This window comes from Microcoleus sp. T2B6 (assembly GCF_036700475.1).
Lineage (GTDB): Bacteria > Cyanobacteriota > Cyanobacteriia > Cyanobacteriales > Microcoleaceae > Microcoleus.
Genome location: NZ_JAUBOZ010000031.1, coordinates 1 through 57671, shown reverse-complemented (window position 1 = coordinate 57671; position 57671 = coordinate 1). Strand labels below are relative to the sequence as shown.

52 protein-coding genes and 4 pseudogenes (1 of these 56 running past the window's edge) are annotated in these 57671 nt (G+C 45.2%); 27 read left to right on the top strand and 29 right to left on the bottom strand.

Annotated elements, in window-relative coordinates:
- On the bottom strand, positions 1–27 hold the start of the coding sequence (locus QUA00_RS15835) for a glycoside hydrolase family protein (protein WP_333410188.1). It extends 876 nt beyond the left edge of the window; only the first 27 of its 903 coding nucleotides appear in the window; the start codon lies at positions 25–27; its stop codon lies beyond the left edge, outside the window.
- A gap of 1664 nt (positions 28–1691) precedes the next feature.
- Here QUA00_RS15835 and sds point away from each other — a divergent pair.
- On the top strand, positions 1692–2663 hold the full coding sequence (gene sds / locus QUA00_RS15830) for a solanesyl diphosphate synthase (RefSeq protein WP_333104787.1): 972 nt from the start codon (positions 1692–1694) through the stop codon (positions 2661–2663).
- 99 nt (positions 2664–2762) lie between these two features.
- On the opposite strand, the gene QUA00_RS15825 is transcribed toward sds, so the two are convergent.
- Positions 2763–3227: a hypothetical protein gene (locus QUA00_RS15825; RefSeq protein WP_333410187.1), complete on the bottom strand. Its 465-nt coding sequence runs from the start codon at positions 3225–3227 to the stop codon at positions 2763–2765.
- 567 nt (positions 3228–3794) lie between these two features.
- Here QUA00_RS15825 and QUA00_RS15820 point away from each other — a divergent pair.
- The 3 genes from QUA00_RS15820 (at position 3795) to QUA00_RS15810 (ending at position 6257) form a co-directional block, all read left to right on the top strand.
- Complete coding sequence (locus QUA00_RS15820) at positions 3795–4145, top strand: hypothetical protein (RefSeq protein ID WP_006635783.1); 351 nt, start codon at positions 3795–3797, stop codon at positions 4143–4145.
- Between the two features lie 107 nt (positions 4146–4252).
- Positions 4253–5773 (top strand): stress-responsive protein Ycf46, encoded by a 1521-nt coding sequence (gene ycf46, locus QUA00_RS15815; protein ID WP_333227465.1) that lies wholly within the window; start codon positions 4253–4255, stop codon positions 5771–5773.
- A gap of 130 nt (positions 5774–5903) precedes the next feature.
- Positions 5904–6257 carry a DUF1257 domain-containing protein gene (locus QUA00_RS15810; protein ID WP_006635781.1) on the top strand — a complete coding sequence of 118 codons (354 nt, stop codon included), beginning with the start codon at positions 5904–5906 and terminating at the stop codon, positions 6255–6257.
- Between the two features lie 170 nt (positions 6258–6427).
- Here QUA00_RS15810 and QUA00_RS15805 read toward each other — a convergent pair whose 3' ends face one another.
- Positions 6428–6694, bottom strand: coding sequence for a glycosyltransferase family protein (locus tag QUA00_RS15805; protein ID WP_333142094.1), 267 nt, complete (start codon positions 6692–6694; stop codon positions 6428–6430).
- Positions 6695–6829: 135 nt separating this feature from the next.
- On the opposite strand from QUA00_RS15805, the pseudogene QUA00_RS15800 reads away from it, so the two are divergent.
- Positions 6830–7848: pseudogene (locus tag QUA00_RS15800) on the top strand (IS5 family transposase); the annotation flags it as partial.
- Positions 7849–7882: 34 nt separating this feature from the next.
- On the opposite strand, the gene QUA00_RS15795 reads toward QUA00_RS15800, so the two are convergent.
- The 9 genes and pseudogenes from QUA00_RS15795 to QUA00_RS15755 all read right to left on the bottom strand — a co-directional run bounded on the left by QUA00_RS15795 (position 7883) and on the right by QUA00_RS15755 (position 14134).
- On the bottom strand, positions 7883–8380 hold the full coding sequence (locus tag QUA00_RS15795) for an IS1 family transposase (RefSeq protein WP_445252026.1): 498 nt from the start codon (positions 8378–8380) through the stop codon (positions 7883–7885).
- Positions 8372–8762, bottom strand: a pseudogene (locus QUA00_RS15790) (IS1 family transposase); the annotation flags it as partial. The pseudogene QUA00_RS15790 and the gene QUA00_RS15795, both read right to left, overlap by 9 nt.
- 153 nt (positions 8763–8915) lie before the next feature.
- Complete coding sequence (locus QUA00_RS15785; RefSeq protein ID WP_333410186.1) at positions 8916–9191, bottom strand: hypothetical protein; 276 nt, start codon at positions 9189–9191, stop codon at positions 8916–8918.
- Positions 9192–9281: 90 nt separating this feature from the next.
- Positions 9282–9467, bottom strand: coding sequence for a hypothetical protein (locus tag QUA00_RS15780; RefSeq protein ID WP_333142092.1), 186 nt, complete (start codon positions 9465–9467; stop codon positions 9282–9284).
- 46 nt (positions 9468–9513) lie between these two features.
- Entirely contained in the window at positions 9514–10527 is a 1014-nt protein-coding gene (locus QUA00_RS15775) for a glycosyltransferase (protein ID WP_333142091.1), read from the bottom strand.
- 99 nt (positions 10528–10626) lie between these two features.
- Positions 10627–11142, bottom strand: coding sequence for a serine acetyltransferase (locus QUA00_RS15770; RefSeq protein ID WP_333142090.1), 516 nt, complete (start codon positions 11140–11142; stop codon positions 10627–10629).
- Positions 11143–11285: 143 nt separating this feature from the next.
- Entirely contained in the window at positions 11286–11867 is a 582-nt protein-coding gene (locus QUA00_RS15765; RefSeq protein ID WP_333410185.1) for a serine acetyltransferase, read from the bottom strand.
- Between the two features lie 196 nt (positions 11868–12063).
- On the bottom strand, positions 12064–13074 hold the full coding sequence (locus QUA00_RS15760) for a glycosyltransferase family 2 protein (protein ID WP_333142088.1): 1011 nt from the start codon (positions 13072–13074) through the stop codon (positions 12064–12066).
- Between the two features lie 142 nt (positions 13075–13216).
- Entirely contained in the window at positions 13217–14134 is a 918-nt protein-coding gene (locus QUA00_RS15755; RefSeq protein ID WP_333410184.1) for a histone deacetylase, read from the bottom strand.
- Between the two features lie 77 nt (positions 14135–14211).
- Here QUA00_RS15755 and QUA00_RS15750 point away from each other — a divergent pair, with 77 nt between their 5' ends.
- The 5 genes from QUA00_RS15750 (at position 14212) to nuoK (ending at position 23770) form a co-directional block, all read left to right on the top strand.
- On the top strand, positions 14212–14721 hold the full coding sequence (locus QUA00_RS15750) for a hypothetical protein (RefSeq protein WP_333106863.1): 510 nt from the start codon (positions 14212–14214) through the stop codon (positions 14719–14721).
- Positions 14722–15652: 931 nt separating this feature from the next.
- Entirely contained in the window at positions 15653–20353 is a 4701-nt protein-coding gene (locus QUA00_RS15745) for a PAS domain S-box protein (RefSeq protein ID WP_333410183.1), read from the top strand.
- Positions 20319–22346: an adenylate/guanylate cyclase domain-containing protein gene (locus QUA00_RS15740; RefSeq protein ID WP_333410182.1), complete on the top strand. Its 2028-nt coding sequence runs from the start codon at positions 20319–20321 to the stop codon at positions 22344–22346. Before QUA00_RS15745 ends, QUA00_RS15740 begins: the two co-directional genes overlap by 35 nt.
- Before the next feature lie 301 nt (positions 22347–22647).
- Complete coding sequence (locus QUA00_RS15735; RefSeq protein ID WP_333143679.1) at positions 22648–23271, top strand: NADH-quinone oxidoreductase subunit J; 624 nt, start codon at positions 22648–22650, stop codon at positions 23269–23271.
- A 193-nt stretch (positions 23272–23464) separates the two neighbouring features.
- Positions 23465–23770, top strand: coding sequence for an NADH-quinone oxidoreductase subunit NuoK (gene nuoK, locus QUA00_RS15730; protein WP_333107704.1), 306 nt, complete (start codon positions 23465–23467; stop codon positions 23768–23770).
- A 105-nt stretch (positions 23771–23875) separates the two neighbouring features.
- On the opposite strand, the gene folB is transcribed toward nuoK, so the two are convergent.
- From folB to QUA00_RS15715, 3 genes are all read right to left on the bottom strand, one after another.
- The gene (gene folB, locus QUA00_RS15725; protein WP_333107691.1) at positions 23876–24232 is read right to left on the bottom strand and encodes a dihydroneopterin aldolase; all 357 of its coding nucleotides are present in this window, start codon (positions 24230–24232) and stop codon (positions 23876–23878) included.
- 156 nt (positions 24233–24388) lie between these two features.
- A complete protein-coding gene (locus QUA00_RS15720; RefSeq protein ID WP_333143680.1) occupies positions 24389–25756 on the bottom strand; it encodes a serine/threonine-protein kinase in 1368 nt (455 codons plus the stop codon).
- 396 nt (positions 25757–26152) lie between these two features.
- Positions 26153–27436 (bottom strand): glutamate-5-semialdehyde dehydrogenase, encoded by a 1284-nt coding sequence (locus QUA00_RS15715; RefSeq protein WP_333410181.1) that lies wholly within the window; start codon positions 27434–27436, stop codon positions 26153–26155.
- A 313-nt stretch (positions 27437–27749) separates the two neighbouring features.
- Between QUA00_RS15715 and QUA00_RS15710 the strand changes: the two genes are divergently transcribed.
- Complete coding sequence (locus tag QUA00_RS15710; protein ID WP_333410180.1) at positions 27750–28241, top strand: hypothetical protein; 492 nt, start codon at positions 27750–27752, stop codon at positions 28239–28241.
- 164 nt (positions 28242–28405) lie between these two features.
- Here the strand turns inward: QUA00_RS15710 and QUA00_RS15705 are convergent, their stop codons facing one another.
- The 3 genes and pseudogenes from QUA00_RS15705 to QUA00_RS15695 all read right to left on the bottom strand — a co-directional run.
- Entirely contained in the window at positions 28406–28915 is a 510-nt protein-coding gene (locus QUA00_RS15705; RefSeq protein ID WP_333311114.1) for an acyltransferase, read from the bottom strand.
- Positions 28916–29088: 173 nt separating this feature from the next.
- Positions 29089–29271: pseudogene (locus tag QUA00_RS15700) on the bottom strand (succinate dehydrogenase/fumarate reductase iron-sulfur subunit); the annotation flags it as partial.
- An 8-nt stretch (positions 29272–29279) separates the two neighbouring features.
- Positions 29280–29531 (bottom strand): annotated as a pseudogene (locus QUA00_RS15695) (glutamate-5-semialdehyde dehydrogenase); the annotation flags it as partial.
- Positions 29532–29750: 219 nt separating this feature from the next.
- On the opposite strand from QUA00_RS15695, the gene QUA00_RS15690 reads away from it, so the two are divergent.
- The 9 genes from QUA00_RS15690 (at position 29751) to QUA00_RS15650 (ending at position 40171) form a co-directional block, all read left to right on the top strand.
- Positions 29751–31475 (top strand): zinc metalloprotease HtpX, encoded by a 1725-nt coding sequence (locus QUA00_RS15690; protein ID WP_333410179.1) that lies wholly within the window; start codon positions 29751–29753, stop codon positions 31473–31475.
- A 394-nt stretch (positions 31476–31869) separates the two neighbouring features.
- The gene (locus QUA00_RS15685) at positions 31870–32850 is read left to right on the top strand and encodes an SMP-30/gluconolactonase/LRE family protein (RefSeq protein WP_333410178.1); all 981 of its coding nucleotides are present in this window, start codon (positions 31870–31872) and stop codon (positions 32848–32850) included.
- Between the two features lie 159 nt (positions 32851–33009).
- Positions 33010–34749 carry a hypothetical protein gene (locus QUA00_RS15680; RefSeq protein ID WP_333410177.1) on the top strand — a complete coding sequence of 580 codons (1740 nt, stop codon included), beginning with the start codon at positions 33010–33012 and terminating at the stop codon, positions 34747–34749.
- Between the two features lie 14 nt (positions 34750–34763).
- The gene (locus QUA00_RS15675; protein ID WP_333410176.1) at positions 34764–34907 is read left to right on the top strand and encodes a hypothetical protein; all 144 of its coding nucleotides are present in this window, start codon (positions 34764–34766) and stop codon (positions 34905–34907) included.
- Positions 34904–35500: a Uma2 family endonuclease gene (locus tag QUA00_RS15670; RefSeq protein WP_333410175.1), complete on the top strand. Its 597-nt coding sequence runs from the start codon at positions 34904–34906 to the stop codon at positions 35498–35500. Before QUA00_RS15675 ends, QUA00_RS15670 begins: the two co-directional genes overlap by 4 nt.
- 452 nt (positions 35501–35952) lie before the next feature.
- The gene (locus QUA00_RS15665; RefSeq protein ID WP_333410174.1) at positions 35953–37413 is read left to right on the top strand and encodes a DUF1565 domain-containing protein; all 1461 of its coding nucleotides are present in this window, start codon (positions 35953–35955) and stop codon (positions 37411–37413) included.
- Between the two features lie 337 nt (positions 37414–37750).
- Positions 37751–38086 carry a photosystem II reaction center protein Psb28 gene (psb28, locus tag QUA00_RS15660; protein WP_333143690.1) on the top strand — a complete coding sequence of 112 codons (336 nt, stop codon included), beginning with the start codon at positions 37751–37753 and terminating at the stop codon, positions 38084–38086.
- A 297-nt stretch (positions 38087–38383) separates the two neighbouring features.
- Positions 38384–38890: a MogA/MoaB family molybdenum cofactor biosynthesis protein gene (locus QUA00_RS15655; RefSeq protein ID WP_333107700.1), complete on the top strand. Its 507-nt coding sequence runs from the start codon at positions 38384–38386 to the stop codon at positions 38888–38890.
- A gap of 348 nt (positions 38891–39238) precedes the next feature.
- Entirely contained in the window at positions 39239–40171 is a 933-nt protein-coding gene (locus QUA00_RS15650; RefSeq protein ID WP_333143691.1) for a methylated-DNA--[protein]-cysteine S-methyltransferase, read from the top strand.
- Positions 40172–40225: 54 nt separating this feature from the next.
- Here QUA00_RS15650 and QUA00_RS15645 read toward each other — a convergent pair whose 3' ends face one another.
- Both QUA00_RS15645 and QUA00_RS15640 read right to left on the bottom strand, forming a co-directional pair.
- On the bottom strand, positions 40226–40552 hold the full coding sequence (locus QUA00_RS15645; protein WP_333143692.1) for a hypothetical protein: 327 nt from the start codon (positions 40550–40552) through the stop codon (positions 40226–40228).
- A complete protein-coding gene (locus QUA00_RS15640) occupies positions 40536–40760 on the bottom strand; it encodes a DUF433 domain-containing protein (RefSeq protein ID WP_333041786.1) in 225 nt (74 codons plus the stop codon). The genes QUA00_RS15645 and QUA00_RS15640 overlap by 17 nt, the downstream gene beginning before the upstream one ends.
- A 600-nt stretch (positions 40761–41360) precedes the next feature.
- On the opposite strand from QUA00_RS15640, the gene QUA00_RS15635 reads away from it, so the two are divergent.
- A complete protein-coding gene (locus QUA00_RS15635; RefSeq protein WP_333410173.1) occupies positions 41361–42713 on the top strand; it encodes a cytochrome P450 in 1353 nt (450 codons plus the stop codon).
- A gap of 169 nt (positions 42714–42882) precedes the next feature.
- On the opposite strand, the gene QUA00_RS15630 is transcribed toward QUA00_RS15635, so the two are convergent.
- Entirely contained in the window at positions 42883–43206 is a 324-nt protein-coding gene (locus QUA00_RS15630) for a hypothetical protein (protein ID WP_333307179.1), read from the bottom strand.
- 303 nt (positions 43207–43509) lie between these two features.
- The gene (locus QUA00_RS15625) at positions 43510–44445 is read right to left on the bottom strand and encodes a class I SAM-dependent methyltransferase (protein WP_333307177.1); all 936 of its coding nucleotides are present in this window, start codon (positions 44443–44445) and stop codon (positions 43510–43512) included.
- A gap of 330 nt (positions 44446–44775) precedes the next feature.
- Between QUA00_RS15625 and QUA00_RS15620 the strand changes: the two genes are divergently transcribed.
- Both QUA00_RS15620 and QUA00_RS15615 read left to right on the top strand, forming a co-directional pair.
- The gene (locus QUA00_RS15620; RefSeq protein ID WP_333410172.1) at positions 44776–45678 is read left to right on the top strand and encodes a hypothetical protein; all 903 of its coding nucleotides are present in this window, start codon (positions 44776–44778) and stop codon (positions 45676–45678) included.
- A gap of 255 nt (positions 45679–45933) precedes the next feature.
- A complete protein-coding gene (locus QUA00_RS15615) occupies positions 45934–46875 on the top strand; it encodes a glutathione S-transferase family protein (RefSeq protein ID WP_333410196.1) in 942 nt (313 codons plus the stop codon).
- A 192-nt stretch (positions 46876–47067) separates the two neighbouring features.
- Here the strand turns inward: QUA00_RS15615 and QUA00_RS15610 are convergent, their stop codons facing one another.
- The 3 genes from QUA00_RS15610 to thyD form a co-directional block, all read right to left on the bottom strand.
- Entirely contained in the window at positions 47068–49371 is a 2304-nt protein-coding gene (locus tag QUA00_RS15610; protein WP_333410171.1) for a WD40 repeat domain-containing protein, read from the bottom strand.
- A 125-nt stretch (positions 49372–49496) separates the two neighbouring features.
- Positions 49497–50240, bottom strand: a complete 744-nt coding sequence (locus tag QUA00_RS15605) for a hypothetical protein (RefSeq protein ID WP_333410170.1) — start codon at positions 50238–50240, stop codon at positions 49497–49499.
- Positions 50241–50500: 260 nt separating this feature from the next.
- Entirely contained in the window at positions 50501–51427 is a 927-nt protein-coding gene (thyD, locus tag QUA00_RS15600; protein ID WP_333410169.1) for a thylakoid membrane protein ThyD, read from the bottom strand.
- Between the two features lie 148 nt (positions 51428–51575).
- On the opposite strand from thyD, the gene QUA00_RS15595 reads away from it, so the two are divergent.
- The gene (locus QUA00_RS15595; protein ID WP_333410168.1) at positions 51576–53210 is read left to right on the top strand and encodes a DUF3352 domain-containing protein; all 1635 of its coding nucleotides are present in this window, start codon (positions 51576–51578) and stop codon (positions 53208–53210) included.
- A 172-nt stretch (positions 53211–53382) separates the two neighbouring features.
- Here QUA00_RS15595 and QUA00_RS15590 read toward each other — a convergent pair whose 3' ends face one another.
- From QUA00_RS15590 to QUA00_RS15580, 3 genes are all read right to left on the bottom strand, one after another.
- Entirely contained in the window at positions 53383–53580 is a 198-nt protein-coding gene (locus QUA00_RS15590) for a hypothetical protein (protein WP_332984883.1), read from the bottom strand.
- 192 nt (positions 53581–53772) lie between these two features.
- A complete protein-coding gene (locus tag QUA00_RS15585; RefSeq protein WP_242716671.1) occupies positions 53773–54189 on the bottom strand; it encodes a tetratricopeptide repeat protein in 417 nt (138 codons plus the stop codon).
- A gap of 125 nt (positions 54190–54314) precedes the next feature.
- On the bottom strand, positions 54315–54668 hold the full coding sequence (locus QUA00_RS15580; protein ID WP_006632680.1) for a HesB/IscA family protein: 354 nt from the start codon (positions 54666–54668) through the stop codon (positions 54315–54317).
- Between the two features lie 590 nt (positions 54669–55258).
- On the opposite strand from QUA00_RS15580, the gene QUA00_RS15575 reads away from it, so the two are divergent.
- On the top strand, positions 55259–56911 hold the full coding sequence (locus QUA00_RS15575) for a DUF6930 domain-containing protein (protein WP_333410167.1): 1653 nt from the start codon (positions 55259–55261) through the stop codon (positions 56909–56911).
- A gap of 2 nt (positions 56912–56913) precedes the next feature.
- Here the strand turns inward: QUA00_RS15575 and QUA00_RS15570 are convergent, their stop codons facing one another.
- On the bottom strand, positions 56914–57075 hold the full coding sequence (locus QUA00_RS15570) for a hypothetical protein (RefSeq protein ID WP_333410166.1): 162 nt from the start codon (positions 57073–57075) through the stop codon (positions 56914–56916).
- A gap of 28 nt (positions 57076–57103) precedes the next feature.
- On the opposite strand from QUA00_RS15570, the gene QUA00_RS15565 reads away from it, so the two are divergent.
- Both QUA00_RS15565 and QUA00_RS15560 read left to right on the top strand, forming a co-directional pair.
- Entirely contained in the window at positions 57104–57358 is a 255-nt protein-coding gene (locus QUA00_RS15565; protein WP_333102672.1) for a hypothetical protein, read from the top strand.
- Complete coding sequence (locus QUA00_RS15560; protein WP_333410165.1) at positions 57348–57614, top strand: type II toxin-antitoxin system PemK/MazF family toxin; 267 nt, start codon at positions 57348–57350, stop codon at positions 57612–57614. Before QUA00_RS15565 ends, QUA00_RS15560 begins: the two co-directional genes overlap by 11 nt.
- Positions 57615–57671: the final 57 nt, after the last annotated feature.

The window sequence follows — 57671 nt, the reverse complement described above, 5'->3', positions numbered from 1 at the left end:
GAAGATTTCAAGTGATCTTCTTGGCATTTTAGTTTTTCCTTTGGAAAAGGTAGATGAACTGGAAGGACGCATCCTGAAGATCCCGATCGCCAAACTTTTGCCTGCCTCTGACAACGTGTGAAAAGAGTTTATCAATTCATACTTGTTATCCAAAGTCTTTGTTTGATCGGTGATTTCACTGGTTACGTCTGTCCCAAAGTAATTTCCGGGATTTTCTTGAACCTTTACAAAAGTTTATTTTTGCCGATCGAGAGCGGTGTGCTGCTTGTTCTATTTAACGATCGCGATCGCCCAATTCCACCACTATCAAATTACACTTAGGATCGTGGATTAAATAACTTCGTAGGTTGGGTTGAGGAACGAAACCCAACAATCAAGCGTGGCGTTGGGTTTCGTTCCTCAACCCAACCTACAAAAAATGCAAGTTATTTAATTCTCATTCCTAAGCACCCTTTGATGAAATATTTGATTGCAGTGCAAGTTTATGGATTCCTTCAGTTGCTCAAGCAGGTTGCTAGATTCAGAAATTTCGCGTTTTATTTCTGTAATTTCTTGACCTACCAAATAGGAATATTGAGATTTTTGGCACAATAACCGACACCTTCAAACTCAGCGTTTTTGAGAGTAATTTAATAGCTTTATCGGAACATTGGCAGGGTTTTCCTGACATGAAACTTGCTGTGAGCGATACAAGCTGCTACTAAATATAATATTCTGCCTCAGAGGCTGTTGGCATTGAACATCGATAACTGTAGCTACGTGTTGCAGTAACTAGCTGCCCAGAAAATCACGGTGCCCGCAATTGTAAATAAATAACCCTGCCTTTGCGCGCAAGCATTCAAGGCAGGGTTATTATTGAGGATTCCGAATTCTCAACGGTGAAGCGAGGGCGCTGCTGCCGACTTCGGCTGCCCAGCAGTGCACTACTCGCCTAATCGAGTTATTTTAGTGCTGCGTTCGGCCAACATCAGCACTACATAAATAGTCATTACATAGCCGGCGGCCAGAATGGGAATAATTAGAGGAATATCGCGATAAATCATAATTAGAACCAAAAGTCAAGGACGAGGAGGAGCAGGACAAGTTCAAGACCTACTACATTAAGTCAGCACGCAAGACCATGCCTTGGTTCTGAAGGCTGTTTTTCCATATCAAGCCTGCGGGAACATTTAGCCGTTCCCGGTCATCAATAATGATTTACTGCTTTACAGATGCTTAAACAGCCTAAAACCATCCACTTTAGCTGCTTTGAGCTACCGTGCACATAAGATGCGCTACTCTTAACTTCTGAAAACTTTTAGTCGCGAGGAACTAAAAATCTGTCCCAGAAATTTTGGCTGCGATCGACTAACAAGGCTGGCTCTACGAAACTTTTACAGGCACCTAAAAGCTACCTGCCAGTCTGGCTGTACTTAATGTATAGAATTGTTTAAATCCTTAATACCCATAATAACACAGGGTTTCTGGGATTTAGAGATTTTTTGGCAGTGTCCTTAACAATTCGATACAATAGGGGCAACCCCTCTGGCAGCCGGCTACTCGCCTCTGGCAGGCGGGTGACTCCCATCGGGTGGCAGATGACAAATAACTGCCGATCGCCTAGATTTTTCTTTTCTATTGCAGAGAATTACCTTAAAATAAAGATATGATTTGTAAAATTTTGTTACTTTACGGCTTGAGTCGGCGTATCCATGATCTCTAGCACTCTCCTATTTTCCTCGGTTGAAGAAGACCTGCGACTGTTGACAGAAAACTTAAAACAGTTAGTGGGTGCCCGTCATCCCATCTTGTACGCGGCTGCAGAATACTTATTCGGCACAAAGGGAAAACGAGTGAGACCCGCAATCGTTCTGTTGATGGCCAAGGCGACTATGCCCGATCGCGAAATCACGGAAAAACACCGCCGCCTAGCTGAAATCACGGAAATGATCCACACAGCTAGTCTCGTCCACGACGACGTGGTGGACGAGTCGGATCTGCGGCGGGGAGTGCCGACGGTTCACAGTCGGTTTAACAACCGAGTGGCAGTATTGGCGGGAGACTTTCTGTTTGCTCAATCCTCCTGGCATTTGGCAAATCTCGACAACCTGCCAGTAGTCAAACTGCTTTCAGAAGTGATTATGGATTTAGCTGAGGGGGAAATTCAACAGGGACTAAATGGATTTGACACCAGTTTATCGATCGAAGCGTACCTCGAAAAAAGTTATTACAAAACAGCGTCTTTAATTGCCAACAGTTCCAAAGCAGCGGGCTGTTTGAGCGAGGTTTCAGCGGAAATAGCAGACGATTTGTACAACTACGGTCGGCACATTGGTTTGGCATTCCAAATAGTAGATGATATATTAGATTTCACCGCTTCCACGGAAACTTTGGGGAAACCTGCAGGCTCGGATCTCAGAAGCGGTAATCTGACAGCACCCGCACTATTCGCCCTAGAAGAAAAACCTTACTTGGAAGTTCTCATAGAACGCGAATTTGCCCAAGAAGGAGATATAGAGCAGGCCCTGGCACTGGTAGAAGATTCTAGAGGCATAGAGCGATCGCGAGAACTAGCCACAAATCACGCACAGAAAGCCGTCGAATACTTAGCTGCGCTGCCCCATTCAGAGTCCCGTCAAGCTTTGATTGATTTGGCTGAATACGTTTTGAGTAGACTTTATTAGAGGTGAAAAAGTTACACTTTATTGGTAATGGGGAATTGGTAATGGGAAATTCCCAATGCCTAATGCCCTGTTACCAATTAATAATAGAAAATTGAGTTTTTAGGCAATATCCGACGGGGGAGCCGATCGATACTGTTGCAAGTAAACGTTAATTAAACTCTGTACTTGCTCGCGAGGGATTTCCGTCCCGACTTCCTGATTTCCGGGACTTTCAAAAAAAACAATGCTGTCAAGACCTTCAAGAGCTATCATCTGAAATAAAAGGTGAGTGACAGGCAAAACCACCGGTCTGAGGCGATCGCCCCCAGCAGCCGCAGCCTGCGACGCATCTTTAATACTTGTCCAAGCATAAATCACCCTCTTCTCCCGTCCCGGTTGCTTGAGATTGCTCAAAACCACGATCGCCCAACTTTGGTCTACCGCTTGCAGGATCGAGTATTCGAGGTGCTGTAGCTGTTGGGCAATTAACACCAGGGCCGGGGCGATCGCCTTTAAGATTTGTGGCGTCGAACCGTCGGGCGGAGCTTTTTCGATCAATGCTTGAATCTGTTGGTCTAAATCCATCAGTCAGTTCTTTGATATCTAAAATTAAAAATTTCAGGTTAGCAAGTCCGCCTCCAAGTATATATTACCGATCGCCCCCTATGACATTTCAAGCCTTTGGGGGTATTCTTCACCACTCATGACAGGGCTGGGTGCTGATGGCGCACCTTACCCCAGATGGCCACTCAAAGGATTTGTGGGCCCTACTCTTATATATCTATTGTTGATATTTATAGTTGGTCGATCGTCCTTGACCAGGAATTTCAAAGGTGGTACCCGCCACGTGATTTATCCGTGGAATCAATCCCAAATCTAAAATCAAAAATCCTCAAGCCCCCGCATTTATCCGTGGGGTCGCCTCTAAAATCTAAAATCTAAAATCTAAAATCGATTGACGCTACCCATACCTGCCGCTGCACCTCGGCCTCATCAGCTACACCCCTAACTTTTTCGTTGTTAACTGCCCCAGATTTACGTCAAATGTAACGAAATATTACAAGATGACGCTAAAGCAGCATAGAGGCTTGACAGCAAAGAATTAAGCGGCTAATCTGATATACATACCCGGGTAAGTCAATTCACTGTCATATGCAAGAAAAGCAAAAAGTTACATTGTATCTTCCACCAGAACTGCATCGCCAGCTCAAAATCCGAGCCGCAGTCGAAACTGAACCGATGTCATCAATTGCAGAAAGGGCAATTGTCTTCTACCTAGGAAATCCCGAACTGGTTGACGAAGTAGAAGCCTCCTACGGACAAACCCATCGGGTATACAACTGTCCAGAATGCACGGGTTCAGTAGTAATGCGAGATGGAGAACTGGCATCCGTAACAAGTCAGCCGAGCGTATTGGCTGAACAGGATCTTCCAGTAAAGCAGGTGTCGGGCGTCAGTGCCAGCACGGCCAAACCGGGAGAGGAAGAATTGGTTCCCTGCTAAGAATGCCTTGCTTCCCCAAAAAGCTAAAACTGAACATTTCAGTAAGAGGGCTAATGGCAGCATTGAGATTCAGCAAAGATAGCACCGTCTCTAGTGGGTCGAGGAATATGCAAGAAGAGATCAGTATTCTAATCCAAGCTCAATATCCTCTGATCTACCTCGTGACATCCGAGGAAGAGCGGTGTGAGCAAGCAATTTCGACAATAGCTCAAGCGAAACCACAGCGACGAGTATTTATCTGGACTGTAACTCACGGCATTGTGGAGTATGGTCAACCCCGCACCACCACCCAACACAACACCGTCTCGCCAGAGGCAGCAATTGAATGGGTGATCAGGCAGCGAGAACCCAACAGTAACGCTAGCATCTACATTTTCAAAGATTTGCATCCTTTTATAGATTCTCCTCCGGTAACGAGGTGGTTGCGCGATGCGATCGCCAACTTCAAAGGAACGCAAAAGACAATTATACTGATGTCTCCTTTGCAGCAAATTCCGATCGAGCTAGAAAAGGAAGTAGTGGTATTAGACTTCGCGTTGCCAGACATGAAGGAACTAAACCAAGTATTGTCTGGTCAGTTGGAGCAAACGAAATCGCGACGCATTACCACAGAAGGGCGAGAAAAACTTTTAAAAGCAGCCTTGGGATTGACCAAGGACGAAGCTGAAAAAGTTTATCGCAAAGCCCAAGTTTCGACTGGGCGCCTCACAGAAGAAGAAGTAGACATAGTTCTTTCGGAGAAAAAGCAATTAATTCGGCGCAACGGCATTCTAGAGTTCATTGAAGAAGACGAAACCCTGGATGCAGTCGGCGGTTTAGAAGAGCTGAAGCGGTGGCTGAGACAGCGTTCCAACGCCTTTACAGAAAGGGCGAGAGAATACGGCCTGCCCCAACCAAAAGGGATGTTAATTCTCGGCGTACCCGGATGCGGAAAATCGCTGATTGCTAAGACCACCTCCCGCCTCTGGGGACTGCCCCTGCTGAGGCTAGATATGGGTAGAGTCTACGACGGCTCGATGGTGGGTCGATCGGAAGCAAACCTCCGCAATGCCCTCAAAACCGCAGAATCGATCTCTCCAGCCCTCCTCTTCATCGACGAACTAGACAAAGCCTTTGCAGGAGGCACTGGTTCGGCCGACTCAGACGGAGGCACCTCCAGCCGGATTTTCGGTTCGTTCCTCACTTGGATGCAAGAAAAGACTTCCCCAGTCTTCGTAATGGCAACAGCCAACCGAATCGAGCGGTTGCCGGGAGAATTCTTGAGGAAAGGCCGATTCGACGAACTCTTCTTTGTTGATCTGCCTACCAAAGAAGAACGCCAAGATATATTTAAGATTCACCTGTCAAAGCGCCGTCGGGAAATTACTCGCTTCGATTTAGAGCAACTTTCCAATGTTTCCGAGGGCTTTTCAGGTGCAGAGATTGAGCAAGCGCTAGTAGCCGCAATGTACGAAGCCTTCGCTCAAGATCGAGAGTTTACGCAGCTAGACATCATCGCGGCCATTAAATCCACAATGCCACTGTCTAAAACAATGACCGAACAGGTCACCGCCCTGCGAGATTGGGCTAGACAGCGTGCACGGCCCGCTGCGTCTTCCGTCGCTGAATACCAGCGAATGGAATTCTAAAAGCTTTCTCCTGGTCCAAACAGGAGCAAAGGCTAGCAACAGCTAGCAGTTCGATTCAAGAGCCGCCCAGCGGCACCGTTAAATCCAGACCGTTGTTGTTTCTCTCTCAGTTGTATTAGGAGGAAATCCAATGTCTCACTTTAGCACACTGCGTACCAAAATCACCGATGCCGAAATCCTGAAAGCTTCCCTGCGCGACTTGGGCATTTCAGTCAAGTCAGAAGCTGATGTTCGTGGCTATAACGGTCAGCGCGTTCGCTCCGACATCGTGGCGATTCTGGAAGGCGAATATGACCTCGGTTGGTCTCGCAATAGCGATGGTTCCTTTGACCTGATTGCCGACCTCTGGGGTGTCGCCAAAAAGCACAATCAAACTGAGTTAATCAACTCCATCAACCAGAAGTACGCAGTTAACAAGACCTTGGCAGCAGTCAAGCAGCGCGGTTTGCAAAATGCCAACGTTAAGCTGGTAGTGCAAAACTAATTGATCTGCATGTTTCCAAGCTCGCGGGTTAACCAAACAAACGGGTTAACCCGTTTTTAGCTAGCTAGGATGTAGAGCGGGGTCTTTGGGTCGCCACATACATTTTTAGCACCCCCAAGCAGCAGCTTTCAACCTGAAAGCTGCTGCTTTATGCTTTAATGGTCGGCTACCTAATGCTTGGGGGAATCGTCGATCGTTTGTTGATAAATTTCAAGCATTCGATCGACTTTGTGTTCCCAATCAAAATGCTGCCGGACTCGTTCCCGTCCCGCACAACCCATACTCTGCCGCAATTCTGGTGACTGGGCGAGCTTGAGCATCGCATCTGTCAGTCCCTTGACAAAGCCTTCTCTGGAAGCGGGTTCTACTAAAATACCGCAAGTGGAATTCAGATAATCTGCAGGGCCGCCCCAGTTCGTTGCTAAGTAGTTAAGCAAAATTAATTACATAGGGCTTGCTGAATAAGCCTAAAACCCTTACCTGAAAAGACTTTGACTCGCGAGCGGCGCGGATAAAGTGTAAGACTATGAGCTAAAATTAGTCAAAAGCCATGCACAGTATCACTTTCGTTGATGTACCGAAAACTTGACCCAACCCCAAAAGCACCGTCCAACTTTGACCTTAACGGACAGGGACAATTATCAGAGAATAATCGTTGGGTAATCATGGCAAAAATAATTCCGTGGTCAGAATTTGAAGTAGAATATGCCAAAAATTTCACCTGTTCAACGGGAGCGCCCGCCAAATCGTTTCGTATGGCCTTGGGGGCATTAATAATCAAAGAAAGATTAGGAACTAGCGACGCCGAAACAGTAGAACAAATAAGAGAAAACCCATACCTACAATACTTCCTAGGTCTGAGTGGTTATAGTAATGAAGCACCATTTGACTCATCCATGTTCGTTTATTTTCGGCAAAGAATAGGTGTCAACCTCGTCAATAAAATCAATGAAAAAATGGTCAAAAACCAGACCCAAGTGCAAGGAGAGGAAGTAGAAAAAAGTCATCAGACCTAAGTGAGCCTAAGAATCAAGGAAAATTAATATTAGACGCAACCTGCGCGCCATCCGACATTAAATATCCGACGGATTTAGGACTATTAAATCAAGCAAGAGAACATACAGAAAAAATCATAGATGCTCTACACAATCAAATTCAGTCACCCGTAAAAAAAAAGCCGATCGCATATCGAAACCGAGCCAGGAAAGAATACCTAACTCTAGCAAAAAAACGCAAACCACAACGAAAAGAAAGAATAAAAGCCATTAAAAAACAACTGCAATACATCCAAAGAAATTTGACGAATATAGAGCGAATGGGTGAGCTACAGTTGCTGAGTAAATCTCATTATAAAATGCTGTTAGTAGTTGCAGAAGTCTACCGTCAACAGTTGTCAATGTATGAAAAGAAAGAACATAGTATTCCCGACAGTTGGATAAGTTTAAAGCAACCACATATCCGCCCCATTGTCAGAGGGAAAGCCGGGAAATCCGTTGAATTCGGGGCAAAACTGTCAGCCAGTTGTCGAAATGGGTACGTATTTTTAGACCGAATTAGTTGGGATAATTTCAACGAATCAGGAGACTTAAAAATACGGTAGTAATAAATATGTAGTGATTAGATATTTATTGGCTCAAAACATAGTTGTAATGATGGATAAAATACCCAATAGCACCAATATGGTTTTCTAACTTTTTAGAAAATGAAAGAGTCTTTCTTACGATCCGAGAAACACGTTGGCGCAAAGTATTATTAAATCTTTCAATGTGATTAGTTTTTCCACTATCTTTACCAACTGGCTGATGGCGTAGCGAAGGAAAAATACAAGCATATGCAGCCCAAAAATCTGTATAGCAAACAGCACATTGTCGATATACAGGAGGTAGAGAATTCCATAATTGTTTTGCTCCTTCTTCGCTACGAGCGCCAATATAAACACCAATAATTTCTCTGGTCTCTGGGAGCATCTCATATTTGTAAAAATACTTCTTCTGGCTCCTTCCTTCTTGTGGCTCCTTCCTTCTTCCTCTTTCCTTCTGCCTCCTGCCTCCTGCCTCCTGCCTCAAAACTCCAATTTCTAGCTTGGCCGCAAAGGTGAGATGCTCCCTGGTCTCTCTATCCATTGCTAACCACACCCATTGCTTATTTTTTTTGCAATCTACAAATGACCAAAGTTCATCACATTCAACATTCAATCTGACTTTTTTTTTAGGTTTAACCTTTACTGTTCGTTCGATTGAGGCATATTTATTATTTACGTAATCCTGTAACCATTTTTGAGAAACACCCGTGCTTCTAGCTATACCAGCCAACGAAATCTTATCCAAAAGAAGTCGATCGATTAAATATGATTGTTTGTGAGGTAATTACTTTGTTGGTCGGATTTTCGACAAATTGGCGACCGCAACTTTGACATTTGTATTTTGGTTTTTTATTATGAATTCTACCATTTTTAACTATGTGATTTGAACCACAATCAGGGCAATTTGGTCGTGAGGGTAGCATATTCTATGACTAAACTAATATTGGCAGATACCACGGATTCCAGTAATAGTTACTTATGATAGCCTAACTGTAACTCAATCTACATTCGAGCGCGTAAAGAAATATTAAAATCACAAAATTTGATTGTGTTATTTATAAAATAATCTTATGTATTCAATTACTGTAATTAAACTTCACTACATATTTATTACTACCAAATTGAGCAAATTCTTGTCTGGCCGTTTCTTGAAAGCCTGGTGGAAATGGAATGCCCCCATTCACAGGCACTAGAATAAAAGGAGTCTGCTGACACACACTGACTACCTTAAACGGATATCGGGGCATCATCGGGGTAATTGCATGAACTATGTCATAATCTCCGTTGAGAATTTTCCCTTTAAATTTTTGGTAGACTTGCTGATTAAACTCTGCATAAATTGGGTAGATCAAGGCATTATAAAGAGGCCAATTTACTCGCCCGTTAGCCGTAATCTTGGCTACTATTTTATAATACTGTTTGTTAAAATTTCCTTCTTCCAGCTAGAAAATATTTTCGTATTCCGGGTGTTTTTCGAGAGCGGGTTTATTTCTAATATGGGTAACGAGGGTTGCATCAACTAAGTTGTTAATTTTTTGAAAAAAATTGTAGCCCACCAAAGGTACAGATGCCCAGTCAGGATTGCACTGCTCTACAATTAGTAAAACTTTTAATTTTTTATTACTCATTTGTTTGCTACTCAGGGGTGGATTTTCTGGCACGTTACCTGTAATTCTAGCTGGCTGAATTAATAGAGTTGGTTGTTTTGTATTCGATTAGTTTGCTCTGCTGCCCCAACAATCGGCGCTGGTGAAACTGGATTTGACCTTGTAGCTGGGGAAATTTGGCTAATACGCATGACAAAGCGTAGATGGCTGCGTCTTTAGTTGTGAGATCCCGATGCTTTATATAATAGTTATAGGTGCGATAGGTTGCTAAGGGGTAGCCACTCAATAGTAACAAGCTCCAGCCTTTTGTCGGCCATGTCATTGCCAAGGCTAGGGCTGGTAAGACTAATCCCCACAGCCAGGTGCTTCGGGTTTCTTTGACCCAATGGCGCTCTGGTTCGCTGCCGTGCATCCAGGAACCCTCGGCATAGGCGTGACCCGCTCTTTGAGCCCGCTTCCACCACTGAGAGAAACTGCTCATTTGCGCGTCGTGCAGGGTCATTTCTACATCTAAGCGGAGGATTTTCCAACCTTTTTGGCGCAACCGCAAGCACAGTTCGGGTTCTTCGCCGGCTATTAGTGTGGGATTGAAACCTTCGACTTGCTCAAATGCTGCCGCGCGCATCATGGAATCGCCACCGCAGGCTTTGGTTTCGCCGATGGGGGTATCCCACTCGATGTCGCACAATTGGTTGTAGATGCTGGCTTCGGGGTATCGTTCGCGCCTGCGCCCGCATACTGCTGCTACCTCGGGTTTGGCTGTGAGTTCGCTGTAGGCCCGATCGATCCAGCCGTCAACGATTTCGCAGTCGCCGTCTACAAATTGGACAAATTCGATGTCTGGAACTAATTGCAGCAAGCGGGCAAAGCCTTCATTTCTGGCGCGTGCTGCGGTAAACGGTATAGATAAGTCTAGTTCTACTGTATCGGCTCCGATCGATCGGGCTAAATCTAGGCTACCGTCTGTTGAGCCGGAATCGACATAGACGACGCGGGCAACTTTGTCTGTGGCAGACACTAGGCATTGGCGGAGGCGCTGCCCTTCATTTCGTCCGATCGCCACTAATCCCACTTGTTTCAACTCTTACCTCTAAAATTCGACTACTGAGCAGTTCCTTTTATATTTTAATAAAAGTCGAGCTAATTTCCTAATTTTTCTGCGACTTATAGAAATTATTTTTCAGACTCCCTGGGTTTTTTTTTCGATTATTTTTGCCGGTATTCCCACAGCGGTTGCACCTGGTGGCACGTCACAAATCACCACAGCATTGGCACCAATCAAAGCATGATCGCCGATCGTTACGGAGCGAATAATTTTCGCTCCTGCACCGATATCGACGTGACCGCCGATTTTGACATCACCAACAATTGTCACCTGTTGAAGAATCAGACAGTTAGGGCCAATGGAAGCACTGGGATGAATGACAATGCCATTAGGATGAGGCAGCACCAGTCCTCCTTGTATTTGGCAGTTTAAAGGGATGTCTGTTGCAGTTACCACGCTCCAAAATCGATACTGAATAACGTTCCAACGGCATAAAATATATCCTGCAATTCCACCCTGCTTCTGCCACTTTTGATAGTTGCGGATAGATTTGAGCAGTTGGCGACTGGGTTCCCACCAGTTGCTGGGTTTTTCGCGGCTCCAGTCTGCTTCTGTAGCAGAAACGATTGGCTTAGTGATTGACTCAACCATTATTTGTGGAATATTTTGATGATGTTGACAATTGTGCCTATGTGTGGAGTTTGCCTTAACAGCCATCTTTAACTTGAGTAGGTAGATTGATGGAATCTCCGCAGAGTTATAGGAGAAGGAAAAGGCAGAAGGAAGACAATGATTTAAGTATTGTTTTCCGGAGGGCGGGATTTGATAATTTTGGCTGGGATACCAACGGCAGTTTGACCTGCGGGAACATCTGATAAAACTACAGCATTGGCACCGATATTTACGTCGTCTCCCAAGTTTACTTTTCCGAGGATTTTTGCGCCAGCGCCGACGTTAACCCGATCGCCCAATTGAGGAGATTCTAGCGGTTTGTCCAAATAGCGGTTTCCCAAAGTTACGCCTTGGCGGATAATGCAGTCGTCGCCGATCGTACAATATCCGTGAATAATAATAGCGTTTTGATGTTCAATCACCACGCGACGACCGAGCTTCACAGTGTAAGGCAAGTCTATCCCGTAACTATTGCGGACTTTTCGGTAGAGCGATCGATAAAGAATGCTCAAAGGAGCCCGCAGTAATTTCGGTTCTACCTGCATTCTCCAGACGCCAAAACGCTGCACTGCTACGGCGCGAAATCCCGGTTTTGTCCAATCTCGACCATGAGCAATCCAGTCTTCTTTAATTTGCTGCCACAATCCCAGCCGGGCTTCTTCTACTTGATTTTCACTCGTGATTAAGTTTTGCTCAATTACCATAAGCTCTAATTCACACTATTTCTTGTTTACTCTATTGCTAGATGCCGACGATATTAATTGGTTAATCAGGTTTTTGAGAAAAAAGCAACCCGGTTTTATCGCTCAAGAATACTAATTCCTGGTCTGCCTCTGCAAATATTTTGCTTTGCCTAGGTTAACCTGGTTTAGTTGGCTTTGACCGATTTACCAACTCCCTTTAAAAGTTTTTGGATTTTTCAATCTTACCCCCCTTAAAAAATACACTATTTAATACAAAATCCCTCAGCAATTGTGGTGGATCGCCATCTGGTTTGCCTTGAAGTACGCGACGCACCCTCCAGGCTGCAAAACCCGAAGCCCAAGATACATCAGTTAATGCTGTGTAAACCAAGCCGTAGTTTTTGATAAAGTACCTACGCCGGGAATCAAACCAATAAGTCGGCAGCCGCTTGGCGGGCTTTTTGGTGTCAGTGACGCCTGAGCTTTGGCCGACTAAGTGCACCACGCGACTTTCGGGTACGTACCAGCAACTCCAGCCAGCTTTGTTCGCTTGCAGACAAAAGTCCATTTCTTCGCAGTACATGAAATAAGCTTCATCCATCAAGCCAATCTTTTCAAATACTTCGCGACGGACGATCATGCTGGCTCCAGCTACCCAATCAGTTTGACAGGTTTCTTGGGAAATGGGAGGCGCTGCGGCCCAGTTGGCTAATAACTTGGATATAAAGCCTGTCCGCCAACCAAAATCGAGTTCGGTCAAGATGTTGTGAAACCGAAAAGCTGACTCCTGGGGCGTGCCGTCGGGGTCTTCCAACCGGCTGCCGGCGATGCCGGCTTCGGGATGAGTGTCCATGAAATCGACGAGGGCTTTGAGGGCACCGGGGCGAACTATGGTGTCTGGGTTGAGCAGCAGGAAGTAAGGGGGGGGATTGGTGGATTGGAGGGCGGGACGGATCAGGGCGTTGTTGCCGAAGGCAAATCCGCCGTTGCGGTCTAGGGGAACGAAGGATGCCCATTCATTCCAGCCTTCTGAGGCGATCGCACTACTAATTTCTTCGACGGAGCGATCGCCTGAAGCATTGTCGGCAACTACAACTCGCATACCGGGCAGCGATTGAACTTCGCTAACTAGAGAGCGCAAGCAGTCAATTGTCAAACTAGAGGTTCGGTAGTTAACAATGACAACCAGCAGTGGATAGGGGTGATTGGAGTCGCTGGCTTTCGACATAAGTACCGTTGTTTGTTTAACAACTTTTTAGCTCAAGTTGTACCGATCTGGCAAGCTGGAGCGATCGCTAATAGTATTTTTCTTTATTTCGGTGAGGGAGACTGTTTTTTCCGCCATATTTCCGAAGTATCGCCGCTGTGGATCACAGTCGATACTGCCTGTAGGCTTGACTGGCGGCTCGGTGCAGCAGCGAATGTCGGTAAACTAACCCCTTAGCGTCATCGGAATAGCCCCCGCCAATCACGCAGGCAACGGGATAGCCGCCAGCCAAACACGCCATCAAAACTTGCATTTCCCGGCGAAATAAGCCCGTATCAGTTAAAGCTAATTTTCCCAGTTTGTCACCGTGATGAGGGTCTACTCCAGCATCGTACAAAACTAAATCGGGCTTGACTTTTGAAAGCAAATCTGGTAAGAATTTATCCAAGGTTTGTAAATACTCGTCGTCCTCCATACCGACAGGCAAAGGTACATCTAAATCGCCCTTTTGTTTAGTGCCGGGAAAATTGACTTCGCAGTGCATGGAGAAAGTAAAAACGCTACTGTCATCTTGGAAAATTACGGCGGTTCCGTCTCCTTGGTGGACATCTAAATCGACAATTAAAACTTTGCGAACTAAACCATTTTTTTGCAAGACGCGAGAGGCGATCGCCAAATCATTAAAAATACAAAAACCCGACCCAAAAGCTGGGAAGGCGTGATGAGTTCCGCCCGCAGTATTGCAAGCCAAACCGTAGTCTAAAGCGAGCTTTGCAGTTAGTACAGTTCCTGCAACCGCAGTGCAAGTGCGATTAGCAAGGGCCCGACTCCAAGGCAGACCAATTCGCCGAGTCGCTTTGCTATCGAGCGTCCCGTTGCAGTAAGCTTGAACATAGGAGTGGTCGTGGACTAATTCAATCCATTCTTGAGGGGGAAGTTCGGGAGCGTGAAATTGCGATTTATCTGCTACCCCGTCCGCGAGCAGCATCTCGTAAAGCATCCGAAACTTTGCCATCGGGAAGCGGTGATCCGGTGGCAGAGGTGCAACGTAATCTTCGTGGTAAATAATTGGTAAGTCCATTAAAATTATTGTATAACGAATGAATCTCCAATTGAACGCCTGCAATCTCAAATTTAAATTCCCTGGAGAACTTGTATATGCAACAACTAAAAACAGTCTGGCAGTCCGGCAGCACCGACCCCGAAAATGCTGACAATCTCGATAATATTAGTCAGTGGTGGGGAAACCTCAACGGGAAAGAAATTAGCTGGGTAGAGCGACTGATTCCGCAAATCGGCGGTCTGAGCGAAATTCACTGGCACCCCCAGCGTTTTGATGAAACATTTGTGATAGTCAATCCCGAAATTCGGGAGGAAACTCTCTATTGGTACATACCCGATTCTCCTGTCCAACGTAACAACACTGTTGACAAATTAGAACTTGACAACTTGCAACAGCAATTGTACATCTATCCTCAGTTGGAATCGGAACTGGTAATTCGCGTAGGAATTCCCGAAGTTAAATATCAAACACTTGAATTAAACAATCCCGAAATCGCCTTGGGGGCAGATAATCTGCTGCTGCTGTGGGAATCTGAGCAAGAACTAGAAATTAAAATTTACTTGAGCAATGAAAATATTGCTAAACTTAAGGAATTGCTGGCATAGAAAAGACCGAGAAAATAGTTTATAGCCTTTATCAGTAACATGAGGTGCTCACGCGGGCATAGGGCATAGGGCGTAGGGCATAGGGCATAGGGCATAGGGCATAGGGCATAGGGCATAGGCATAGGACTGGCCCCCCTCACCACGCTTGAGAACCGCTATATATGGTAGGCTTTGGGTGCGGGGCGAGCGATCTATACTCTTAGTCACCTATAAATATCTTAAGACTGAGGGGCGGGTGCGTCGAAACCGAGGTTTTTCACAGCCATACTTTGTTGCAGCGAAAAGAGTAAAAAAAACAGTTTCTTCGCCTCGCGGTACGTCCAGGTGTGTATCTCGGCTAAAACCCTTTGAATGTGGCAGCAAAATGTCCAGAAACTTGCGTTATCCTCCTGGGACTTTTAATGCAAAAGTCAAGCAAAAAATAGTCCTGGACGCATCAACCGGGTTGTACAAAAATACTTGGTTACAGCCCTTGAACAAAGTTAAAAAACCCGGTTGCTTTGGTCGGGAGTGCGTAAGCGAAGATTGTTTTTCTGCCAACTTAATTGGGACATCAAATAAGGGGATTTGTTGGGGCACTAAAAAGTGGTTAAATACGGTTATTTGGGGTGGGCAACTTAAGACAAGTAACCAATAAGTTGAAAAAATAGAAGGTGCGTTAGTTGATGGGCTAATACCGCATATTTCATTTAGATGTAGTACGGAGAAACCGGGTTTGTTGGACAGAATCAGTAATGATGCGAGAACTGTAAAGAAACCCGGTTTCTGGGATGTACTTCATAAACCGGGAATACGCTGTATTTAAAATTAATCCTCTTTTTGCTGATTTTGAAAACATTTAATAAATAATTATGCTCGCCAGGAATCGCTAAATTTATTAAATGATCGATCTGCTGCTAGCACTAAAACATTCACAATGATCCGACAAAAAATGATAGTTGACAAAGAAAATATTCACATTTTAATTATTGACGATCAGCCCCAAAACCTGCGGTTTATATCCAACATATTGACGAAAGAAGGGTATAAAGTTCAGCGGGCGATTTCGGGAGAAATGGCGGTTAATGCTAATTTAACCGTTCTCCCTGACTTGATTTTGCTCGATATTGCCATGCCCAAAATGAACGGATATGAAGTCTGTGCTAGACTGAAATCCAACGAGAAAATGATGGAAATTCCGGTTATTTTCTTGAGCAGTTTTGATGAAACTTTTCATAAAGTCAAAGCTTTTGAAGTTGGGGGTGTTGACTACATTACTAAGCCTTTTCAATTGGAAGAAGTTTTAGTGCGGATCGAAAGTCAATTGACTATACAACAGCTATCAAAACAATTAAAACAGCAGAATGCCCAACTGCAACAAGAGGTAGAATTTCGCAAGCGAACAGAACAATCACTCCGGGAAAGCAAAGCGCGGTTGCAGAAATTGGCGGTCAATATACCGGGAGTTATTTATCAATTTATTAAGCAGCCTGATGGAAGTTTTAAATTTGAATATATAAGTTATGCTTGTCGGGAGATTTACGAATTAGAGAGTGAGGAAATATTAAAAAATTCTGACTTGTGCTTCGAGCAAAACCATCCAGATGACCACGAATATCTGGTAAAACAAATTGCTACTAGCGCCCAAAGTTTAGAACCTTTTGCCTGTGAATGGCGGATTGTTACACCGTCGGGTAAACTCAAATGGCTGCAATCTAATTCTCGGCCAGAAATGCGCGATAATGGCGATATTGTTTGGTATGGCGTACTTTTTGATATCACCGAGCGCAAGCAGGCAGAAATAGAAATGGCTGGAGCTAAAGCGGCTTTAGAACGGCAAGTTCAGCGAGAATTGCTGATTGCAAAAATAACTCAAGAAATTCGCTCCAGCTTGCAGCCCGAACAAATATTTGAAATAGCTGCAACTCAAATCGGTCTGGCATTCTGCGTCAATCGCTGTTTGATTCATACTTACGTTACTACTCCCCAAGTCGATATTCCTCTGGTGGCCGAGTATCTACAACCGGAGTGCGAATCTATTCGGAACGTACCTGTTCCAATTTGGGGCAATCCTCACGTCATACAAATGATGATACAAGATATGGCGATCGCCTCCAACAATGTTTATTCAGACCCTCTGTTGGAAGCTGTTCAACCGATTTGCCAGAAGGTTGGGTTAAAATCGATGCTGGCAATTCGCACTTCTTACCAAGGCAGGGCAAACGGTGCTATCTGTTTGCACCAGTGCGATCGTTACCGGGAATGGACTTCGGAGGAAATCGACTTATTAGAAGCTGTGGCGGCTCAAGTAGGGCTCGCTATCGCTCAAACTAAACTGATCGAACGAGAAAAAAACCGAATTCAGCAGCTCGATCGGCAAAATAAAGTGCTGCAAGCAGAAATTCGCACCCGCGTCCGCGCCGAGCAAGCTCTGCAAGAATCGGAAACAGAATTGCGGGCGATTTTTGCCGCCATGACTGACACAGTTTTAGTGAGAAATGCAGAAGGGCGCTGCATCAAAATCGCCCCGACAGCATCAACAAATTTGGTGAAACCTCCAAGCGAAATGATTAACAAAACCGCCCACGAAGTCTTGCCGAAACCTATAGCAGATTTAGTATTAAAGGCTATCCACGAAGCTCTAAAAACGAAGCAAACCATCAATGTTGAATATAGCTTTAAAGTCGGAGAGCGCGAAGTTTGCCTCGACGCTAAAGTTTCTCCGCTTACTCCAGATTCAGTGATTATCGTAGCCAGAGATATTAGCGTTCGCAAACAAACAGAATCCGCACTCAGAGAGAGCCAGCACTTCATTCAAGCGATCGCCGATTCCAATCCCAACCTATTGTATGTTTACGATGTAATTGAACAGCGGAATGTCTACAGCAACCGACAAATTTCTACGATGCTCGGATATACCGCCCAAGAAATACAAGATATGGGTACAGCAATGATGCCAATGCTGCTCAACCCCGATGATTTGCCAGAGTTTTTGGAAAGCGTCAAAAAAGTGGATCAAGCCCAAGACGGTGAGGTCATTGAATGTCAATACCGAATGAAACACAAAAACGGTGAATGGCGGTGGATGCACAGTTGGGATACAGTATTTCTCAGAACAGCCGAGGGTAAACCCAAACAAATTCTCGGCACTGCTAATGACATCACAGACCGCAAATTAGCCGAAGAAAAACTGCTAGCATCGCAGCAAAGAATCTCATTTTTATTGCAGCAAACGCCGATCGCAGTTATCGAGTTAAACCTGAATTTAGAAATTATCACTTGGAATCCCGCAGCCGTTGCTATTTTTGGCTACAGCGAGCAAGAAGCGATTGGTCGAGTCGCCTCCGATTTGCTCGTACCTGAAAGCTACCGCCAGCAAATATCTGAGATTTTCAATCACGACTTGAACGCCAAATCCAGCGGCACTACCGAAAATCTGACTAAAGACGGCAGAATTATCATCTGCGAGTGGTACAATACTCAGCTAATTGACGATAACGGTACAGCGATCGGCATTGCTTTAATGGCTGTAGATATTACCGAACGCAAGCAAGCAGAAACCGAACTGCAAGAAAGTGCTTTACGACAAAGAGCGATCGCCCGCATCATTGAAAGAATGCGGCAGACTTTAGATATCCGAGAAATTTTTCACGCCACAACCCGAGAATTGCGCCAAACCATGAAGTGCGATCGAGTCGCAATTTACCGTTTCTATCCTGACTGGAGCGGCGAATTTGTAGCCGAATCCCGTGACCACAAGTGGGTTTCTTTCATCCAAGCACAGGAACTCGATTCTCACCTTACTGAAGGCGCTTTAGACAGCGACCGTTGCGTCGTCAAAGAATTAGATAGCCCCTCACAAGAAGTACGCGATACCTATTTGCAAGAAACCCAAGGCGGAGCCTACAGCCGAGGTACAACTTACCTTTGTGTCCCAGACATTTACAAGCAAGGATTCGATATTTGTTACATCCACTTACTAGAAAAATTCCAAGCTAAATCCTACATTATTGTACCAATTTTTTCCGGCAAAAAGCTCTGGGGATTACTAGCATCCTATCAAAATTCTGGTCCCCGCCAGTGGACTGAAGCAGAAATCAACGTTGCAGTTGATGTCGGTACTCAGCTAGGAGTAGCATTACAGCAAGCCGAATTGCTCGCCCGCACTCAAAGGCAGTCCATGGAACTGATTAAATCCAAAGAAAACGCCGAAGTTGCCAACCGCGCCAAAAGCCAATTTCTAGCTTCCATGAGCCACGAACTCCGCACACCTCTCAACGCCATTCTCGGTTTTTCCCAAGTCATGGCCCGCAACATTTCTATCACGGAAGAACAAAAAGAATACATAAAAATTATCAACCGCAGCGGCGAACATTTGCTAGAACTCATCAATGATGTTTTGTCAATGTCCAAAATAGAAGCCGGTCAAATTACCATCAATCCCAGCCGCTTCAATCTCTACAACCTTCTCAACAGTCTCAAAGAAATGCTGCAACTAAAAGCCCACTCAAAAGGTTTGCACTTAATCTTGGAAAATACCGACGATTTGCCGCAGTACATTCAAACAGACGAAGCTAAATTGCGGCAAGTTTTAATTAACCTGCTCGGCAACGCGATTAAATTTACTCAACACGGAACTGTTACTTTGCGCGTCAGCAGCCAAGCTGAAAAAGACGCCACAGAAGAAAACAAATTCCAATTGTATTTTGAAATTGCCGACACCGGACCCGGCATTTCTCCCTCGGAAATTTCCACATTATTCAAGCCATTCGTGCAAACCGAAACAGGTCGGAAATCCATGCAGGGGACTGGTCTCGGATTGCCGATCAGCCAACAGTTTGTTCGGATTATGGGAGGAGATATTGATGTTGAAAGTCAACTCGGTCAAGGCACTCTTTTCAGCTTTAATATCTGGGTTGACTTAGTAACACAAAGTGATGAACAAGAAAAATCCCCGATTAAACAAGTTATTGCTTTAGAAGCCGGACAAGACACTTATCGGATATTAATAGTTGAAGATGTAGCGGAAAATCGCCAACTGCTGCTTAAGCTCCTGATACCCCTGGGATTTGAAGTCCGGGAAGCAACTAACGGTCAAGAAGCAATTGCTTTGCATTCAACTTGGAAGCCGCACTTGATATTAATGGATATGGTGATGCCCGTGATGGATGGGTATGAAGCGACAAGACAGATTAAGAAAACTCTAGAAGGTAAAGAAACAATAATTATTGCCTTGACCGCCAGTGCTTTTGACGAGCAGCGGCAAATAATTTGGTCTGCGGGTTGTAACGATTTGATATGTAAACCGTTTCGGGAAGAGGTACTCTTTGAAAAGATAGCGCATCACCTCAACCTGCGTTATATTTATGAGAAAGAAAACTTATCTACTTCTTTGGCAGCACCCACGCTGCTTAAAAGTTTGACCACCGAGGATTTGAGTGTAATGCCCACAGACTGGGTGGTCGAGTTGCACCGATCAGCACTTTGTGTGGACGACAACCGCATCCTCGAACTGATCCAGGAAATTCCCGAAACTGAGGCAAATCTCGCTAACGCTTTAACAGATTTAGTCGATAATTTTCGGATAGATATCATTATCGACTTAACTCAATTATATTATGATGAACGACCATCCATTACCAGCGCATCCTAAAGACATTCTGATTGTTGACGATATGCCGGATAACTTGCGACTTCTATCGACTATGCTGACATCTCACGGGTATCATGTCAGGAAGGCTATTAACGGAAACTTGGCTCTGCAAGCGGCAAAAATATCTCCTCCCCATCTAATTTTACTAGATATTAATATGCCGCAAATGAACGGTTATGAAGTTTGTGAGCAGTTAAAGTTAAGCGAAAAAACTAAAGATATTCCGGTAATTTTTATTAGTGCGCTAGATGATGTGCTGGAAAAAGTTAAAGCTTTTCAAGTAGGAGGAGTGGATTATATTACTAAACCATTTCAAGTAGAAGAAGTCTTAGCCCGGGTTCAAAACCAACTTTCCCTTCGTTCGCTGCAATCCAAACTGGAACTGCAAGCTAGGGAACTGCACGATCGCAATTCTAGATTGCAGGAAGAAATCGCAGAACGCCAGCGGGCCCAAGAATCAATCCGGTTTTTGCTGGAAACTACGCGGGCGATCGGCGAAGCTGTAGACTTTCACTCAGCTTTAGAAGTAATTCTGCACCAAGTGGGCGAAACAATCGGATGGGATGTAGGAGAAGCTTGGATTCCCGATGCAGAAGGAACTGTGCTGCAATCTGCCCGGGGCTGGTATGCCAGCAACGCGAGGATGGAGGTGTTCCGCAGGCAAAGCGAACAACTGACATTTGGCATGAATATAGGGCTGCCGGGACGAGTTTGGGCATCCAAGCAACCGGAATGGGTAGAAGATATTTCCCAGGGCTACCCGAATTTTTTACGAAGTCAGATAGCACTAGAACTCGGATTCAAAGCGGGTTTTGGCGTGCCGATTTTGGTAGGCGATGAAGTATTGGCAGTGCTAGTTTTCTTTAAAATTTCGTCTGGTGGGAAAGACGCACGATTTATAGACGTTTTTAATGCCGTCGGCACTCAATTAGGTTCTTTAATTCAACGCAAACAAGCAGAAGAATTGCTGCGTATTGCCCAAGAAAAATATCACAGCATTGTACAAAATGCTATGGAAGGCATTTTTCAAAGCACGCCTTCAGGAGGCTATCTCAGCGCTAATCCAGCTTTGGCAAAATTGTACGGTTACGACTCGCCAGAAGAACTGATGTCGGAGATTAAAAATATTGCTCAGCAACTGTACGTTGACCCGGAACGCCGCCTCGAATTTGTGGCTGCTATGGATACTGAAAATGCCGTTTCGGGGTTTGAATCTATGGTATGTCGCAAAGACGGGCGTCGGATTTGGGTGTCAGAAAATGTTCGGGCTGTTCGAGATTCAAAAGGTGAGCTGCTCTACTATGAGGGTACTGTTTCTGACATTACAGAGCGCAAATTAGCGCAAGAAGCGCTCAAAGTTCAACAAGAACAAAGCGAGAAGTTGCTGTTAAATATTTTACCCAAACCAATCGCAGAACGCTTGAAGGCAGAGCAAAGCACGATCGCCGACAGTTTTGCCCAAGTAAGTGTTTTATTTGCTGATATTGTTGGCTTTACTGAGTTGTCTGCTAGAATGTCTCCCACCGAGTTGGTAAAGCGCTTGAACGTAATTTTTTCGCACTTCGACCAGTTAGCTGAAAAGTACGGTGTGGAGAAAATTAAGACTATTGGCGATGCTTACATGGTAGTCGGGGGGTTGCCTACGCCGAGACAGGATCACGCCGAGGCGATCGCCCAAATGGCCCTGGGAATGCAGGCAAAAATAGCAAAATTGTGCGCCGAAACAGGGGAAAAACTGGCAATTCGCGTCGGCATCAATTCCGGGCCGGTGGTTGCGGGAGTAATTGGTGTGAGCAAGTTTACTTATGATTTGTGGGGAGATACGGTGAATGTAGCGGCGAGGATGGAAGCTACGGGTTTTGCAGGCAGCATTCAAGTTACTGATGTTACTTATGAGCTTTTGAAAGATAAGTATTTGTTTGAGATGCGAGGCGTGATTCCGGTAAAAGGTAAGGGGGATATGATGACTTATTGGTTGCTAGGAAAAAAGTAAAAATTGGGCATGGGGCATGGGGCATGGGGCATGGGGCATGGGGCATGGGGCATGGGGCATGGGGCATGGGGCATGGGGCATAGTTAGTAGTTAGTAGTTAGTGGTTAGTGGTTAGTGGTTACTTGTTAGTAGTTTTTCAAATAACCAACAACCAACAACCAATAACCAACAACCAATAACCAATAACCAATAACCAATAACCAATAACCAATAACCAATAACCAATAACCAATAACAAATGCCCAATGCCCAATACCCAATGCCCAATTACCAATTAGCAACTAACAAAGGATAAAAAATTGTGAATCTAGCTGAAGGGGTTCAAATTGTTTCGTTTGGCATACTGTCCGTAATGATGATTGCAGGAGCACTAGGAGTAGTGCTGTTCTCCAACATCGTTTACTCAGCCTTTTTGCTGTGCGGCGTATTTACCAGCATTGCCGGCTTGTACCTGTTGCTGAATGCCGACTTTGTAGCAGCAGCGCAGGTGTTGATTTATGTTGGCGCTGTTAACGTCTTGATTTTGTTTGCGATTATGTTGGTGAACAAGCGCGAAGATTTCCGCATAATTCCCAACGCTTGGGTGCGTCAAGTAGCAACAGCAGTAGTTTGCGTAGGCTTGTTTGCACTATTGGGTACGATGGTGGTGTCTACTCCTTGGGCTATTGTGGCGACGACAGGAGCACCAGCCGAAAGTTCGATCGTTACAATCGCCAAACATTTCTTCACCGACTTTTTGCTGCCTTTCGAGTTAGCATCAGTGTTTTTGTTGATGGCAATGGTAGGAGCAATTGTCCTAGCACGCCGCGATTTTTTCCCGGATGAACTGTCAAAGAAGCTATCGGAAACACCCGCTTTGAGTTTGCCGGAAAGACCTCGCGAATTAGTTTCTGCCGGAGATGTGTCTTCGCCAGAATCTAAGTAAAAGTAGTGAGTCTAAATGATTCGTACAATTAAGGTAGGGGCTATTGCCCCGTGGTTGCCCAGATCGGAGGTAGGTACGGAGCACTAACCCTACTGTATGAATGATTTAGACACGCTACAGTAGGGTGTTCACAGCACCTATCTCTCTGTCTTGTAGTAATGTTGATTGAGAAAGACTCAAAAAATTTATGCAACTGCAACTCCAGTATTTCCTGTTATTAGGCGCCGCACTTTTCTGTATTGGTATTTACGGTTTGATTACCAGCAGAAATGCAGTGCGCGTGTTGATGTCGATCGAGTTGATGCTGAATGCTGTCAATCTCAATTTGATGGGTTTCTCCAATTATCTCGACCCCGTACAAATTAAAGGTCAAGTATTTACGGTGTTTGTAGTTACCGTAGCCGCTGCTGAGGCTGCCGTAGGTTTGGCAATTGTTTTGGCGATTTATCGCAACCGCAATACCGTAGACATGGAAGAATTTAACTTGCTGAAGTGGTAATTAATCAATAGTCATCAGTCATCAGTCATCAGTCATTAGCGACAAACTAAGGCAGATTAAAGACTGATGACTAAGGACTAAGGACTAAGGACTAAGAACTAATGACTAATGACTTCTAGTAATTTCTAGAGTAATTCTGCCACCGAAATCAGGGATGGGGGCAGCAGGTTTCGAGAGTTGTAGTTTAACTTTCTCGACTAACGGTAGTTGTAAAAGCGCTTGAGCAATAGTATCTGCTAGGCGTTCGATTAATAAAAACTTCGAGTCTTTGACTAGGTTTTGAATCAGAGTAATTGCGCTGCGGTAATCAAGAGTATGTTGAATATCATCACTTTTTCCAGCTTGCGATAAATCCAGCCAGAGAGTAACATCCACTTCAAACCACTGGCCCAAAACTTGCTCTTCCGGCAGATAGCCCGTATATCCGTAGCAGCGAATTCCTGTAAGTTGAATAGAATCCATTTTGCAATAAACTAAAAGTGCGTTGCCTATACCAACTTGTATTAAACCAGATAAAGTTATCTGTCTCTTCCCTCTCTTTCCTTGCCCCCTCTTCCTCTTCCCTCTGCGCCCTCTGCGCCCTCTGCGGTTCAATCACTCTTTATTCTATCTTAAATTTCACAACTCTCCTCCTTTCTCCAACTTGTCCAATAAATCCTCAGCAACTTCATACCATTTCCGCCTAATTTCAGCATCTTCTGGCTTTTCTGTCAAGCTGCGCCCTTGTAATTCTGGATATTTATTGTAATATAATTCATCAACTTTTTGATAGAATATATCTTGCTCAATGTTGAGATTTTTGCGTCGTTTCCCAATCTTTTCTTGACGAATTATCTCTGCTTCCTCTAAGGATGTATCGGGAGGCGGTTGGCGCGAAGAAAATTTAGGTAAATCCGGCAACTTTGGCAACGTGAAACCCGATTTGACTACACTAAAAGCTAAAAGTCCTGGCACCAAAACGACAGTTAAACTCCCTAGGGTTTTCCAAGGAATTAACTTGAATGTGCTGTTGTTATTAACAATTTGAGGAGTTTGGTGAACAGGAGTATGATTGCTGGTAGCAGTTTGAGTGCTATTTTTGAACGGGCGGCCAACAAAGTTCATTGTCACCATTTGGGAAATTATACTGCCAATGTGAGATAGTTTTGGATCTTTGAGTGCTTCGCGGACTGCTTTTGCAGATTGGTAGCGATCGCCCGGTTGTTCTGCTAACATCCGATCCAATACCGTGGCTAAATTTGAGCTGACACTGACGTGCGATCGCCAATTCCAAGTTTTGCCGTTAATATCGTACAATTTTTGAGGCTTTTTCCCACTTAGCAAGACTAAAGCCGTGACGGCTAAAGCGTACAAATCGCTAGCGGCAGAAACTTTACCCAGCCGCATTTGTTCGGCTGGCGAATAACCCTGTTTGCCGATCGCCGTATCCGATTGTCCGTTAAACTGAAGTACGGCATTAGCTGCAATTTGTTTGACGGAACCGAAATCAATTAAAAATGGTAGTTTGTCAGCATCATGCTGAATAATATTATCCGGGGAAATATCGCGGTGAATTAAATTTTTAGAGTGGATGTATTCTAAAACGGGTAAAAGCTGAAATAGCAGTTGAGTAACTTCGGCTTCGCTAAAATTTTTACCTTCTTGCTGACGCGATATCAATATTTCTTCGTAGGTTTGACCTTTGATATAATCTTGGACTAAAAATAAAGATGGATTCCCGCCCAAATCCGTTCGCAGGAGCTCTCGAAAACGGGGGATTTGCGGGTGTTGGAGGTGGTAAAGCATACTCGCTTCGCGATCGAACAATTCGGCAGCTTTCGGGCTGTGAACCACCGGAGAAAACTCTTTGAGCACGCAATGTTCGTTGTAGCGGTTGATATCTTCGGCGAGGTAAGTGCGCCCGAAGCCACCTCGGCCCAATTCGCGGAGGATGCGGTAGCGTTTTTCGAGAGTCGAACCAGGGGTGAGGAGGGAGGAGTTAGACATAAACCACGGCAAATTGTTCGAGTTGGGGAGTCGCCGAGCACAGTATAGCTCATTGTAGCTAAGTTTGTTTGAATGCGAGGGAAGGAAGGGCGATCGCTTTTTTTTGGGATGGATGAAGGAGAATGGACACTTTACTTAAGATTCAATATCTACAGGATATCGTAGGGGCGGGTTTTACCAACCATCAATGTTAGAAACCAAAAATATAATAAACCCGCCCCCACCCAACGACACATCCAAATCTACATTTTTGGCATTCGATCGAACATCAGGTTAATCTGGATTATCTGCTGTGTGGGGCGGGTTTATATAAATTGTTCGTGAACATCAAATATTGTTGGTAAAACCCGCCCCTACAGGCTTTTTTATTGTCGGGTTTGATCGGCTATGGAGGATTTACAAATCTCGATGTGTAAATTCCTTAGCATCTTTCCCTACATAACTCGCGGCAACATGACCATCTCCAACAACTCGATACTTATAGGTAATCAAGCCCTCTAAACCAACAGGCCCGCGAGGCGGCATTTGCTGCGTGCTAATCCCCACTTCTGCACCGAAACCGTAGCGGAAACCGTCGGCAAATCGAGTCGAACAATTGTGATAAACTCCGGCCGCATCGACTCCATTTAAAAATGTTTCGGCTGCTTCGCTGTCTTCGGTAACAATGACATCTGTATGTCTGGAACCATATGTATTGATATGGTTAATTGCCTCTTCCACAGAATCTACTATTTTGATTGACAAAATTAAATCGCTGTATTCTGTAGACCAATCCGCTTCATTTGCTTCGGCAATATTTTCGAGGATGGCGCGAGTTTTTTCGTCTCCCCGCAATTCGACTTTTTTATGCTGCAAAGCTGCGGCGACAGCGGGCAGGAATTTGGGGGCGATCGCACTATGAACTAACAAAGTTTCAATGGCATTGCAGGCGGCTGGATACTGAGTTTTTGCATCGACCGAAATCTCTACTGCTTTCTGAATATCCGCCGCTTTGTCTGCGTACAAATGACAAATGCCGTCGGCGTGTCCCAACACGGGAATTCTGGTATTTTCCTGCACGAACCGCACGAAGGAATTAGAACCTCTGGGAATAATCAAATCTACATATTCATCCATTTTCAGCAGTTCGATTGTTTCTTCCCGCGTGGTTAGCAACTGCACGACTTCTGGATTAACCGCTGTTTCTGCTAATGCTTGATGGATCACTTTGGTCAAGATTTCGCAGGAACCAACAGCTTCTTTGCCGCCTTTAAGAATGACGCCATTTCCCGATTTGATTGCCAAGGATACTATCTGAATTAAAGCTTCTGGGCGCGCTTCAAAAATAATGCCTAAAACGCCCAAAGGACAGGTGACGCGCTTCAGAATTAATCCTGTATCCAATTCACGGTGAATTTGCACGACACCGATCGGCTCAGGGAGTTTCGCAACGTCGCGCACGCCTGCGATCGCACTTTTCAACTTGCTGTCATCCAACTTTAGGCGATCGTACAGCGGTTTCGCAATTCCATCCGCGCTTGCCGCCTTGCAGTCAGCCGAATTCGCTGCCAAAATATCCGGCGCAGCAGCTTCTAAAGCTTTCGCAATAGCCTCAATAGCTTGATTTTTGGCATCTGCGGACAAAACTGCCAATTTTCTAGCAGATACGCGGGTTTTTTGGGCAATTTCAATAATAGACATGGCAGTAAATTTTAAATAGTTTGGGGTTTTGGGTTTTGAGTTTTGAATTGAATCCCCAGAAATAAATTTCTGGGCGGTTTTCAGTTTTAACAATTCTCAAGGAAATTCTATATTTTTGTTGAGTCCCCTTACAGTAATCGGCATTAACAGGTTAAAACAGTGAAGTATAGATAAAATCCCACGAGCATTTCCATTTGTCAATAACCTTTGGAGATTATTATGTCATCTCATGCCCCTTTACGCAAGGCAGGGCGATCGCCCAAAGCCGGCGTTAAACTGATACAGAGATGCGGGTTATACCTTCGGTTCTGATTTGAAATTGCCAGACACAACGGGAATGATTTATCTGCGCTATGCTTCTGGTTTTGGATCAATTGGTAATTTTCTGTTTGGCATGAAACGGGTTAAAAGTTTGATGGGAATGGATGTTAGCGCTTTGGGTTGGTTCCGCCGGGGTGTTGCACCTTGGATGGATTTGATTCAGCTTGAAAGTGATAGCGGTACGACGGTTAATAGTTATCACCGCTTCTGGTCTTTTGTGATGGGTATAGGTGCGATCGCGATCGGGAGCATCTCACCTTTGCAGCCCTCCGCTAGAAATTGGAGTTTTGAGGCAGGAGGCAGGAGGCAGGAGGCAGAAGGAAAGAGGAAGAAGGAAGGAGCCAGAAGAAGGAAGGAGCCAGAAGAAGGAAGGAGCCAGAAGAAGTATTTTTACAAATATGAGATGCTCCCTCGCGATCGGTATTGCACTTCTCTTCGTGTCATTTCCTGCTTAAGATTTGATTTAGTTCTTTTAAAATGGTAAAATTGTCTTTTTTTAGATACCCGACTTTTTGAAGAAGTCGGGTATCTGGATATTGTGTTGTTTTCGGTGGGTTTACTTAAGATTTAAAAACCCGGTTTCCGAGAGTCAGAGTTCCTTCAGGACTGATTCTCACTCAACACTTTAATTCCCAATACAACTGGTTATTAACCGACCGTTTGATCGGTATTGGAAGGGGGGGTAATTTTTTTGATAACTCTAGCAGGTATTCCAGCGACAATAGTATAAGGCGGTACATCCTTATTAACAAGAGAACAAGCAGCTACCACTGAATGTTCTCCAATTATACAAGGGCCAATAACAGTAACATTACTAGCCAGCCAAGCTCCCTCCTTAATGATTACGTCTTTTCCAACACCTGGAACCGTTATCTGTCTTTCACGTCCGAATTTATTATAATCATGTGTTCCTGTTAACACTACAACATGAAATCCAAAAAATACATATTCTCCTATTTGGATAGTGCCAGAAATTGTGTTAAAAGTAGCATTGTTTACCACAGCGGTTTTAGCAATTTGCAAGCGTTCTTCATTTCCGTAAAGTAAGTATTTATAGAGAAAGTCTGTCTCCATGTATCTTGTGATAGCAAAATTTACTATACTTGCAAAGAATATATCGTAAATCTTAGTGACAATAACTTTAATGTTTTTTTTCATCACTGTCGAAACTCCTTTTTTGCTATTAAATAAGGTTTAGAATTTCCCACAATTGCCAATCTTATGTTGATGATACACAGATGGTATTTGACCAAGACGTGCCGTGGATTTGAGATTTGGGATGCAAGGATTAGGATTTGTGAAATCTAAAATCGTAATTCTTTATTGATTCAGACTTTCCGATGGCGAATCGATCGACTGGCGTGGTCATCTTTGCGCCCGATAATCTCTTGTTTAATCTTACCTCTTTGATCCATCGGCGCAACTTCCATCGGACAAACCCAGTTGCAGTAGTAACAACGGGTACATCCCCAAACGCCTTCCGTGCCTGGGTTGTATTTTTTCAGCCGATTTTGTGGATCGCAACGTCGCGCACGCCTGCGATCGCACTTTTCAACTTGCTCTCATCCAACTTTAGGCGATCGTACAGCGGTTTCGCAATTCCATCCGCGCTTGCCGCCTTGCAGTCAGCCGAATTCGCTGCCAAAATATCCGGCGCAGCAGCTTCTAAAGCTTTCGCAATAGCCTCAATAGCTTGATTTTTGGCATCTGCGGACAAAACTGCCAATTTTCTAGCAGATACGCGCGTTTTTTGGGCAATTTCAATAATAGACATGGCAGTAAATTTTAAATAGTTTTGGGTTTGGGGTTTTGAGTTTTGAATTGAATCCCCAGAAATAAATTTCGGGGCGGTTTTCAGTTTTAACAATTCTCAAGGAAATTCTATATTTTTGTTGAGACCCCTTACAGTAATCGGCATTAACAGGTTAAAACAGTGAAGTATAGATAAAATCCCACGAGCATTTCCATTTGTCAATAACCTTTGGAGATTATTATGTCATCTCATGCCCCTTTACGCAAGGCAGGGCGATCGCGCAAAGCCGGCGTTAAACTGATACAGAAAACTGGCGGAAATCTTGTTTTAGCTTCCGGCGTCACCATTACCATGCTATTTGGTATGGTGTTAGCGCTATCTTTAGCCTCTGTTTTGATTCTCAACAGCCCCGATCCAGTCGCCGGATTGGCGATCGCACTTCCCATAACTCTAATTTTCAACATCGCTGCTTTTTTCCTATCGCCTTACTTGATGGACTTAACCCAAAATTGGCTATACCATACTCGCTGGGTTTCCCTAGCAGAAATTGAAAGCCTAAGTCCCGAAACAGCTAAAGTTATTCAGAAGGTTTGCAAGCAGAAAAAACTCTCTTATCCGCGTTTAGGAATTATCGACGACCAAAACCCTACTGCTTTTACTTACGGTTCATTTCCCAACAGCGCTCGCTTAGTCGTCAGTCAAGGTCTTTTCACCTATTTAGACGACGAGGAAATTGCCACTGTTTACGCCCATGAACTCGGTCACATCGTCCACTGGGACTTTGCAGTAATGACCTTAGCTTCGACTTTGGTGCAGATTACTTATTTAATTTACACTACAGCTCAAAGGATGGGTCGAAGTGGTGGCAGCAAAGCTAAAGATGCGGCAGGTACGGTAGCTGCTGTTGCTTATTTGTTTTACATCGCTGGCACTTATTTATTGCTGTATTTGTCGCGGACGCGAGAATATTTTGCCGACCATTTTGCTGCCGAAACTACTGGCAACCCCAATGCTTTGTCTCGCGCTTTGGTAAAAATTGCTTACGGTATTTTGGAAGAAGGACAAGGAGCAACAGAACCCAGCAGCTTATTAGAAGGAACTCGCGCTTTAGGCATTTACGATGCCAAAGCTGCCACATCTACTGGGACTGCTTACCGGATTTCTTCGGAACCAGAAAAGATTGGGCGAGTGTTTTTGTGGGATATGTTTAATCCGTGGGGTTGGTGGATGGAGTTGAACTCGACTCACCCGCTGACTGGTAAACGAGTTCGCGCTTTGAGCACTTATGCCGAACAATTAGGCTTGGATATTGAGTTTGATATGGGCCGAATTGTCGGCGAAGGCAACGATTTGAGCAAGCGGAAATTGTACGGCAATTTTGTGTTCGATGTACTGCTGTACAGTGCAGAAACTCTGGGGTTAGCGGTGGGTTTTGCGATCGGCATTGCGCTGTATGCTGTAAACCCGATGATGATGATTTCTTGTCCTTTAATCGGTTTGGGCGTGGGAATTTTGCTCAAGACTTTGGTGATGTTCCCCAATTACGAACAAGCAGAACACTTAGATGTTTTAACCTTAATGTCTGACCCTTATGCAAGTCCTTTGCGGGGTCAACCGGCGCAACTGCAAGGCGAATTAATTGGTCGCGGCGATGCGGGTTATGCGTTTGGTTCTGATTTGAAATTGCAAGACAGAACGGGAATGATTTATCTGCGCTATGCTTCTCGTTTTGGCCCAATTGGTAATTTTCTGTTTGGCATGAAACGGGTTAAAAGTTTGATTGGGATGGATGTTAGGACTTTGGGTTGGTTCCGCCGGGGTGTTGCACCTTGGATGGATTTGATTCAGCTTGAAAGCGATAGCGGTACGACGGTTAAGAGTTATCACCGCTTCTGGTCTTTTGTCATGGGTATCGGTGCGATCGCGATCGGTATTGCATTTCTCTTCGTGTCATTTCCAGCTTAACAGTTGACAGGTGAAACGTTTTAAGTTAAATAAAATTAAGCTCGAAAATTCGAGCTTAATTTTTGGGTTATATCATGTCCGATGATTGACCATAATATCCCAGCAGGGCGGGTTTTTGAGATGGTCAATTATTGGCATATATTGGCAGGTTTACCCGCCCCTAGCTGATTTAGGTTAATCGACCGGACATTATATTACATACGGTATTATCTAATGTCATACCGCTCTAACTTATCTTTTTTTCTTATCAAAATAGTGAGTTAACTAACCGCTTTCGACGTGTTACTGAAGCTGCGCGATAGCGCTCTTGTCGTACAAAAAGAAAAAAGGAAGAAGTAAAGAAGGAGATAGGTAATCTTATGGTATGAAGGAAGTAATTCAGTTATGAGCAAACATGACAGTCAAAATTGCTACAATTAGTTTGTTGTTGATAGTATTAAGTTTAGCTGTCAGCAGCCCCAACAAAAAACTTAGGGGTAACTTAACAAAGTTGACGGCCCAGACGGAAAACAGGGAGAAAAAAAACGCCGTGCAAGATATTCTTGATGACAGTGCGAAATTAGAAAAAGTAGCTAGCGATTTCCAATTTATAGAAGGCCCGATTTGGCATCCAGACGGCTTTTTGCTGTTCAGCGATATTCCCGCCAATATTATCTATAAATTTGGCTCAAATCAGCAAGTTGAGGTATTTCGCCGCCCCTCGGGAAAAGCCAACGGGAATACTTTAGACAAAGAAAACCGCTTACTTACTGCCGAACACGAAAATCGCCGCGTATCCCGCACTGAAAAGGACGGCAAAGTTATCACATTGGCGGATAGATACGAGGGCAAGCGGCTCAACAGTCCGAACGATTTGGTGGTTAAATCCGACGGCAGCATTTATTTTACAGATCCGTCCTACGGTGTTAGTAAAGACCAGGAAGAATTGGGTTTTTACGGTGTTTACAGGCTGACACCCGACGGAAAATTAACTCTGCTGGTTAAGGATTTGGTGCTGCCGAACGGCATCGCTTTTTCACCAGACGAGCAAAAACTTTATGTCAACAATTCGGAATCGGGATACATTGCCGTTTTCGATGTAAAACCAGACGGAACTGTTACAAATGAGCAGCTTTTTGCGGAGTTAAAAGATGCTAGTCAAGGCGGAGTTCCGGACGGTTTAAAAGTTGATGTAGAGGGGAATGTTTACAGCACCGGGCCGGGGGGAGTGTGGATTTTTTCGCCGGATGGCAAGCTTTTGGGGAAGATTTCTGTGCCTGAGACGGCGACTAATTTAGCCTGGGGAGAAAGCGATCGCAAAACGCTTTATATTACCGGAAGTACAAGTCTGTATCGGATTCGCCTTAAAATTGCGGGTGTGCGGGCTGGAAAATAATCTAAAATAGGGCAAAGTTGAAAATAAAGCGGTTTGTCGTGAGGACTTTATTCCTTACGGCAAACACTTTTTATTAGGGGTAATTGACCTGGCATAATATAATCCTACTTGTCAAAATCAGTCATTCCCAATTCTAACATCTAAAATCTAAAATCTCAAATGGTATTAATAGCTCGGTTGCACAAATTTCTGACTGCTACAGTCGATCGCACATCGCGATCGCACACAAGATTTTGCTTGACTCTGAGCTTGACATTTGCCACAGTTTATGCTATTTTAGGACTCAAGCAAGCCTTCAGCGGGCAGTATATCGTGCAAGATGATGCCAGACAGCACGTTTTCTGGATGATGCGGTTTGTCGATCGTGAATTATTCCCCAACGATTTCATTGCTAATTACTTTCAATCAGTCGCCCCCGCAGGATACAGCACGCTCTACAAATTAGCCGCAACAATTGGCATTCACCCGCTATTATTTCACAAAATATTGCCACTATTTCTCGGCTTAATCTCCACTTATTACTGTTTTGGCCTTTGCCTAGAAATGCTGCCAGTGCCGATGACTGGATTTATTGCATCTTTGCTGTTAAATCAGCATATGTGGATGACCGATGATTTGGCTTCCACAACGCCAAGAGCTTTTATCTATCCGATATTTCTGGCTTTTTTATATTATTTATCGCGCAGTTCCTTGCTGCCTTGTTTAGGGGCGATCGCGCTTATCGGACTATTCTATCCTCCTTACGCCTTGGTTGCTGCTGGAATTTTAGTTTTGCGCCTGCTATGCTGGGAAAAGGGCAGTTTGCGCTTGTCGGGCGATCGAACAAATTACCTATTTTGCAGTACAGGTTTAGGACTAATCTTTTTAGTAATGCTGCCCTATGCCTTAGATAACTCGGAATTTGGCCCAACTTATACCGCAGCAGAAGCGAAGCAAATGGGCGAATTTGCACCAGACGGCAGAAATGCTTTTTTTCGTCCCAACCCCAAAGATTATTGGTTGACAGGGCGGGGCAGCGGGATGTTTCCCAAGTCGCTGTTTACACCTGTAACTCACTGTGTCGGATTGTTATTTCCGCTACTGCTGTTTTTGCGATCGGCTGTTCCCTTAGCAAATCAGATTCAACGCCAAATTTGGCTTTTGCTTCAGCTATTTTTAGCATCCTCGGCGATGTTTCTTGCGGCTCACGCTACCATTTTTAAGCTGTATCAACCGGGTCGTTATACGGCATACAGTTTGCGATTTATTATTGTTTTTATAAGTGCGATTTCCCTAACTTTAATTATCGATGGAGTCGGTCATTTGGCATTAAAAAGCGCAACAACATTTGATGTAAAAAAAATCGTTGCACTAATTACGACAGCCACAATCGCTATCGCCGTTGTTCTTTATCCCTGCTTGGTCGAAAATTTTCCCACAGTCGGGTATGTAGAAGGTAAAATGCCGGGTTTGTACAAATTTTTTGAGCAACAACCTAAAGATATCTTGATTGCTTCAATCGCGGCAGAGACTGATAATTTGCCAACCTTTAGTCAGCGTTCTGTTCTGGTGGCAAAGGAATATGCAGTGCCGTATCAGAAAGGCTACTACAGCAAATATCGGCAGCGAGTTAACGATTTAATTCGCGCTCAATACACTCCCGATCGAGCTGTATTGCAAAATTTTATTAATCAATATGGAGTTGATTTTTGGATGCTCGATCGCAATGCTTTGACTCTTGATTATGTAGAGGACTACGGCTGGATCGATGACTTTGATTCTACACCGCAGGCGATGCTTTCTCTCAAACAAGGGAAAATTCCCGCTTTAGCTTCAGCAATGACAAGCTGTGCTGTTTTTCAGAATGAAATTGTAGTGGTTTTGGATGCGTCTTGTATTGTGAAATTGACTGGGAATTAAGGCGAGACAGAGCTTTGGAATATGCGTTACCAGGAAGAGCCTGGGAACTAGAAAGAACTGTTCGGATTCTGAAGCTACAATTGCTGTATGGAGATTCTTTAGGAGCGATCGCCCAATGCGTTATAATGCCGATAGGAGATAATGGTGCGGGTCAATGACACAAGTTCTCGATCGCGAAATTCTCGATGGGCGAGTGGTGCTCAACGGCACTTGGGAGCAATTCAAGTTAATCCAGAAGGTTTCGGAAGATTCCCCTGGCATAAAGTTGTCTTTTTTTGCAGGGGCGATAGAGATTCTGATGCCGGGATTCCAACACGAAAAATTTTCGGAAATCATTGGTTACTTAGTGACCACTTTTCTGCTGCAACAAGGTATTAAGTTTTACCCTTCTGGTTCAATGACGCAGGAGAAGACGGGAGAAGCTTCTACTCAAGCAGACAAATCGTTCTGTTTGGGAGAACCTAAGTTGATTCCCGATTTGTCGATCGAGGTAGTTTATACTAGCGGTGGACTGAGCAAGTTGCCAAAATATCGAGCTTTGGGCGTGCCTGAAATCTGGTTTTGGGAAGATGGCACGCTGCGACTGTATCATCTCCGGGAAGATGGCTACGAGCAAGTAATTCAGAGTCAACTGTCAGGATTGGAAACGCTGGATATCGATTTGCTAAGACGCTGCATTTTAATGGGTGAAACTGATTTGGCTGAAGCGGTTAAGGTTTTTGGCAAGGGAATCTCGCTCGATCGTACATGATATCATGTCCGATCGATTGACCATAATATCCCAGCCGGGGCGGGTTTTTGAGATTGTTAATTATTGGCAGATATTGTTGGTGAACCCGCCCCTACCTGATTTTGGGCGAAGCGAAGCGGAGGGAATCTACCGGACATAATATGACAGCAAAACGTTCGATTTTCCGGTGGAGGCGATCGAAATTTTAGTGGTTTTGGCAACATCTGGAAAAAATAGTATCCCTATATCCGGGACTTCTTAAATAAGTCTGGTTCTGCTGTTGCTGGGAACGAAAAATACAGTCTTTTGTAGGGCGAATCCCCTTGCGGTTGCCACTCCTGATGGGTGATGTTGCGGATATCGTGCAATTAAATAATCTCCGCAATCAAATGTGAATATAGACTCGGGGTCAAGTTCACAGACAATGAAAATTGCACAAAAGCTCGATCGCCAATTATCTCTTCAACAAAAACATGACAACACTTTACGTCAACCCGCAAACAGGCAGTGATTCCGCAGCCGGCACCCAATCGGCTCCATTCAAAACTATAGCGCGGGCGATCGCCCGCGCTGCATCGGGAACTACGATTCAGTTATCACCGGGAACTTACAGCGCTGCTAGTGGCGAAAAATTCCCCTTGGAAATTCCATCGGGAGTAAAAGTTATTGGCAATGAAACTAACAAAGGTAGAGGCACTCTAATTCAAGGAAGTGGCAAATTTGTCAGTCCCACCGCAGCAGGCCAAAATATCACGATACTACTAGCAACTAATTCCCAATTGCGCGGAGTAACTGTCACTAATCTTGATAGTCGCGGCACGGGAGTCTGGATTGAGTCAACTTCTCCGACTGTGGCTAACGGCACTTTCACGCTTTGCAAGGGCGAAGGCGTGTTTGCCACGGGCACTGCTAATCCTGCGATTCTCGACAACATATTTGTGGAAAACTCAGCCGCTGGCGTAATTATGGCGGGAACTGCTAAGGGAGTAATACGGCGCAATATTTTTCAAAAGACGGGTTTCGGCATCTCTCTGCAAGCTCAGTCGGCTCCTTTGATTGCTGATAACCAAATTTTGGAAAATCGCTCCGGTATAGTTTTAGCAGGGGAATCTAAGCCGATTTTACGCAAAAATCGCATCGAAAAAAATACGGAAGACGGTTTGACTGCGGTGGGGAAGTCGCTGCCAGATATTGGTACTGCTCAAGATTTGGGCGGCAATATTTTTCAGAATAACGGTGAATTAGACTTGCAAAACGCGACTGGGGTTAAGATTTCTGCGGTGGGAAATCAGCTCAATTCTTCGCGGATGAAAGGTTTATTTGATTTGGGCAATGTGACGGCAACTCCGACTCCTGGCGGGCTACAGTTCAGCGACACCAACACGCATTGGGCTAAGGATTTTATCGATCGCTTGGCAAAGATGAATATTGTTAGCGGGTTTCCCAACGGCACTTTTCAACCTTACGAGATTGTAACTAGAGCTCAGTATGCGGCTATGTTGGCGAAGGCGTTTGAATTGGTGCCGCGCCGTGAGGCGACGGTTTTTAAGGATGTGGCGGCGGATTTTTGGGCCAAGGGAGCGATCGACCAAGCTAATCGAGCTGGCTTTTTGGCTGGATATCCAGACAGCACGTTTCGCCCGGAGCAGAATTTGACTAGAGTTCAGGCGATCGTATCTTTGGTAAACGGCTTGCAGTTGGGCGGCGGCAACCCCAATTCTTTGAGCGTTTATGTCGATCGAGCTCAGATTCCCAGTTTTGCCACCGACGAGATAGCAACCGCCACAGAGCGCAAACTCGTGGTCAACTATCCCGCGCGCGAAAAGCTTTCCCCCGCCCACGACATCACCCGCGGCGAGATATCCGCCCTCATCTACCAAACTCTGGTAGCCACAAAGCGGGCCGAGCCAATTAACTCTCCTTACATCGTCTAAGGGAATTGGGAGAGAAGGGAGAGGATAACTTGGGGTACAAAGAACTCACATCTTGCACCATTCTCGCTCAACAGGCTTTCCGGCCTGTTCCACAAAGAGTAGATTTTCTTGTGGGGTGGGCATCCTGCCCGCCCTGAAAGGATTATTGAGAATGGTGCAATATCTCAGAAGAACCAACCCATCTCCCCTCTCCCTTGTCTCCGATTTCCCACTCTCACCCACTCTCGCCAACTCTCGCCCGCTTCCACTCTCCCAAGTCTTGATTTGCGAGTACCCGAATCGTTTTATGATTAAACATTAAGAAATTAAGCAATCCTTAAGGTTCCACTGTCAGATTATGGCTAAAATTCAATTCTCTCGGGGTATAGACGAAGATGCTGTACCCGAAGTGCGCCTAACCCGTTCTAAAACGGGAGCTCAAGGCACTGCCACGTTTATCTTTGAAAATCCCAAAGCTCTCAGCAGCACCAGTACCGAAGACATTACTGGAATGTACATGATCGACGACGAAGGCGAACTCCTCACTCGCGAGGTTAAGGCTAAGTTCATCAACGGTCAGCCTGCTGGTTTGGAAGCTCTTTATCTAATGAGAAGTCCCGAAGAATGGGATCGATTTATGCGTTTCATGGAACGCTACTCGGAATCAAACGGCTTAGGATTTAGCAAGGCATAATTGATGGGGAATAGGGCATGGGGCATGGGGCATGGGGCATGGGATATGGGGCATTGGTTAAGCTGTCGCGCATTTAAATTGTATATTCAGGGCGGGCGGGACGCCCAACCCACAAGACTTTAATTTTTTTGGACATACAATTTAAATGCCGCCACAGCTTATTGGTTATTAGTTATTTGATAATGAATAACTAATAACCAATAAATCGCAACTAACTAATGACTTCTTCCCTCTTCCCTTTTCCTGATTTCCTCTTCCTTCTTGCTTCTTCCTTTTTCCTTCAATATCTGTTATAATATGACGCAAATTCCTCACCCCGACTTATCTAAAATAACCGTAAATTGCGCTATCATTACTGTTAGCGACACGCGCTCTGCTGAAACAGACACTAGCGGCTTGTTAACTAAGAAGCTGCTAAAAGATGCGGGTCACTCTGTGGTAGCTTACACTGTTGTTAAAGATGATGCGGCCAAAATTGTATTGCAAATGCAGGCGTTTTCCCAGCGTGAAGATGTGGATGCAATCATTTTTAACGGCGGCACGGGCATCGCTCCCCGAGATACGACTTACGATGTGATGGAGAGTTTGCTAGACAGGATTTTACCGGGATTTGGGGAGATATTTCGGTTTTTGAGCTATCAAGAAATTGGTTCGAGGGCGATCGCCTCTCGGGCAGTGGCAGGCGTGTATAAAGGCAAGTTAGTCTTTTCTCTTCCTGGATCTAGCAATGGCGTGAAACTAGCTGTGGAAAAGCTAATTTTACCCGAATTAGTTCACTTGGTGACGCAGTTGCGCGGAGGGTGATATCAATTCCGGTAACACCGGAATGATGGGGAGTGGGGAGTGATCCGTGGGGGAATGTGGAATTATTGACCTTGACTCGATCATTCCCACCCAACCGGAAACGATAGGAGGTCGCTTTCTTCAATCTCTTCAATCTAAAATCTAAAATCTAAAATCGCAAGCCCCCGGGTTTAGCAATGAGGTCGCTTTCTTCAATCTCTTCAATCTCTTCAATCTAAAATCTAAAATCTAAAATCTAAAATCGGCTGACTGGCTGCATTCACCGCAAGAAACGGGTGGCTTTGAGCCTACTCTATCGCTAAAGTGAGGAAACATCAAAATTCCCTTGACTTAGACTAGATGATTTCGATGCAGAATGCGAGTGTCTATGCTAGCGAAGATTATCACCGGATTGCTCGGGCGATCGCCTTTATGCGACAACACCACCTAAACCAGCCCAATCTGGCAACTGTGGCCCAGCACATAGGACTTAGTGAATATCATTTTCAGCGACTATTTACTCAATGGGCCGGCATTAGCCCCAAGCGGTTTTTGCAATATCTGACAGTTGAATATGCCAAGTCAAAAATCACTCAGACTAAAAGCCTTCTCGACCTAACATTGGACGTGAGACTATCGAGTCCCGGACGATTACACGATTTATTTGTGAACTTAGAAGCAATGTCACCAGGGGAGTTCAAAGCAGGCGGAGCAGGTTTACAAATTCGCTATGGCATTCATGATACCCCTTTTGGCACATCTCTAATCGCGACAACTGCCCGTGGTATTTGTAATCTTTATTTCTTGGATACAACAAACGAAAAAAACGCCGCACAAAGACTGCAATTGACCTGGAAAAATGCTGAAATCATTCGTGATGAGCAAGCCACTCAATCATTGCGTGACCTGATTTTCAATTCAGAAACTCTCAGCGAGCAAAAAGCACTAACGCTCTTGGTAAAAGGCACTAACTTTCAGATTCAAGTTTGGCGAGCACTTTTGAAATTGCCATTTGGTGCGATCGCGACCTATCAAACTATAGCTCAAATGGTAGCACGCCCAACTGCTGCTAGAGCTGTAGGAAATGCGATCGGTAACAATCCTATCGGCTATCTAATTCCATGTCACCGAGTCATTCGAGAATCTGGAGAAATCGGTGGCTATGGCTGGGGAGTAGAGCGTAAAACAGTCATGTTAGGTTGGGAAGCTAGCCGTACAATCTGCGAACCCACCCTCGCAGGAATAGAGCGATCTAACGGTGTTAATTACCCGCCGCAGACTACCTCCGTTCCCAACACATAACCTCTGTGCGGTGGGGTGCATGGGCGTTGTTTTGCTGCGTCGCCTAGAGAACTTTTAATAACCTCCGACTTCAATCACTTCCCCCGGAGTAATGGTATTCAACACGTTACGAGCATCTGGTATCAGAGGAAGTAAATCAGGAAGCCTGTTGCTCGATGCTACAAGAACAACGACTGCAACTCCAGCTTGCTGCAAGTTTTGCTGATAGCGCAAATTTTGATCTGTGGTGAGCAGAATCGTGAAGCCTTCTTGACTCATAAGCAGCAGCAATTCACCGTTCTTCTTTCCTGACCATCCCATTTCAACAACTGTGCGTATCTCGTAATCAGCAAGTTCACGTTTTAAAGGTCGTGGGGCACATTCATCAAGCAGGATTCGCATAGGCTGTCAGCATTTCCTTTGCTAATTCAAGAGCTGCAATTGTCTGTTCTCGACTGACACTAGGGAAATGGTCGAGAAATACCTCTAATGAATCACCAGCCTTAAGATAATCAAGTAGGGTTCTCATTGGTACACGAGTCCCAACAAAAACAGGGGTTCCCCCCAGAATATCGGGGTCGCTATGAACAACACGGGATGTTAATGTCATAACAAATTTAGCCAACTGGCTACCAGCTTTTACAACAATTGTATCCCAAAGTCAATCGATTTTAGATTTTAGATTTTAGATTTTAGATTTTAGATTAAAGAATTGAAGCATTGACTTGCGCGAGATAAATACGTTCGGCAAGTTTCATCGGATACAGGTTTTTTATTTCACCGGTCCTGAGTCTGCTTTCGGAATGAATCCGGGGGCTTGTATCCTGGATGCTTTCGGTCATTTGATTTTCGTGAGCAGAAAGCCAAACACACGATCGCTAGCATCCATTTTATCTAAAACTACAACTTTTAGCAGTTTAGGCTGGGAAGCTAGCCATACAATCTGCGATCGATCTCGATAGCATTACTATTTTTGCTACTTGCCTTCGCAATCGATCGCAGATAAATTTCAGGCTGCAAGGTCGATCGATAATACACTAGAAATATTGCTGTATCGCCAGTTTTTCAATGACCAAGAATTTCAAAGGTGGTACCCGCCACGTGATTTATCCGTGGAATCAATCCAAAATCTAAAATCTAAAATCCTCACGCCCCCGAATTTATCTCGCGCAAGTCAATCCAAAATCTAAAATCTAAAATCTAAAATCGAATGACGCTGCCTACCGGATCTCGTTCTCCTGCTTTGTTCCAAACGCTTTCGCTGGTAGCTGACCCGATCGCATTTTTCGATCGCTACTCGGCCAAATACGGCGATACATTTACCGCCCGCGTGTTGGGGCCCGCTTCCCCCCCCGTGGTGTTTCTGGGCAGTCCAGAAGCGATTCAGGCGGTGTTTACGACCTTAGCCGATGCCTTTGAGTTTGGCAAAGTGACCAACGTATTTCGCCCCCTGGTCGGAAATGAATCCATAATAATGAATGAAGGGTCGCGACATCTGCGACAGCGACAGCTATTAATGCCCGCGCTGCATCGGGAACAGTTGCACAGTCAAGGGCATTTGATTGTTGATTTGACGCAAAAGCACACGATCGACTGGAAAGCCCCAGATGCGATCGCAGTCCGCGAAGAAATGTTAGAAATTTCGCTGGAAGTAATCTTGCAAGTCGTGTTTGGATTAGTGCCGGGAGAGCGCTACGAACGCCTGAAACAATTGCTCAGCAAGCTTTTAGAGGCGATCACCTCTGAGCTGTACTCCCTACAATTTTTCTTTGAACCGTTGCAACAAAATTTGGGGCCTTGGAGTCCGTGGGGGCAGTTTTTGCAGCAGATGGCGGAGATTGACTCGCTGATTTATGCGGAAATTGCCGAGAGGCGATCGCATTCTCTCGATTCGTCTCGCACGGATATTCTGTCGGTGTTGATGATGGCCCGCGACGACACCGGCGAATCCCTCGGCGATCGAGAATTACGCGATCAGTTGATGACGCTGTTGTTATTGGGACATGAAACGACTGGATCGGCCTTGACTTGGGCGTTTTACTGGCTGCATCAGTTTCCCGAATGCCTTGCTAGGTTGCGGAAGGAATTGGATGAATTGGGCGAGAATCCCGATCCGATCGCGCTTTCGCAGTCGCCCTACTTAACAGCAGTCTGCAAGGAAGCGCTGCGGGTTTATCCAATTGCCTTAATTTCGCAGCCGCGCAAGGTGAAACGGACGATCGAACTCGAAGGCTATACATATCAACCGGGAACGATTTTAATCCCCTGTGTCTATTTGGCCCACCGTCGCCCTGAAACCTACGAAAATCCCGCCGGGTTCAATCCCGATCGCTTTTTAGATCGCAAGTTTTCCGCCTCTGAATTTTTACCGTTTGGAGGCGGGAGTCGAAGCTGCATCGGGATGGCGTTATCCATGTTTGAAATGAAGCTCGTTTTAGCAACGGTGGTGTCTTCGCGTGAGTTTGTATCGAATCTCGATCGGCCAATTCGTCCGGCGCGCCGGGGAATCACCTTTGTTCCGCCCGATCGGTTTCGATTAACGGTTGTGGGCGATCGGCGTTAGATGAGAGTGAAACACCCTGTCATATCATTTCCGGTTACACTCATACATGATGTTGACGGTTGACAGTGAACAGTCAACAGTGAACAGTCAACAGTGAACAGTCAACAGTGAACAGTGAACTGGAATTTACTATTCCGATGCTAACGGATTTGATATCAAGCAAGATATGTTATTCGATGAAAATCCCAGCAACTTTGTCTCCATTCATAGTCATGTGTGCCACAAATTCATCTCCACCATCTTCAAAACTCAGCTTCCACAAATAAATCGGACAATTACCTTGTTTTATCTCACCAAAATAATTAAATGAGTATCCCTTTTGCAGGCGTGAAGCGAGCTGCTCGCTAACATCGTCAAACATTTGTTGTGTAATGCTCGCTTTGTAGCCTGCATCACCGACTGTAGTAAAAAGCTCGTAATTCTTCGATGCAGTGGCATCCAAGATAACCTGCAAACAATCGATGACGTTTTGAGAGGGGGCTGTCGGGTTCATGAAGATGTCCTTCTTTTAGGGTTCTATCAAAATGTCTAACAAATGGCGCTGTGAATAGCTTCTACGGCTGTCTAATATCAAATCCGGTAGCATCGGAATTATTTATCAGTAGGGGGCGCGATCGCAGAAATTTTTAAATCCACAGATTAGACTATTTACACTCACGCACCGCCCCAAGGATTGAATAATATCGATGCAACTTTACTATTTATAGCAGTTTTCAATCGAATTAAATAAATACAGCTTTAGACACGGCAGTGCCGTGTCCTACCCGATATCTGTACTTCACTCTACTGAAAACCGCTATATTGCCTTAGCAACAATAGTCCGGTGTCGGACTGTATTGCAAGTGATTGTCGGCTGTGCAAAACCGGAATCTACCAAAGCTTGCTCAATATCCAACCCAAAATACTGATCCAAATAAGGCTCCGTACTCTTGAGCAAAGTCAAAATATAAGGAGGCATTTTGGCATAAACTTCCGACTGAGGATTCATATCCATAATTGTCAAATGTCCGCCAACACGCAGCAAACGCCTCGCTTCCCGGAATATTTCTTTAGTAGCTTTCTGCGGCAATTCGTGACAAACTAAACAAATAGAAACTAAATCAAAAGCCGCCGCAGGCAAACCAGTAGATTCAGCAGCAGCGTGAACCCAAGTCGGAGATTTTTGATTTAAAGATTGGGATTCTCGCTGTTGAGAACGGTATTTAGCAACGGCTAAGAAATAAGGCGACAACTCTACCCCAGTCATCTTCGCTTCCGGGTAAACCTCCCCAAGAGCAAACGTACTCAATCCCACACTGCATCCCAAATCCACAATATCTTGCGGTGAAGAAACAATCTGCGATTTGATGACTTCGTGATAGCTGGCGCGGAGTTTAGCATCGCCTTCTGCACCCGCTTCCGGCCAAATTGTGGCGTGAACTGTACGGGCTGCAACTTCAACTTCTGTAGCAGCTTCCCAACTCATATTACCTTTTTCATAAGCGTGGAATGAAGTTAGATAATATTTCGGGTAAACAAGATCGGGATTTTGGACGCTGAGCAATTCTGCATCCCAATTCCGGGACAAAAGTGCTTGCGATTCTTGTCGCCAATGCACTCCGATTTTTTCTCCTCTTTTTATCATCATTTCCCGCGCTTGGTGCTTGGCTAGATTAGCCAAAGGCTTGATGGAGAGTACGCCATTTACTAAACGCGAGGCTAATCCCGGAGTTTTTTTAACTGCAACCGTCATGTTTTATGTTTTTCTATTTGGCGCCAATTATTGTAACACAGTGCGAGGATTTTGAGTTGTCAATATAATGAAACTTAACTTTGTGCGGGCGAGTGAAATGCAAATGTTTTGTGGTAAAGACTTTTTTTTATGAACCGCAGAGGGCACAGAGAACGCAGAGTTAGAGAAGAGAGAAAAGCTCAGAGGATTGCAAAACTGGATATTGTCGTGTAATATTTATTTGTGCTTACCTACTTAGTTCTGGGAAATTTATCTGGAATCTGGAATCGGATTTCCCGAAGTTGGAGTAATTGGAAGAACACTTTAAATCGGGCTATTCAGGAGTTTGTGATGAGCAAATCTATTGTGGAATTGGTTGACAATTTGCCGTCGGGTGGCGTCACTGTGATGATGCTCAAATCCCTCGATTTTGTGGTTCCGGGGGAGTGGAACAATCTCACGGGTTTTGATAATACTATTGAAGCGGTGACAGGGGAAACAAAGCGCAAATTAGTTGAGAAAATTCGCGATCGCGCGATCGAGCTTTACGCTAACCCCAACGAGCCATATCAAGGCGTAGTCAGGCTTTACCAGTTAGCAGACAGCGCCGACAGTGCGTTAGGTGCAACGGCTATGGCGAATAAAATCGGCGAAAACATCGGCTTTCTTTCCTTTCTCAACCGCCTCACTCCCAAAGCTGACACAACTCAAACGATCGACTTGTGCGTCAAAGTAGCGATCGAGCTAATAGCCTACTGCAAACTTAACAATATTTCCCTTAACAATGTGGGAAGCTTTGGTAATTATTTGTCTCATTACAAAGGCGAATCTATGATGCGGATGGCTGCTTTAGTGTGTGCTGACGGTTTAATTCCCCTTGGCCCGGACTTCATTAGAGTAGCACAAAATACCATAGGCGGATTGAATCCTTCAACCTTGCAGCAAAACTCAACATTCCAAAATATCAGCAATCTAATTCCCGGCGCTAATAATGCAGCAAAATTTGGATTTGTGACAACTACTTTCGCTTCAGCCCAAGGTTGGATGAACAATTTAGTACAGTCTCGCGGCTTAACTCCCGCTATAGTTTTAGGCAATCTCAAGCAATACATTGATGTTACCGATGACAAATTGGATTATGTCGCCGCGTTTTTAGACATGACTACCAATTATTACGAACATACGGGAATTCAGACGGTTGCTCGCCGATTGATCGATCGAGCTTATGGCGAAATAGCCTCTGGCAGATACTAGAAAACTCGTTCTCAGGTGAGGGAAAACAGCGAACAGCGAGGCAGAGCCTCTAAATATGCGTTCCCAGGCAGAGCCTGGGGACGAGGGAAACCATTGCTTACTTTGCCTTCTTCCTTCTTCCTTCTTCCTTCTTCCTTCGGCTGTGAGTTAAAATAAGCAGATTATGTTTAGCAAACCTCTTTTAATCGCATTGTGAAAAACAAATCGCTTCCTTCATCGGTAACAGTCAAGCTAGGCAAATTTGTCTGGACATCAATGTGGCAATTAATGATGTCAAAACTAGCGCCGCCCGATCGCACCGGAGCATATATTCGCCCCAGCAGCAGTTTCCGCAACTTTGTCAGCACTGCACCAGACAACCCTCACGGGCCCGCTGCGGGACGGTATCGCCTCTTCGTGGGTAAAGGGTGCCCTTGGGCCCACCGCACTCTGGTAACGAGGGCGCTCAAAGGGCTTGAAGATGCGATATCGGTGTCTATTGTCTATCCCTCTGAAGGGGGAATGTGGGTGATGGAGTCGGAGACTTTTGGCTGCAACACGATGCCGGAACTTTACCAGTTGGCTTTACCGGGCTATCAGGGGCGGTGTACGGTGCCGGTGCTGTGGGATGAGTCGAAAAGGACGATCGTCAATAACGAGAGTTCGGAAATTATTGTGATGCTAAACTCGGAGTTTAACGAGTTTGCTAGCAATCCTCAAATGGATCTTTATCCTCTGGATTTGCGATCGCAAATTGACGAGTGGAATGAGAAGATTTACCAATCGGTGAATAACGGCGTTTATCGCTGCGGTTTCGCGCAATCTCAAGCTGCTTATGACTCGGCTTGCAGTGAATTGTTTGCTGTTTTAGACGAGATCGATCGATCGCTCTTGAGGAGTCGTTATCTTTGTGGCGATCGGGTGACTTTAGCAGACGTGCGGCTTTTTACTACTCTATTCCGTTTTGATGCAGTTTACTACAGCTTGTTCAAATGCAATCTGCGCCGCATTGAAGATTACGAGCATTTGGGAGCCTATCTGCGCGATTTGTACCAGTTACCGGGAGTTGCTGGCACTTGCGATTTGGAGGCTGTGAAGCGCGATTATTACGGCAATTTGTTCCCGCTGAATCCCGGCTGCATTATCCCCGCTGGGCCCGATCCGGCGAGTTTGCTCAAAGCTCACGATCGCGCCGGGCTCAGAAACCGGGTTTCTTAACAAAATCGGGCGTGAAGATGCCAGAATAATCGCAGAAACCCGGTTTCTTGGCTGAGGCTGAGGCGCGATCGCGTGGGGACTCAGAAACCGGGTTTCTTATCCAAATCTTCGGTAGGATGCCAAAATTATCGCAGAAACCCGGTTTCTTTCTAGGAAAAATTATCAGAGAAACCCAGTTTCTAAGTTTCTGAGTCACTCCACCCGCCAAATCTTAATCGTACCGCCACTACTACCACTGACAAGCGTCTGCCCATCCGGGCTGATGGCTAGGGACTTAACCGATCCAGAATGCTCGGTGAGGGTGCGAAGTTCCTGCCCCATACTAAAGTGCCAAATCTTAATTGTGTTGTCATCACTGCCACTGACAAGGGTGTGTCCATCCGGGCTGATGACAACGGAATTAACCGAGTCAGAATGCCCGGTGAGGGTGCGAAGTTCCCGCCCCGTACTCAACTCCCAAATCTGAATCGTGTCGTCATTACTCCCACTGACAAGGGTGTGTCCATCCGGGCTGATGGCGACGGAATTAACATAGCTAGAATGCCCTTTAAGGGTGCGAAGTTCCCGCCCCGTACTCAACTCCCAAATCTTGATCGTTTTGTCAGCACTGCCACTGACAAGGGTATGTCCATCCGGGCTGATGGCGAGGTAATGAATCCTACTAGAATGCCCACTGAGGGTGCGAAGTTCCTGCCCCGTACTAAACTGCCAAATCTTAATTGTTTTGTCACCACTGCCACTGACAAGGGTGTGTCCATCCGGGCTGATGGCGACGGAATTAACCGACCCAGAATGCCCGGTGAGGGTGCGAAGTTCCCGCCCCGTATTCAACTGACAAATCTTAATCGTGTTGTCACCCCATATCAAAAATTTACCAGTACCACTGACAAAGGTCTGCCCATCCGGGCTGATGGGGACTGGATTAACCGTGCCAGAATGCCCTGTGAGGGTGTGGACAACTAAGGCATTTTCTAGCCTGTTGTTGGGTTTGACTTCTAGTTGGCGTTGGCGTTCTGCTTCTTTTTTGCGCCTGATATCCACCAAAATCATCTGTTCGCAATAACTTTCCCCGACCGCAGCAAAACACCCAGTCACCTTTTCCACATATTCACTATCCGCCACCGTCAAAGTCGATTTAAACACCTCCAATAAATTATCCAAATTCAACAAACCCGGTTTCTCTTCAGAAACCCCATTTCTCAGCTTCAACCAAGCTTTAATCGAAAACTCAACCTGCTTTTTCGCCCAAGATTTATTCGACAAACCACTCAAACTCAACGCCAAATCCAAAAACAAATAAGGGATCGCATTAGGGCGTTCCCCCTCAATAGACTGATAGAGACTTTGATAACTGGAAACAATCTCACCCACCAGCATTTCCTTCAAACTATCGCTCGGCATTTTTTCCAGTAATCCCGGCAAAAGTTCAGGCAACTTCGGACGCACATCCCCATGATAAAAATGGTATCTGTCCGCCATCAAACCCACTAAAATACAGTGGCAAATCCCTAAAGACTTCGCCAATTCCCGAACGCACTTGTCTTCGTTAACACGGTACTTATAATCATGTTCTTTACGAAGACCTCGCTCTGCTTCCTCTTGTTCCAAGATTAATAGATTGACTTCATCATCCCCACCACTGCTCTTAATCTCCTCCATACTTGTTTTTTTATCTAACAGTATTATGCGTAAATTGCTCCACTCCCTAGCATATTTCTGAGCGATGGGATACAAAACCTCTTTCCAAGGGATAGTTAGCACCTTTTCATAGTAAGGAACTTCTTGCATCATATCCCAAGCCGCGAGGAAAATATTGAGTGAATTCCCATCAACCTTAGACTCTAAAACTACAGTGGGAACAGATTTGAGAACGTGATGCAAAGTATCGATCGCAGTTTTGCCATGAAAAGATTTACTTTTCCAATCCGCTCCTTGATATCTTACAGGTCTTTCCTGATTAGTGAGTGGGTAATGTTTGCAAAAATCTCGTATTTCATCAATCAATCGGTCTTCAATTAGATCAAATCCCTGAGCCGCATTAGGGAATTTTTCAAAATGCAACGCAGGCGGCGAAATCACCACTAATAGAGGAATTTGTTTCATATTTTCCTGATAGCTTTTGTAAGCATCTAAAATTACTCGTGCGGGAGTTTTTAGAGGAAAATTTTCTCTAATTTCCTTATCATCAGCTAAAGTTAAAGCTGTTAGCAATTGAGCGCGAGATAAAATTAGGTGAGTTTCGCGGCGATACTGTTCTAATTTTTCTTCATGTTGGAATCGTCTAGCTAACTGTTCTCGTTCAGAATCGAGGCGTTTTTGCAGTCGCACATCCTCACAATATTGTCGATAGGCTTCCATTTCCTCGCTATGTTCTTGACGCACTAATTCTATCATACTTAAGAATTGTTGCCTTCTATTTTCTATTTCAAGTTGCGTCATCGCCACCATTATCTGGGGAATTGCTGTTACTATTCTCTGGGCTAAAATCATATCCATAATCATTTCGCCTGATGTGAATTTGTGTTAATAGAAACCTGAATCCTCGAAGAAACCGGGTTTCTAGTTAATGACCTCATTCTTCTTTTGCAAACCTTTAGAAACCCGGTTTCTCAGATTTCTAGTTAACTAAGACTACAAGTATTAAAAATTAAGGTTGCGGCAGCCCAACGAGCAGTTCCTCCTGTAGCAAATAGCTTATCATCAGTTGTATAAGCTTTCCCAGAAGGAGTGACATAACCAATTTTATGCCCATCAACATCATACACATTCATATTTGCACCTAAACGCCCGATACAATGACCGTCGCGATAAAATTTGTGTCCATCTACAGTCCCCGCTTGACCCCTAGCATAAGCATTCCAAAAAACTATATCGCCAACAAACTTAACTGAATTATCATCATCTTTAGTAATCACCCCTGAATTTGTAGATGAACTTTTTGCCGAAAAGTCAACAACATTTTCGGAGTAATTATCGGATGAAAAACTATCCTGATAATGGTTGCGATCGGTCTGCGATATAGTTGAATGAGACACTAAACCTTGGGGATGACTTTCTGAATAAAGATCCGTTTTGATCTCAGCCAAACTCTCTCGATATGCAGCATCCAAAGCACCAGCCGGAGTCATTAATGAATGGTGGGAATGATCGACCCCATCTAAAGCACCGACATGGTTTAAATCATGCGGATGGTGAACCTCCCCCAAATTCAAGTGAAGGTGAGATAAATCAAGGGGATCTGAGGGGTGATGGTTGCTGTTGTGGTGCGAGTCTGAACTATGCGAGTCAGAACTTAAAGATTGTATAAAGTCATCCAGGGGAGAATGACTACCACTCTGGGATGCGTCGTCAAAGGGGTTATTCATGGGCTGGTCTCAAAAGAGAGAAATATAGTTTTTATTTTAACAAGGTTATCTGTTTTTCGCCCGTCTTTGGTGCGATCGCGTGGGGTTCAGAAACCGGGTTTCTTACCCAAATCTTCGGTAGGATGCAAAAATCATCGCAGAAACCCGGTTTCTTGGATGGTTGGCCGGGCCTCAGAAACCGGGTTTCTTCACCAAATCGGGCGTGAAGATGCCAAAATTATCGCAGAAACCCGGTTTCTTGGACAACGAGGCTTCGACTTCTAACTTCCCGATAAAATATCTTCGAGTGCTAATTTCAGCGTTGGATATTGATATTGAAAACCACTAGCTAAAGTTTGTTTCGGCAACACTTTCTGCCCTTCCAAAACAACTTTTGCCCCGTCTCCCAAAAGCATTTCTAAAGCAAAACCTGGCACTGGCAACCAAGAAGGCCGCTGCAAAACTTCCCCTAAAGTTTGGCACAATTCATTCATCCGCACCGGATTCGGTGCTGTCGCATTCAAAACGCCTTCAACTTGCGAATTTTGTAAAGCGTACAAAATTAAATCAACCACATCCTCGCGATGAACCCAAGAAAACCACTGTTTCCCAGTGCCCAGGGGGCCGCCTGCAAATAGTTTAAAAGGTGGCAGCATTTTTGCCAACGCGCCTCCCATTCCCAAAACTATGCCCAGCCGCAAAATTGCTAGCCGCGTTCCCGCATTTTTTGCAGGTTGGGCTGCTGCTTCCCAGTCTTTGCAAACTGCTGCTAAAAAATCGTTTCCCGCAGGGCTAGTTTCGTCAAACTCAGCGGTTTCGCTGGTTCCGTAATAGCCGATCGCCGATGCGCTAACAAACACCGATGGTCTAGGATTAGCATTGACGATCGCCTCGACCAATTTTGCCGTCGTCAGTGTGCGACTGTCCAGAATTGCTTGCTGGCGTGCCTCCGTCCACCTTTCCTCCGCAATCGGAACCCCTGCTAAATTGACAACAGCATCGCAGCCCGCGATCGACTTTTGCCAATCACCAGACTCCGCTGGAGTGTAGGCGACAACTTCCAAATTCGGATAAGCTGAAGCCGGAAAAACTCGGCTAGCCTTCGCCGCATCCCTGCTCAAAACCACAACTTGATGTCCCGCAGCTTGCAGCTTCTCCACCAGCCGGCTACCTACAAATCCTGTTGCTCCCGCGATCGCTACTTTCATCTTTTACCAATAATGCACAGTTCTAGCAGTTTAGACGATCGTCCAAACTTGTCTTTGATTATACAAAACGAGAGAGCCGACCCGATCGCCTCCCCACAAGCTTTCTGTATTTTGATTAAACTGATATGGGACGCGAGGAACACAAACCATGCCTGCAAAAAAATCAAAGCTTCTAATTGCTGCCTCCATCGCCGCAGCAGGTAGCGCTGCGGTCTACTTTTACTTCCAGGGTTTGAGCCAAAAAGTATCCAACCCTCAAGACAGCGCCAAAGTTGTACCCGACGAAGCAATGATGGCCGCCTTCATCTCCCCCAATCCCCAAGCGCTATCACAGTTACAGCGATTTGGCACGTCTGGGGCTCAAAAGTTGGTCGGTCAGGGTTTGAAGACCTTTCAAGAACAAAGCTTGGCAGGCACTCAAATCGACTTTGACAGGGACTTAAAACCTTGGTTAGGGGGGGTCATGGTCGCTTTCCTGCCCCCTGATGCTGTGACGAATACAGAGCCTCCAAAACTGCTGGTTGTAGTCAGCGTCAAAAATAAAATTAGCGCTTGGAATTTTGCGAATAAATTAAAATCTCAGCCCGGTGCAACTACTCAAGAAACCGAGTATAAAGGAGTTAAAATTTATGAGATTGCAGAGCCAACTGGCAAGCGCTACAGTGTGGCTTTGCTGAACGACCAATTAGTGATGGCTCCTTTGAAAAAGCCTGTGGAATTGGCGATCGATACTTTTAAAGGAGAACCCTCCCTCGCTACGCAGCAGAGTACAACTAAGTTTTTTGCAGAGAGTGCTGGTGTCAAGAATCCGATCGCAACTGTTTATATTGCTGACTATCCTGCTGCAATTGAGCAATTGAAAGCTAATTTGCCCACAGATATCCCGTTGCCTTGGACAATGCTTTCGCAGTTCAAACAAGTTAAGTCTTTGGTTGCGGGAATTGGGGCGGATAGTGCGGGATTGAGGGTAAAAACTATCGCTCAGTTAGACCCTAAATTCGTCCAGCAAAATCCACAAGTCCCATCGAAATTGTTACCCAGATTTCCGGGTGAAACTCTTGCTTTAGTCGGCGGCAAGGGACTAGATCAAATTTGGTCGCAAGCGACAGCCCAGGCAAAAGATAGCCCGGAAGTTGACAGGGGAGTTCAGCAGGTGAGGGATAGTTTTAAGCGCTTGGATCTGGATGCCGATCGTGATGTTTTTGGTTGGATGAATGGGGAATTTGCGATCGGGGCGATCGGTTCCAATCAAGGTATTTTGTCTCAGTTGGGCATGGGGGCGGCGATGATTTTTGAAACGAGCGATCGCCCTGCTGCAGAAGCAACTCTGAAAAAACTCGATGCGATCGCCAAAAGCAATCCTACAGTCAGTGTCGCCCCCAGACAAGTTCAAGGCAAAGAAGTTACGGAGTGGCAAATACCCCAGCAAGGCACTTTATTCGGGCACGGTTGGCTGAATGAAAATTCTGTGTTTGTAGCTTTCGGCGGGCCTTTAGTTGATGTGATTACTTCGACGCCACCGCAACCGTTAAGCAGCAGTCGGAGTTTTCAGGCGATCGCCACTTCTTTACCGCAAGTCAACCAAGGTTACTTTTACATAGATATGGAAAAAACCATGTCTTGGGCTAACCAATATTTGCTCGCAGTACAGCCAAATTTAGTTTCACCGCCCGTCGCTGAATTGCTCAATTCTCTCCGGGGAGTTAGCGTAGCCACAGCTTCTACGCAACCGACAACTGCTGAGTTGGAGATGCTTTTTGCCTTGAAATCTAACAACAATTAGGGAATTGGTAATCGGTAATTTGTAATCGGTAATTTTTCCTTCTATCCTTCTATCCCTTAAATCCCGATTCACTGCGCGTTGCCGGACTTTTTCCTGACAAAAAAAAGATGCTGCCCTCAATGGAGGGCAGCTACTCAAATAAAGCATCTTAAAGTCTCTCAAAACTTCAGAATTAACCTTCAGACATTCCCGATTTATTCGGCAATTGCAAATCATCCGGGTCTACGTAGTGACAAACTGCTTTGTCCATGCAAATTAATGCCCAACCGGACTTATCAATGCTCATCAGCTTGTAAGACGCTGGCTGAATAAAGAAACCTTTGTGATTGCGGGTTGCTGGCTTGATGTTAACGTGGCTTTCAGTGCTCATAGTCTTACAACTCCTGGTACTAATTAACTAAGCTGGTATTCCGTCGGACTTTGTGAATCGTCTAAGTTTTCAAATACTAGCACTGACTTCCTGAGTTTTCCATAAAGTTATTTATTGATTTATTACGATATCGTAATAAACCGCAAAGCCGATTTCCTCGATCCCCGCCCCAAAATCGACTTGTTTGCGCCGTTACGGCTCCAGAAGCCACTGTTTAACGCGGGCGAGACTCTTCCAGTCCGGTTTTCTGTTTAATCCTTCTTCAAAATTTTTTTTAACTTCGTCGAGCAACTCTTCGGAAGCCATCAGTAATTGCTGAGCCACTTCTACGTGGGGGCGCACTCCTTTTTCTTTAAGATCGAGGATCGCTACTGCTAGGTTGATGCGAGCTTGGGGGTCATGAGGGTTCAATTTAACGGCTGTTTTCGCTGCTTTTTGAGCCGGTGCAGGTTTATTTTCCAACAGGTAAAGCCACGCGAGGCTAGCCCAGGCATTGCCATTTTTAGGAGCTTTCTCGCACACTTCTTTAAACACGGGGATCAGATTAGCCGGGGCTTCGCCAGCTTGGTAGCGATCGAAACCGTCTTTAAACAATTCTTCAGGGGTCATTCGATTTTAGATTTTAGATTTTAGATTTTAGATTGGAAAGAGCATTGGGTGCGGGACGCAGCAATGCAGTCCGAGGCATTCTCAGCAATTAGCAATTACCAATCCCCAATGCCCTATTTTCCAATTTATGTAGAAAATGAACTGCCACAGCCGCAAGTTTGAGTGGCGTTGGGGTTAGTAAACTGAAAACCGCCCCCGATCATAGCATCGCTGAAGTCGAGAACCAAACCGTAGAGATAAAGAATGCTCTTGCGATCGCAAACTACCTGAAAACCATCGTAGTCGAACACTTCATCGTCGGATTTGACAGTGCTGGGATCTGCGAAATCCATCACGTAGGACATTCCAGAGCATCCGCCCTGGCGCACCCCTACCCGCAAGCAGAGGTCTTTACCTTGTTTCTCTCTCAGAGCTAAAACTTGACGGACAGCAGAGTCCGTCATTTGAATGCCGCGCTTTTCAGAAATGGCTTGAGTCATCAGAAATATGGGTTAGAAACCCCGTCCTTTTAGGACGGCTTTACATTGAGTTAAAACTTTTGTGGGGTGGAGGGGTATGGTTGCCCCTCCGGCGAGGTATGGTTGCCTCAATCTCATGAAGGAGTAAAGTTAGCACGCGCCTTTGTTTAGTGAGCTTGTTAGGCCCAAAGCACTGTAAAGCGTGACCTTAGAACTGTTTAACTCTCAACGACAGAGCAAGGAACTAGCTACGCATCAAGCGGGTGTCGTGACTCGAAAAACGTAGTCAGTTAAGACTTAGGCCCGTCAGAACGGCTTGTTAGATTTCTCCTTCAAGCCTCATGCCTTTAGGCTGAGGTTCCTGACAATTTGCCGAACTCCTGAGATTGTCTAATGCTAAGAGTGTAATCTTATCCCTCCATTGTACAGGCATTCGCCAGAAGGCATAAGGTTAGATGCTGAAGGCCGAATTTTTAGCTTCTAATTTTTAATTCCCGTGGGGCCTCGTTCCCCAGCTTGATGTCCTCTCCCCCTATAGGGTTTATGATTGATAAGCAGCGGTTGACCGGCTACCGGCACCGCAACAATGCTTCACCCAACGGGCTTACTCTATGGCAGCGCTGAATCGCTCTACTCTTCGTCGGCTACAAAACTTACCTCAAATTCCCAGCGTGTGGGAGGGCGATCGCCGACCCTTATCTAATGCTGACTCACACATGATGCTAGATGACGACGACGTTCTAGAAGCTGGTGGCGAGTGCATTCTCTGGGTCGATGGCTCTGAAGGAGTCGTGAGGGCTATGGACATGGTAGGCCCAGATGCCGGCCCAGAGGCGCTCGTCCGGGCCCTGCTACGGGCAATGGAACATCCCCAAAGTCCGGCTCCCGCAGTCCGCCCCCAAAAAATCGTAGTCAAAAACCGAGAAATTCAATTTTATCTGCGGGGCGTACTTCAAGATTTAGGCATTTCCATTGACTACGTGCCGGAATTGCCCTTAATTGACGAAATATTTCGAGGCATGGAAGAGGTCGCCATCAACAGACCTCCTGAGTTGCCCCCTCAGTATGCTGAAGTTTTAATGGAAAAAGCTGCTCAAATTTGGCAAGATGCTCCGTGGCGGACTTTGAGCGAACACCAAATTATATCCATTGAAATCAATCAGTGGGATGTCGCCAGCCTCTACGTGTCCGTATTGGGGCAAGGCAGAATGGATTACGGAGTTTTACTTTACCGTTCTCTAGAATCCTTGAAACGGTTTCGAGAACGAGTCGTCAACGATGAATCTTTTGAAGATTTAGAACAGGCTTTTTTAGGGCAAGACTGTTTGTTTGTTACCTTTGAAAGTGCAGCAGAGCTTGATGAGGACGACGACGACGACGAAATTGATTTAGCCGATTTGCCTCCATCGGAAATTGAACCAAATTTCGGCAACCTACATCCTTTAGAAGGATTGCGATCGATTCTTTACGAAGAAGAAGCCCTCACGATGTTAGTTGCTCTCGAAGCATTTCATCGCTTTTTCCGCAACGGCCGCCGGAAATTGGGCTCAGACACTTTTCCCACTCTTAGCAGCCGCTACCGCATCCCTGTGCCGCAGCCTGACGGAGAACTTCAACAGGTATCCGTTAAAGTTTCCACGATGCCCGATGTATCAGACGAATTATTAGAGATGCTCGGTGATGACGATGATGACGATGATGACGATGATGATGAATTTGACAAGCCACTGCTGCGGGACGATTTGGTGCCGCAAAATTCATTTTTGAGTCTCGGCGCCGTACCTTGGGAAACGGTAGATTTCCTGCGCGAAAGTGTCCAGTTTCACCAAGCTGCAGAAATTGATATTAATACCGCCGGAGATGGTTTGCCGGTGGTGATGATCCAAACTTCTCATCCGAAGGCAAAAACTATGATTCAGGATTTGAAAGAAGCTGGAGGTGTGAAGGGGATTGGTTTTAATCCGGGCGAAAATCCTTTTCAGGATGAGCAATACGACTTGGGTATTTTGCAAACTAAAAATGGGGATTTGTATTTATTTGGGGAGTTTAATGAAGACGATCCGGTGCATCAGGAAGCTCGCAAGAAGTGGGATCGCCGCTGTAAATTAACCAACGGTTGGTGCGGTTTGATTATTGCTAAAGGGTTGATGGGTGCTTCTCGCGGTCAGCCTCAGTTTAAGGATATGATCGCTTTGCTTGAGGTGCGCTGGGTGTCTGCTAAAGACTTGGGAATTGGGCCACTTCAGTTGATGCCGATGTTTTGAAGTTAGTTGACTGTTGACTGTTGACTGTTGACTGTTGGCTGTTGACTGTTGACTGTTGACTGTTGGCTGTTGACTGTTGACTGTTGACTGTTGACTGTTGACTGTTGACTGTTGTGAGAAGGAAGAGGTAAAAGTAATATGTAAGGTGCGCCCCAGCGCACCATAGTTTTTAAATTATCAAGGAAAATGATTATGTCAAATTCTACTCAAAAGCGAGAAGTGTTAGTCGCCCTTGATGCTGAATTCGCGGAGAAAATAGACCAACTTACTGATAATTGGACGGAGGCGATCGAACAAGCTCTCCGTCTCTGGTACGCTAAGCAAATAGAAGATAAGTTGCGGAAGTTTTATCAAAACCGCAGCCCAGAAGATATTGAGGAGGAAAAAGAGTGGTTTAATTTTGTAGAGGAACAGATAGAAGAAACATGGAGCAGCGATGGACTCTAACTCAACCGGAAAAACTTATCCTCGCCAAGGTGAGATTTATCTTTCAAGGGCTTTGCGTCAGTTAGGAGATACCAAAAAAAGACCTGTAGTTGTGGTTTCTCCCGATATCCGCAACGAGTTTACTGATTCTGTCATTGTTGTTCCTTTCACAAGTAATCTTGCAGGAGTAGAAAATCCTACTCGTGTCTTGATTCCTGCGGGTGAGGGAGGATTGCAAGCTGATTCTCTAGCTGTATGTAAGGAACCCCACGCTTAAAAGCGGGGGCTTTTGGGAAGTCCGGCTCGATCGCCAGCGGTTCAAGAAGAAAGCTCG

Excerpts from the sequence above, each read along its gene's own strand:
- sds (WP_333104787.1), top strand. The coding sequence starts at position 1,692 with ATGATCTCTAGCACTCTCCTATTTTCCTCGGTTGAAGAAGACCTGCGA.
- QUA00_RS15825 (WP_333410187.1), bottom strand. The coding sequence starts at position 3,227 with ATGGATTTAGACCAACAGATTCAAGCATTGATCGAAAAAGCTCCGCCC.
- QUA00_RS15820 (WP_006635783.1), top strand. The coding sequence starts at position 3,795 with ATGCAAGAAAAGCAAAAAGTTACATTGTATCTTCCACCAGAACTGCAT.
- ycf46 (WP_333227465.1), top strand. The coding sequence starts at position 4,253 with ATGCAAGAAGAGATCAGTATTCTAATCCAAGCTCAATATCCTCTGATC.
- QUA00_RS15810 (WP_006635781.1), top strand. The coding sequence starts at position 5,904 with ATGTCTCACTTTAGCACACTGCGTACCAAAATCACCGATGCCGAAATC.
- QUA00_RS15795 (WP_445252026.1), bottom strand. The coding sequence starts at position 8,380 with ATGGATAGAGAGACCAGGGAGCATCTCACCTTTGCGGCCAAGCTAGAA.
- QUA00_RS15780 (WP_333142092.1), bottom strand. The coding sequence starts at position 9,467 with ATGAGTAATAAAAAATTAAAAGTTTTACTAATTGTAGAGCAGTGCAAT.
- QUA00_RS15770 (WP_333142090.1), bottom strand. The coding sequence starts at position 11,142 with ATGGTTGAGTCAATCACTAAGCCAATCGTTTCTGCTACAGAAGCAGAC.
- QUA00_RS15765 (WP_333410185.1), bottom strand. The coding sequence starts at position 11,867 with ATGGTAATTGAGCAAAACTTAATCACGAGTGAAAATCAAGTAGAAGAA.
- QUA00_RS15760 (WP_333142088.1), bottom strand. The coding sequence starts at position 13,074 with ATGTCGAAAGCCAGCGACTCCAATCACCCCTATCCACTGCTGGTTGTC.
- QUA00_RS15755 (WP_333410184.1), bottom strand. The coding sequence starts at position 14,134 with ATGGACTTACCAATTATTTACCACGAAGATTACGTTGCACCTCTGCCA.
- QUA00_RS15750 (WP_333106863.1), top strand. The coding sequence starts at position 14,212 with ATGCAACAACTAAAAACAGTCTGGCAGTCCGGCAGCACCGACCCCGAA.
- QUA00_RS15745 (WP_333410183.1), top strand. The coding sequence starts at position 15,653 with ATGATAGTTGACAAAGAAAATATTCACATTTTAATTATTGACGATCAG.
- QUA00_RS15740 (WP_333410182.1), top strand. The coding sequence starts at position 20,319 with ATGATGAACGACCATCCATTACCAGCGCATCCTAAAGACATTCTGATT.
- folB (WP_333107691.1), bottom strand. The coding sequence starts at position 24,232 with ATGGATTCTATTCAACTTACAGGAATTCGCTGCTACGGATATACGGGC.
- QUA00_RS15720 (WP_333143680.1), bottom strand. The coding sequence starts at position 25,756 with ATGTCTAACTCCTCCCTCCTCACCCCTGGTTCGACTCTCGAAAAACGC.
- QUA00_RS15715 (WP_333410181.1), bottom strand. The coding sequence starts at position 27,436 with ATGTCTATTATTGAAATTGCCCAAAAAACCCGCGTATCTGCTAGAAAA.
- QUA00_RS15705 (WP_333311114.1), bottom strand. The coding sequence starts at position 28,915 with ATGAAAAAAAACATTAAAGTTATTGTCACTAAGATTTACGATATATTC.
- QUA00_RS15690 (WP_333410179.1), top strand. The coding sequence starts at position 29,751 with ATGTCATCTCATGCCCCTTTACGCAAGGCAGGGCGATCGCGCAAAGCC.
- QUA00_RS15685 (WP_333410178.1), top strand. The coding sequence starts at position 31,870 with ATGACAGTCAAAATTGCTACAATTAGTTTGTTGTTGATAGTATTAAGT.
- QUA00_RS15680 (WP_333410177.1), top strand. The coding sequence starts at position 33,010 with ATGGTATTAATAGCTCGGTTGCACAAATTTCTGACTGCTACAGTCGAT.
- QUA00_RS15670 (WP_333410175.1), top strand. The coding sequence starts at position 34,904 with ATGACACAAGTTCTCGATCGCGAAATTCTCGATGGGCGAGTGGTGCTC.
- QUA00_RS15665 (WP_333410174.1), top strand. The coding sequence starts at position 35,953 with ATGACAACACTTTACGTCAACCCGCAAACAGGCAGTGATTCCGCAGCC.
- psb28 (WP_333143690.1), top strand. The coding sequence starts at position 37,751 with ATGGCTAAAATTCAATTCTCTCGGGGTATAGACGAAGATGCTGTACCC.
- QUA00_RS15655 (WP_333107700.1), top strand. The coding sequence starts at position 38,384 with ATGACGCAAATTCCTCACCCCGACTTATCTAAAATAACCGTAAATTGC.
- QUA00_RS15650 (WP_333143691.1), top strand. The coding sequence starts at position 39,239 with ATGCAGAATGCGAGTGTCTATGCTAGCGAAGATTATCACCGGATTGCT.
- QUA00_RS15645 (WP_333143692.1), bottom strand. The coding sequence starts at position 40,552 with ATGCGAATCCTGCTTGATGAATGTGCCCCACGACCTTTAAAACGTGAA.
- QUA00_RS15640 (WP_333041786.1), bottom strand. The coding sequence starts at position 40,760 with ATGACATTAACATCCCGTGTTGTTCATAGCGACCCCGATATTCTGGGG.
- QUA00_RS15635 (WP_333410173.1), top strand. The coding sequence starts at position 41,361 with ATGACGCTGCCTACCGGATCTCGTTCTCCTGCTTTGTTCCAAACGCTT.
- QUA00_RS15630 (WP_333307179.1), bottom strand. The coding sequence starts at position 43,206 with ATGAACCCGACAGCCCCCTCTCAAAACGTCATCGATTGTTTGCAGGTT.
- QUA00_RS15625 (WP_333307177.1), bottom strand. The coding sequence starts at position 44,445 with ATGACGGTTGCAGTTAAAAAAACTCCGGGATTAGCCTCGCGTTTAGTA.
- QUA00_RS15620 (WP_333410172.1), top strand. The coding sequence starts at position 44,776 with ATGAGCAAATCTATTGTGGAATTGGTTGACAATTTGCCGTCGGGTGGC.
- QUA00_RS15615 (WP_333410196.1), top strand. The coding sequence starts at position 45,934 with ATGTGGCAATTAATGATGTCAAAACTAGCGCCGCCCGATCGCACCGGA.
- QUA00_RS15610 (WP_333410171.1), bottom strand. The coding sequence starts at position 49,371 with ATGGATATGATTTTAGCCCAGAGAATAGTAACAGCAATTCCCCAGATA.
- QUA00_RS15605 (WP_333410170.1), bottom strand. The coding sequence starts at position 50,240 with ATGAATAACCCCTTTGACGACGCATCCCAGAGTGGTAGTCATTCTCCC.
- thyD (WP_333410169.1), bottom strand. The coding sequence starts at position 51,427 with ATGAAAGTAGCGATCGCGGGAGCAACAGGATTTGTAGGTAGCCGGCTG.
- QUA00_RS15595 (WP_333410168.1), top strand. The coding sequence starts at position 51,576 with ATGCCTGCAAAAAAATCAAAGCTTCTAATTGCTGCCTCCATCGCCGCA.
- QUA00_RS15590 (WP_332984883.1), bottom strand. The coding sequence starts at position 53,580 with ATGAGCACTGAAAGCCACGTTAACATCAAGCCAGCAACCCGCAATCAC.
- QUA00_RS15585 (WP_242716671.1), bottom strand. The coding sequence starts at position 54,189 with ATGACCCCTGAAGAATTGTTTAAAGACGGTTTCGATCGCTACCAAGCT.
- QUA00_RS15580 (WP_006632680.1), bottom strand. The coding sequence starts at position 54,668 with ATGACTCAAGCCATTTCTGAAAAGCGCGGCATTCAAATGACGGACTCT.
- QUA00_RS15575 (WP_333410167.1), top strand. The coding sequence starts at position 55,259 with ATGGCAGCGCTGAATCGCTCTACTCTTCGTCGGCTACAAAACTTACCT.
- QUA00_RS15570 (WP_333410166.1), bottom strand. The coding sequence starts at position 57,075 with ATGGTGCGCTGGGGCGCACCTTACATATTACTTTTACCTCTTCCTTCT.
- QUA00_RS15565 (WP_333102672.1), top strand. The coding sequence starts at position 57,104 with ATGTCAAATTCTACTCAAAAGCGAGAAGTGTTAGTCGCCCTTGATGCT.
- QUA00_RS15560 (WP_333410165.1), top strand. The coding sequence starts at position 57,348 with ATGGACTCTAACTCAACCGGAAAAACTTATCCTCGCCAAGGTGAGATT.